General features: G+C 43.2%; 53 protein-coding genes and 1 tRNA gene (1 of these 54 running past the window's edge). 26 read left to right on the top strand and 28 right to left on the bottom strand.

Features of this window, described 5'->3' with window-relative positions; genetic code table 11:
• The 3 genes from BW716_RS23410 to BW716_RS23395 all read right to left on the bottom strand — a co-directional run.
• Positions 1-487: the start of a type II toxin-antitoxin system HipA family toxin gene (locus BW716_RS23410; protein ID WP_083726573.1), read on the bottom strand. It extends 779 nt beyond the left edge of the window; 487 of the gene's 1,266 nt are visible here — the first part of the coding sequence; the start codon lies at positions 485-487; its stop codon lies off the left edge, out of view.
• A gap of 10 nt (positions 488-497) precedes the next feature.
• Positions 498-815, bottom strand: a complete 318-nt coding sequence (locus BW716_RS23405; RefSeq protein ID WP_083726571.1) for a helix-turn-helix domain-containing protein — start codon at positions 813-815, stop codon at positions 498-500.
• 395 nt (positions 816-1,210) lie between these two features.
• A complete protein-coding gene (locus tag BW716_RS23395) occupies positions 1,211-2,707 on the bottom strand; it encodes a Fic family protein (RefSeq protein WP_083726569.1) in 1,497 nt (498 codons plus the stop codon).
• A 504-nt stretch (positions 2,708-3,211) separates the two neighbouring features.
• On the opposite strand from BW716_RS23395, the gene BW716_RS23390 reads away from it, so the two are divergent.
• The 3 genes from BW716_RS23390 (at position 3,212) to BW716_RS23380 (ending at position 5,360) form a co-directional block, all read left to right on the top strand.
• The gene (locus BW716_RS23390) at positions 3,212-3,430 is read left to right on the top strand and encodes a hypothetical protein (protein WP_220388816.1); all 219 of its coding nucleotides are present in this window, start codon (positions 3,212-3,214) and stop codon (positions 3,428-3,430) included.
• A 296-nt stretch (positions 3,431-3,726) separates the two neighbouring features.
• Positions 3,727-4,626: an AraC family transcriptional regulator gene (locus BW716_RS23385; protein ID WP_083726567.1), complete on the top strand. Its 900-nt coding sequence runs from the start codon at positions 3,727-3,729 to the stop codon at positions 4,624-4,626.
• Between the two features lie 95 nt (positions 4,627-4,721).
• Complete coding sequence (locus BW716_RS23380) at positions 4,722-5,360, top strand: biopolymer transporter ExbD (protein WP_083726608.1); 639 nt, start codon at positions 4,722-4,724, stop codon at positions 5,358-5,360.
• 167 nt (positions 5,361-5,527) lie between these two features.
• Here the strand turns inward: BW716_RS23380 and BW716_RS23375 are convergent, their stop codons facing one another.
• Entirely contained in the window at positions 5,528-6,067 is a 540-nt protein-coding gene (locus tag BW716_RS23375) for a hypothetical protein (RefSeq protein WP_083726565.1), read from the bottom strand.
• Between the two features lie 298 nt (positions 6,068-6,365).
• Between BW716_RS23375 and BW716_RS23370 the strand changes: the two genes are divergently transcribed.
• Positions 6,366-6,983 (top strand): NAD(P)-dependent oxidoreductase, encoded by a 618-nt coding sequence (locus BW716_RS23370; protein ID WP_083726563.1) that lies wholly within the window; start codon positions 6,366-6,368, stop codon positions 6,981-6,983.
• A gap of 72 nt (positions 6,984-7,055) precedes the next feature.
• Here the strand turns inward: BW716_RS23370 and BW716_RS23365 are convergent, their stop codons facing one another.
• Positions 7,056-7,490, bottom strand: a complete 435-nt coding sequence (locus BW716_RS23365) for a hypothetical protein (RefSeq protein ID WP_083726561.1) — start codon at positions 7,488-7,490, stop codon at positions 7,056-7,058.
• Between the two features lie 56 nt (positions 7,491-7,546).
• On the opposite strand from BW716_RS23365, the gene BW716_RS23360 reads away from it, so the two are divergent.
• Positions 7,547-8,032, top strand: coding sequence for a family 43 glycosylhydrolase (locus BW716_RS23360; protein ID WP_083726559.1), 486 nt, complete (start codon positions 7,547-7,549; stop codon positions 8,030-8,032).
• Here BW716_RS23360 and BW716_RS23355 read toward each other — a convergent pair.
• Positions 7,996-8,355 carry a DUF4406 domain-containing protein gene (locus BW716_RS23355; protein WP_083726557.1) on the bottom strand — a complete coding sequence of 120 codons (360 nt, stop codon included), beginning with the start codon at positions 8,353-8,355 and terminating at the stop codon, positions 7,996-7,998. The genes BW716_RS23360 and BW716_RS23355 overlap by 37 nt on opposite strands.
• Before the next feature lie 59 nt (positions 8,356-8,414).
• Complete coding sequence (locus BW716_RS23350) at positions 8,415-9,002, bottom strand: Crp/Fnr family transcriptional regulator (RefSeq protein ID WP_083726555.1); 588 nt, start codon at positions 9,000-9,002, stop codon at positions 8,415-8,417.
• Positions 9,003-9,050: 48 nt separating this feature from the next.
• Between BW716_RS23350 and BW716_RS23345 the strand changes: the two genes are divergently transcribed.
• Positions 9,051-9,521, top strand: coding sequence for a hypothetical protein (locus tag BW716_RS23345; RefSeq protein ID WP_083726553.1), 471 nt, complete (start codon positions 9,051-9,053; stop codon positions 9,519-9,521).
• A 103-nt stretch (positions 9,522-9,624) separates the two neighbouring features.
• A complete protein-coding gene (locus tag BW716_RS23340; RefSeq protein ID WP_143708992.1) occupies positions 9,625-10,029 on the top strand; it encodes a hypothetical protein in 405 nt (134 codons plus the stop codon).
• Between the two features lie 179 nt (positions 10,030-10,208).
• Here BW716_RS23340 and BW716_RS23335 read toward each other — a convergent pair whose 3' ends face one another.
• Positions 10,209-11,987 carry an ABC transporter ATP-binding protein gene (locus BW716_RS23335; RefSeq protein ID WP_083726549.1) on the bottom strand — a complete coding sequence of 593 codons (1,779 nt, stop codon included), beginning with the start codon at positions 11,985-11,987 and terminating at the stop codon, positions 10,209-10,211.
• Positions 11,988-12,060: 73 nt separating this feature from the next.
• Between BW716_RS23335 and BW716_RS23330 the strand changes: the two genes are divergently transcribed.
• The 6 genes from BW716_RS23330 to BW716_RS23305 all read left to right on the top strand — a co-directional run bounded on the left by BW716_RS23330 (position 12,061) and on the right by BW716_RS23305 (position 20,355).
• Positions 12,061-12,285: a VF530 family DNA-binding protein gene (locus BW716_RS23330; protein WP_083726547.1), complete on the top strand. Its 225-nt coding sequence runs from the start codon at positions 12,061-12,063 to the stop codon at positions 12,283-12,285.
• Between the two features lie 329 nt (positions 12,286-12,614).
• Positions 12,615-15,794 (top strand): zinc-dependent metalloprotease, encoded by a 3,180-nt coding sequence (locus tag BW716_RS23325; protein WP_083726545.1) that lies wholly within the window; start codon positions 12,615-12,617, stop codon positions 15,792-15,794.
• Positions 15,795-15,993: 199 nt separating this feature from the next.
• A tRNA-Lys gene (locus BW716_RS23320) sits at positions 15,994-16,065 on the top strand.
• Positions 16,066-16,108: 43 nt separating this feature from the next.
• A complete protein-coding gene (locus BW716_RS23315) occupies positions 16,109-16,963 on the top strand; it encodes a hypothetical protein (RefSeq protein ID WP_143708991.1) in 855 nt (284 codons plus the stop codon).
• A gap of 526 nt (positions 16,964-17,489) precedes the next feature.
• Positions 17,490-19,682, top strand: a complete 2,193-nt coding sequence (locus BW716_RS23310; RefSeq protein ID WP_083726541.1) for a ribonucleoside triphosphate reductase — start codon at positions 17,490-17,492, stop codon at positions 19,680-19,682.
• Complete coding sequence (locus BW716_RS23305; protein ID WP_083726539.1) at positions 19,675-20,355, top strand: anaerobic ribonucleoside-triphosphate reductase activating protein; 681 nt, start codon at positions 19,675-19,677, stop codon at positions 20,353-20,355. Before BW716_RS23310 ends, BW716_RS23305 begins: the two co-directional genes overlap by 8 nt.
• A gap of 42 nt (positions 20,356-20,397) precedes the next feature.
• On the opposite strand, the gene BW716_RS23300 is transcribed toward BW716_RS23305, so the two are convergent.
• Positions 20,398-22,497, bottom strand: a complete 2,100-nt coding sequence (locus BW716_RS23300; protein WP_083726537.1) for a T9SS type A sorting domain-containing protein — start codon at positions 22,495-22,497, stop codon at positions 20,398-20,400.
• A gap of 335 nt (positions 22,498-22,832) precedes the next feature.
• On the opposite strand from BW716_RS23300, the gene BW716_RS23295 reads away from it, so the two are divergent.
• Positions 22,833-23,429 (top strand): hypothetical protein, encoded by a 597-nt coding sequence (locus BW716_RS23295; protein WP_083726535.1) that lies wholly within the window; start codon positions 22,833-22,835, stop codon positions 23,427-23,429.
• Here BW716_RS23295 and BW716_RS23290 read toward each other — a convergent pair.
• Positions 23,374-24,831, bottom strand: a complete 1,458-nt coding sequence (locus BW716_RS23290) for a S41 family peptidase (protein WP_083726533.1) — start codon at positions 24,829-24,831, stop codon at positions 23,374-23,376. The two genes, BW716_RS23295 and BW716_RS23290, sit on opposite strands and share 56 nt — an antisense overlap.
• A 286-nt stretch (positions 24,832-25,117) precedes the next feature.
• Between BW716_RS23290 and BW716_RS23285 the strand changes: the two genes are divergently transcribed.
• Together BW716_RS23285 and BW716_RS23280 are read left to right on the top strand one after the other, a co-directional pair.
• Positions 25,118-25,657 (top strand): prolyl-tRNA synthetase associated domain-containing protein, encoded by a 540-nt coding sequence (locus BW716_RS23285; protein ID WP_083726531.1) that lies wholly within the window; start codon positions 25,118-25,120, stop codon positions 25,655-25,657.
• A 261-nt stretch (positions 25,658-25,918) separates the two neighbouring features.
• Positions 25,919-26,659, top strand: a complete 741-nt coding sequence (locus tag BW716_RS23280; protein WP_083726529.1) for a 1-acyl-sn-glycerol-3-phosphate acyltransferase — start codon at positions 25,919-25,921, stop codon at positions 26,657-26,659.
• A gap of 397 nt (positions 26,660-27,056) precedes the next feature.
• Here BW716_RS23280 and ric read toward each other — a convergent pair whose 3' ends face one another.
• From ric to BW716_RS23240, 7 genes are all read right to left on the bottom strand, one after another.
• A complete protein-coding gene (gene ric / locus BW716_RS23270) occupies positions 27,057-27,752 on the bottom strand; it encodes an iron-sulfur cluster repair di-iron protein (protein ID WP_083726525.1) in 696 nt (231 codons plus the stop codon).
• A 20-nt stretch (positions 27,753-27,772) separates the two neighbouring features.
• Positions 27,773-28,540, bottom strand: a complete 768-nt coding sequence (locus tag BW716_RS23265; protein WP_083726523.1) for an ABC transporter permease subunit — start codon at positions 28,538-28,540, stop codon at positions 27,773-27,775.
• Between the two features lie 244 nt (positions 28,541-28,784).
• Complete coding sequence (locus BW716_RS23260) at positions 28,785-29,492, bottom strand: ABC transporter ATP-binding protein (RefSeq protein WP_083726521.1); 708 nt, start codon at positions 29,490-29,492, stop codon at positions 28,785-28,787.
• Positions 29,489-30,709 carry a nitrous oxide reductase family maturation protein NosD gene (locus tag BW716_RS23255; RefSeq protein WP_083726519.1) on the bottom strand — a complete coding sequence of 407 codons (1,221 nt, stop codon included), beginning with the start codon at positions 30,707-30,709 and terminating at the stop codon, positions 29,489-29,491. Before BW716_RS23255 ends, BW716_RS23260 begins: the two co-directional genes overlap by 4 nt.
• Positions 30,688-31,647: a hypothetical protein gene (locus BW716_RS23250; RefSeq protein ID WP_083726517.1), complete on the bottom strand. Its 960-nt coding sequence runs from the start codon at positions 31,645-31,647 to the stop codon at positions 30,688-30,690. Before BW716_RS23250 ends, BW716_RS23255 begins: the two co-directional genes overlap by 22 nt.
• Before the next feature lie 10 nt (positions 31,648-31,657).
• A complete protein-coding gene (gene nosZ / locus BW716_RS23245) occupies positions 31,658-33,619 on the bottom strand; it encodes a Sec-dependent nitrous-oxide reductase (RefSeq protein WP_083726515.1) in 1,962 nt (653 codons plus the stop codon).
• Positions 33,620-33,626: 7 nt separating this feature from the next.
• Positions 33,627-34,112, bottom strand: coding sequence for a cytochrome c (locus tag BW716_RS23240; protein ID WP_083726513.1), 486 nt, complete (start codon positions 34,110-34,112; stop codon positions 33,627-33,629).
• Between the two features lie 177 nt (positions 34,113-34,289).
• On the opposite strand from BW716_RS23240, the gene BW716_RS23235 reads away from it, so the two are divergent.
• Entirely contained in the window at positions 34,290-34,880 is a 591-nt protein-coding gene (locus BW716_RS23235; protein WP_143708989.1) for a Crp/Fnr family transcriptional regulator, read from the top strand.
• A gap of 70 nt (positions 34,881-34,950) precedes the next feature.
• Positions 34,951-36,105 (top strand): hypothetical protein, encoded by a 1,155-nt coding sequence (locus BW716_RS36235; RefSeq protein ID WP_143708988.1) that lies wholly within the window; start codon positions 34,951-34,953, stop codon positions 36,103-36,105.
• A gap of 856 nt (positions 36,106-36,961) precedes the next feature.
• Here the strand turns inward: BW716_RS36235 and BW716_RS23215 are convergent.
• Positions 36,962-38,059 (bottom strand): NAD(P)/FAD-dependent oxidoreductase, encoded by a 1,098-nt coding sequence (locus tag BW716_RS23215; protein WP_083726505.1) that lies wholly within the window; start codon positions 38,057-38,059, stop codon positions 36,962-36,964.
• Positions 38,060-38,149: 90 nt separating this feature from the next.
• Between BW716_RS23215 and BW716_RS23210 the strand changes: the two genes are divergently transcribed.
• Both BW716_RS23210 and BW716_RS23205 read left to right on the top strand, forming a co-directional pair.
• On the top strand, positions 38,150-39,079 hold the full coding sequence (locus BW716_RS23210) for a response regulator transcription factor (RefSeq protein WP_083726503.1): 930 nt from the start codon (positions 38,150-38,152) through the stop codon (positions 39,077-39,079).
• 13 nt (positions 39,080-39,092) lie between these two features.
• Positions 39,093-39,530 carry a hypothetical protein gene (locus tag BW716_RS23205; RefSeq protein WP_143708987.1) on the top strand — a complete coding sequence of 146 codons (438 nt, stop codon included), beginning with the start codon at positions 39,093-39,095 and terminating at the stop codon, positions 39,528-39,530.
• 226 nt (positions 39,531-39,756) lie between these two features.
• Here the strand turns inward: BW716_RS23205 and hypE are convergent, their stop codons facing one another.
• From hypE to BW716_RS23170, 7 genes are all read right to left on the bottom strand, one after another.
• The gene (gene hypE / locus BW716_RS23200; protein WP_083726499.1) at positions 39,757-40,797 is read right to left on the bottom strand and encodes a hydrogenase expression/formation protein HypE; all 1,041 of its coding nucleotides are present in this window, start codon (positions 40,795-40,797) and stop codon (positions 39,757-39,759) included.
• Positions 40,788-41,882, bottom strand: coding sequence for a hydrogenase formation protein HypD (hypD, locus tag BW716_RS23195; RefSeq protein WP_083726497.1), 1,095 nt, complete (start codon positions 41,880-41,882; stop codon positions 40,788-40,790). The genes hypE and hypD overlap by 10 nt, the downstream gene beginning before the upstream one ends.
• A 78-nt stretch (positions 41,883-41,960) precedes the next feature.
• Positions 41,961-42,206 (bottom strand): HypC/HybG/HupF family hydrogenase formation chaperone, encoded by a 246-nt coding sequence (locus BW716_RS23190; RefSeq protein WP_083726495.1) that lies wholly within the window; start codon positions 42,204-42,206, stop codon positions 41,961-41,963.
• A gap of 2 nt (positions 42,207-42,208) precedes the next feature.
• Positions 42,209-44,386 (bottom strand): carbamoyltransferase HypF, encoded by a 2,178-nt coding sequence (hypF, locus tag BW716_RS23185; protein ID WP_179091236.1) that lies wholly within the window; start codon positions 44,384-44,386, stop codon positions 42,209-42,211.
• The gene (hypB, locus tag BW716_RS23180) at positions 44,362-45,066 is read right to left on the bottom strand and encodes a hydrogenase nickel incorporation protein HypB (RefSeq protein WP_083726491.1); all 705 of its coding nucleotides are present in this window, start codon (positions 45,064-45,066) and stop codon (positions 44,362-44,364) included. The genes hypF and hypB overlap by 25 nt, the downstream gene beginning before the upstream one ends.
• Positions 45,067-45,076: 10 nt before the next feature.
• Positions 45,077-45,409, bottom strand: coding sequence for a hydrogenase maturation nickel metallochaperone HypA (locus BW716_RS23175; RefSeq protein ID WP_083726489.1), 333 nt, complete (start codon positions 45,407-45,409; stop codon positions 45,077-45,079).
• Positions 45,402-45,596, bottom strand: a complete 195-nt coding sequence (locus BW716_RS23170) for a hypothetical protein (RefSeq protein ID WP_083726487.1) — start codon at positions 45,594-45,596, stop codon at positions 45,402-45,404. The genes BW716_RS23175 and BW716_RS23170 overlap by 8 nt, the downstream gene beginning before the upstream one ends.
• Positions 45,597-45,730: 134 nt before the next feature.
• On the opposite strand from BW716_RS23170, the gene BW716_RS23165 reads away from it, so the two are divergent.
• Genes BW716_RS23165 through BW716_RS23150 form a run of 4 tightly spaced genes read left to right on the top strand, consistent with a single transcriptional unit; the run spans position 45,731 to position 49,772 of the window.
• Positions 45,731-46,843 carry a hydrogenase small subunit gene (locus BW716_RS23165; protein WP_143708986.1) on the top strand — a complete coding sequence of 371 codons (1,113 nt, stop codon included), beginning with the start codon at positions 45,731-45,733 and terminating at the stop codon, positions 46,841-46,843.
• Positions 46,844-46,857: 14 nt separating this feature from the next.
• Positions 46,858-48,582: a nickel-dependent hydrogenase large subunit gene (locus BW716_RS23160; protein ID WP_083726483.1), complete on the top strand. Its 1,725-nt coding sequence runs from the start codon at positions 46,858-46,860 to the stop codon at positions 48,580-48,582.
• Positions 48,583-48,592: 10 nt separating this feature from the next.
• On the top strand, positions 48,593-49,336 hold the full coding sequence (cybH, locus tag BW716_RS23155) for a Ni/Fe-hydrogenase, b-type cytochrome subunit (protein WP_083726481.1): 744 nt from the start codon (positions 48,593-48,595) through the stop codon (positions 49,334-49,336).
• Positions 49,323-49,772 carry a hydrogenase maturation protease gene (locus BW716_RS23150; RefSeq protein WP_083726479.1) on the top strand — a complete coding sequence of 150 codons (450 nt, stop codon included), beginning with the start codon at positions 49,323-49,325 and terminating at the stop codon, positions 49,770-49,772. The genes cybH and BW716_RS23150 overlap by 14 nt, the downstream gene beginning before the upstream one ends.
• A gap of 11 nt (positions 49,773-49,783) precedes the next feature.
• Here BW716_RS23150 and BW716_RS23145 read toward each other — a convergent pair whose 3' ends face one another.
• Positions 49,784-50,338, bottom strand: a complete 555-nt coding sequence (locus BW716_RS23145) for a hypothetical protein (protein ID WP_083726477.1) — start codon at positions 50,336-50,338, stop codon at positions 49,784-49,786.
• 222 nt (positions 50,339-50,560) lie between these two features.
• Positions 50,561-51,751 carry a hypothetical protein gene (locus tag BW716_RS23140; RefSeq protein ID WP_083726475.1) on the bottom strand — a complete coding sequence of 397 codons (1,191 nt, stop codon included), beginning with the start codon at positions 51,749-51,751 and terminating at the stop codon, positions 50,561-50,563.
• A 309-nt stretch (positions 51,752-52,060) separates the two neighbouring features.
• Here BW716_RS23140 and BW716_RS23135 point away from each other — a divergent pair, with 309 nt between their 5' ends.
• Both BW716_RS23135 and BW716_RS23130 read left to right on the top strand, forming a co-directional pair.
• Complete coding sequence (locus tag BW716_RS23135; RefSeq protein ID WP_083726473.1) at positions 52,061-55,471, top strand: PA14 domain-containing protein; 3,411 nt, start codon at positions 52,061-52,063, stop codon at positions 55,469-55,471.
• 176 nt (positions 55,472-55,647) lie between these two features.
• A complete protein-coding gene (locus tag BW716_RS23130; protein WP_083726471.1) occupies positions 55,648-56,028 on the top strand; it encodes a hypothetical protein in 381 nt (126 codons plus the stop codon).
• A gap of 255 nt (positions 56,029-56,283) precedes the next feature.
• Here the strand turns inward: BW716_RS23130 and BW716_RS23125 are convergent.
• A partial coding sequence (locus BW716_RS23125) for a serine hydrolase (protein WP_083726469.1) occupies positions 56,284-57,671 on the bottom strand: 1,388 nt, incomplete at its 5' end.

Here is a 57,671-nt window from a genome sequence, read left to right as displayed (position 1 = left end):
GTTCTAATTGAAGACTAGCTTTTTCAAGTTCTCGCAATGACGTCCAGGGCGGTGCCGCTAATTCTTGTTCCCCACTAACAAAACCACCATCCGGGTTTAATTTAAACCGTAATGCACCTATGCGATGTTCATCGTATACGCCTAATAAATAGTCGGATTCGAACAAAGTTGCTTGCTTACGATTCTCTTTCCTTGCTATGATAGCTTCACGTCTTTTCATTAATACCCGGCCCCATCTGTCTGGTGAAGAATCGAGAAATAAACCGAAATTTAGTTTCTCGCCACCACCATACTGACGTCCTGCATAAAATTGAAGATCGGGGTCTAACACCTGACCATTGCCAGATGCAAGCCATTTTTGTTCATATTCGAAAGAAAAAATTTCTTTACCCTTATTATGTACACTATTTAAGGTGCCCATAAGTAATGGCGCTCCATTCAGCCCTTCCCAATCTGCGTATACATATATTGTCTTTTCATTTTGCATTATCTCCTGTTTACTTTGTATTTCGTTTAGGAGCTCTTTGGGGAGTTACCAACCCGGCATCCTGTAACTTCCTGCCAAGCTGATCATCTTCAGCAAGTTTAAGGAAATCGTTCTCTAAGCCTAATACGAACAAAACCATAAAGTAATTGCCGATCGTTACAGAAGGTGATCCTTTTTCAATTTGCCATAGAGTAGCCCGGCTCAGTCCGGCCCTATCAGCTACTTGTTGAGCGCTTATTTTTCGCCTTCTTCGTGCCAGATGAATGTTCTGTCCCATTTGCTCCATCACTCGGCGAGCTCGTGGTAACAAGGGGGAGGATTCCTTCATAATGTTTAATATTATTGACAAAATTAGCGTTTTTGTTTAATATTATAAACATTATAATTTGGGGACTACCTTCCCACTCTGAAATTTCAATATCTTATGCCGCCATATTTCATTCTTCCTATAAAACTGTGCATCTATCTTTAGGAACTGGTGTTCTTTTTCTTCAACATGATACGCATAATCCAACTCTTCATCAATCCTCAATTCCCCTTCCAGACATTTATCTGGGTACCTGGTCAGCTGTCTTTTGATACGTTTTGTCCAGACAGATAGAATATTGGGGGCCGCTGGCTAAGCAATTTTTTAGTCACTTGATATAGGGTAGGCTTATAAAATTATTAACTTTTACATTTTGTTTGATAGATCGCAACCAATAAATATTAATTTTGAAGAAGCTATTCTAACTCAAATATCTTACGATATTCAATTTCCATCTTTTCTATTTCCTGATCAGTCAATTTAGAAAATTGTTCCCTCCTACGCTTCGGGAATATTCCTTTGTTCTGATGTAAAAACAAAATCATCATGTCTATATTCCGATCTGGCATATCTACAATATCCTGAAGTGCCCGCTTTACTTCATCATACCGTTGTATAAACAATAATTCTTCGGGCATATCTTCTTTCAAAGTCGCATGAATTGTTTCTGCCAAATAAATGCTCTGTTCTGTTAAATCGGGGAACCGGTAGTAAGCTTCCACGTCTTCTGAATTCAGGACTTTAATCCCGCCTTCCTGGGTTTTAGTGTATTTAATAATCTGCATTAATGGTTTAGAATAACGCTCAAGTATACTATCATAACCTCTTATATTATTTAACATATGAGCTGACACTGGTATAATGAGTCCCTTAGGAACAACGTTATCATGCACTAATACATCATGAATTAAAAATCGATGTATCCTTCCATTCCCATCTTCAAATGGATGAATAAAAACAAAACCAAATGAAATGACAGCAGCCCTGATTTCAGATGATATTCCAATAGTCTTGTTAGAAACATCCATAAGCCCTGCCATCAGAGACTGAACAAAAATTGGTGGTGGACATATGTAGTGGATCAAATCCAGGTATCCCGGTAAGGACTGTCCGATATAGTTCTGAAAATCTCTAAATCCTTCGGCTGCAAATCTATTATCAATAATAGCGTTCTGCAGCTGTGTCAATCTGCGCTCATCAAGCATTACTTCGGTATCCTCTGTTCCGGCTTGTGTTAGTAAGGCCACAAACTTTTCCATTCTATCGGGAGTTGGTTGCTCCTTTTCTATTTCATAAGAAGATCTTGTTTCCTTATTATATAAGTAATTAATAGCTCTGTGAAAAACTGCTGGCGAGAAATCAATTTTTAACTGTTCAATCTTTGCATTGATGTCTTGCGTCAATAACTCCTTTAGCTTATTAGTTTTTCTTATTATAGGGCAATAAGAAGTTGTTCCTAAAAGATTATTATTAATCCGCCACCGCGTATTCTTTACTATATTTCCGGTGACATATCTATCATCCTCTAATAAATCCACATAATTCCCACTAATGGGTTTCCTGATCGCTAATTGTTTATCAGTTAAAAATTCAAATAAAAAACCTATTCTTTTGGAATATTTGCTCGATGGAGATAACTCAATAAACCTTTCTATATCTTCTATGACAATATTATCAAACACCTTTCTCAAAAAAGGAAGATTCAAATCATCATATTTTAATGAAAATTCCAAATGAGACATTGGAGTGTCTTCATGGGGAGCATACTTTCGGTTATACACCTGCTCTATATTTCCTTTATTGGTAATTTCTATTGAATCATTATTTCCAATGTAGGAACAATGAGTCAATATATACCCAGATATATTAAACTTTTCCTTCAACCATTGATTGCCGGCAGGGCTTGAGACCATATAGTTATGTTTATGGTAAAAGAATACTTAGCACTGTAAAACGATTATTTTAAGCATCTTTTACGGTAAAACGATTATATTTGGCTAAATTTACAGTAAAATGATTACTTTATGCAATTTTTTAGGAAAAACGATTATACCTCGAATGACCAACCTTATCTACTAAATATTTAGTTCGCGCACCTACCGCCAAGCAAAAGCCCTCCTGCTTTACCTTTATCTCAACTTACCCCTTCTTCACTATATATTCAAACAAATAACGGGAAGTCAATGAATTATTCACATCCAAAAAATCCCCCCCCTACAGCTGCGGCCTCATTCAATGTAAACCGTACATTCGTCCTATATGCTGCTTCTTGCTGACATTCCCATCCAAATAATAATATTCCGAAGTAAAATCCCTTATATAATGTCCCGGCCGCTACACACTTCTACCATGACATTTCCAGCCTGGATGTAATAATGGATATGGGCTGGATCGTCACATACGGTACCCCTACAGAAATGAAACTCCAATTAAGCATAGCCGCACAGGGAGGTTCAAACACGGCTGTAGCTGATTTATCAATAGGAGTAGATATCGTAGATGAAGCTTATACAAAAATGCAGGAAGCTGGTTTGGTCATTGAATATGGAATCGTGAATGAACTATGGGGCGTACGCCGCTTTTACGTACGTGACCCTTTTGAGAAGCTTGTAAATATCCTTGCTCATATAGATTAAAAGAGAAAATGCTTAATATTACGCTTCCCATCCCTTATACCAATGACAAAATCACTTAAGGAATACACTACTATCTTCCAAATAGTCATTTTAGTTATCTTTTTGGCATTGGGATTTCAGGAAGATATTGAACTGATAGGAACATGACGATATACTATACTGCAAGCGGCAGATTCAGCCCGTGGAATGGAGATACATGGGACACCTATATTAAGTGGACTAAATTATCACATCTAACAGAACTGATTTTTCTTAATTGCCATATGGAGACATCAAACAATTGGAATTAACGCAACATGAAAAAAAGCACATCAGTAAGGCTACTCACCATACAGGAAATCATGGTTGCTGCCGGGACTAAACATGGCAAAGAATTCAATATTTTCAACAACGGCGAACTTGGAATAGAACCGGAAATATCCATTCCATTTCTTTTAGACCATTATACAATTATCCTTGTCACAAGTGGAAAATTGAAAATGCGCTTAAATCTTGTTGAATACGACATTCCTACTAATTCCCTCATCATCTGCAACCCCAATATGATTTTTGAGTTCTTAAGCGACATGCGCAAATGCACTTTCATAGCCGCTGATTTTAGCGCAACGCTATTGGCAGAAACTGCGTTGAATAAAAAATACATGGATGGATTTGGTATTTACACAAGACAACATATACCCGTACACGGTCTCAACCAGATGGAAGTCCGCAGTATTAAAGCCATTATGGACCTTCTCGCCATCAAAAATAAATTGCCCAAAGAACACCCTTTTATCAGTGAACTGCTCCTTAATCTATTCAGAGTATTATTTTTCGAAGTTGCCTCAGTATTGCATGATAAAATAGCTGCCCAACAAATTCAGTTAAACAGTAAAGAAGTACTGGTAAAGAAATTCTATGCAGAGCTGACATCTAACTTTAAAAAAAGAAGGAATGTTGAATTCTATGCTGAAAGATTAAACGTCACTCCCAAATATCTCACTAAATGTGTGAAAGAGATTTTTGGTAAATCAACCAGCGAAGTCATTACACAAATGGTCATTGTAGAAGCCAAATTTATGTTAAGCGACCTCTCTGACCCCATCAGTAAAATCGCAGAAAGGTTAGCATTCAGTGACCAGTTCTTCTTTAGTAAATTCTTTAAAAGAGCCACCGGCATCAGTCCCAGTGAATATAGAAGCCTGGTGTCGGTTTAATTACCCCAAGGAGTGAAATAGACATATACTGGAGCAATATGGCCATTTGTTGACACCACTGCAAATTGCAACTTGCAGTAGAAAAAAGCAATGTTATGGCCAGAGCTAAATTAGCAAGGAAGTCTACATCAGTTGATATGACAGCAATGTGTGACGTGGTGTTCCTTCTCCTGAATTTCTTTATTATGACGACCACCTTTAAACCGGATGAACCTGTTGCAATCGTTACACCTTCTTCTATAAATACATCACTCTTACCTGATGCGGATGTCATTTTAATTAGTATCGATAAAAACGGACGTGTATTTTTCGACATGCAGGGTCAGGGCCAACGGCAAAAGTTAATTCAGGATATCAATGATCAGTTTAAACTGGGATTATCAGATGCGCAGATCATTAACTTTACAATGGGGGCATCAGTAGGAACAGATCTTAACCATCTGAAAGAATACCTTTCTTTAAAATCTAATGACAGGAAAAAATCACCGCTTGAAAAAGGGATTCCAACTGATTCAACCAATAATGAATTAGTAACCTGGATTGAATACGGCAGGGCAGCTCAGACCAGTAATATCAAGCAATTGAAATATTGTATCAAGGCGGATAATGAAACACCTTATCCGGTAGTGAGGAGAGTACTGGATACTTTTAAGGAGAAAAATATACAACATGTGAATCTGGTCACGAATCTGGAAGCAGCTCCGGAAGGGACGGCAGCGGCGGTAAAGAGTTAACGAAGATGACTTTCTGATTCGACACAAATATTCACTCAGACAACTGTCAAATGCACAAGCATTCACTCAGACAGCACTGTCTAATTCAACATAAGCATTCACGTAGATAGCCTCCACAAACATTTGTTTCTGTTTTCTAAGATTACAGGGACAAATGTTTCCCTCATTTACTCCAATCTCACTTCCCTGACCGTTTCATTCCCCGGCAAATCCACCGCCACCACTATTATCTTACCACCCGGTGGCTGACTCGCTACCTTATAATACCAATCCACGCCATTCCTGCCTAAAACAGCGGCTCCTCTATCCACTATCACACCATCAGCATCCACCACCCGTATTTCCACCGCTGCTACCCTAAATTCATCCTTCGCAGTCACTACCACAGTCTCTTCTTCAAACCGGATATTCTGCACTTCCGGAGACTTATAAGCATCCTTCACCGCCATATTATAAGCATTCTGCCCAGGCCCTGCCAGCGACTTATAATAAGCCTTCAGGTCGGGATCTTCCAGGATCGCCAGGGCATAAGCCGCCGCTATCTTCATCTTATACCTGGCTTCCAGCTGCTTTATTGTCGGCTTATTCTTCGACGGACCGCGTTTTTTGGCAATAATAATCTGCCCGTTCCTTTCGTAAATCGTGAGTTGATCACCGAGAGAGCCTCGGATGCATTGGAGGAGTATGTTGTCTTTTACAAGAGCCATAACAAACAGTTTTGAGGTTATAAAATCAATAATAAATATAGTTATGCTAATATAGTGAATCTTTATCACTATATCAATATTAATATATCATTAAAAGGGCACTTCAATATCAAATCGATATTGAGGTGCCCTTTTAATGCCCTTATAATGACCTTATAGAAGTATAGTTATGTTATATTGTATTTCCCCTTACCTTCACCTTATTAAACGCATCTGTTGATCATATTCCATCTGGGCCGCTCCGGCCATTTTTGCTTACTGCTCCAGTAGGCTGACATTCCTTTATCAAAAAATCAACATGCAACCACATACCACTATCGCCGTTATCGGTGGCACCGGTAAATCCGGCCAATACCTCGTAAAAGCTCTCCTTCAACAAAACTTCGCCGTGCGATTGCTAGTCCGCAACCACGCTATAAACGACCCGCGAATCACATTAATTCAGGGAGATGCCAGAGATCTAACAGCAGTCAAAACACTCGTAGCAGGAGCCGATGCCCTTATCAGCACCATCGGACAACGGGGCAATGACCTGCCCATATTCAGCGCAGCCACTGCTAATGTGATGCAGACACATATTCAACGTTATATTGTGACTACCGGATTAAGTGTAAATACCCCAAATGATGAAAAAAGTCCATGGGTAACACAGGCTACAGATTGGATGTATCAACATTACCCCGCCACCACCAGCGATAAACAAACTGAATACGAATTATTGCAAAATAGTCAGCTGAACTGGACAATGTTCCGGCTGCCGTTAATTGAACTGACTGATGATAATACCGGCGTGACCGTTAGTCTCACTGATTGTCCCTCCGGTAAGATCAGTGCGACCAGCCTGGGAAACTTTCTGGTGAGACAGCTGGGTGATCAAACATACTACAGGACTGCACCATTTATAGGTAATGTATAACAATAAGAGCGTGTATCAAATTAAGATACACGCTCTTCATTCGGCTACCGGATAGATCCGGATTTTCATTTATTAATGATAACCAACTCTTATTCTTAATTCAGCATCATACTTTTCCTTTTTTTCCAGATCTGACAGTACCTCATACGCCACTGCCACATATGCCAATGCCTCTACATGATCCTCCGGTGGCTGAAATCGCATCACTTCATAAAAGCGTCCATCATAAATTTCATCCTGCACTTCGGTAAAATCAGGAATATTAAGAATAGCATAATAATTCAGCGATGACCGTATCAAATTCAGATGATCTTGTAATGCAAGATCATATCCGGGCTTTATTTCCGGATCGCCCAGTATATTGTTGGCCAGTTTTAGTGCTTCCAGTGCAACGGTATCGTCCATCTCAAGCAATGCTTTATAATTATACTCAAAGGATTGAATAGCCATTTCCATAGGCGAAAAATCAGGTAGGCCCAGGGTCCTGTAATAGTTGGTAAAATTCATGGATGTAGGGATTAATTTTATTTCTTCAGCAAGATAAATTATTATTTTTAACTGTTATGGTTACTCAGAAATTTTGCATTGCATTACTATTGACATGCCTCTCCACCGCATGTCTGGCTCAACAGCCCTCTATATTTCTTGCTGATCCGACAATATTCAGTGACCAGGGAAAATACTTTTTATACGGCACCGGTCATCCGGATGGATTTCCTGTTTACGAATCGAACAATCTCAAAACCTGGACACCCGTCCCCCATCGCCTCGCCCTCACACGAGGAGACGCCTTTGGCACACAAGGGTTCTGGGCGCCGCAGATCTTCCTGTACAAAGGAGTTTATTACATGGCCTATACCGCGAATGAGCAGGTCGCTATCGCTAAGTCCGCCAGTCCGGCCGGACCATTCACACAGAGCAGATACAGCTTCGTTTCAATGGTTGCAGGAGCAATAAATACATACTCCTTCGCACATTCAACATGCCCAGAGAGGGTTGTACCTCTCTCCATTTATTCCCTGCTATCTGGTATATCATCTACACTATAATAGATCTCCAATCCCATTTCCTTCGCTTTTCTCACATCTTCATCCGCGCCATTGGATGCACCTTCTATCCTCAGCACGGCATCACATTTTTCCAACATCCTATGTGCAACAGGATACTGAATTTCTTCCCATGCTGCATCACCGGGTTTTGTAGAACCTGCCAGATGAATTAATGGCAATGCCAGCCACTCTCCGATAAATGGGATATGTCCTTTTCTGAATATGGGCAACGCTACCGACTCCAGCCTTGACAGGTTTGCTTTCATCAATGTAGGGTCATCATTCGTCCCGCTGCGATAAGGACCTGCTATTAAAATTAACATGATTCTCTTTTTTACAAAAAAACCAAGAATTCAGCATACTGGACTTAAGGTAGATTAAGTTATTTGTCCCGAAGTTGTTTTTTGCGGATGAGACTCAGGAATTCAGGGGTAATACCAAGGTAAGAGGCAATTTGCTTTTGCGTTACATTACTGGCAATATGAGGATACTTGTTGATAAACCGGGCGTACCGTTCTTCTGCATTGAGGGTCAGGTTTTCAATACTACGCAGCTGTTCCCTTGTATAAGCGTTTTGCATCAGTATGCGGAAAAAACGTTCAAACTTTGGGATGGCCGTTAACAAATGATCAAAATTGACTTTGCTTAAGTTGAACACACTACTTTCTTCGATCGTTTCGATGAAAGTGATAGCTGGCTTTTCATTGAGAAAGCAATACATGTCTGTCAACCACCAGTCTGTCATAGCAAACATAATGGTAGACTCCTTCCCTTTTTCATCCAGACAGTAGGACCGCAAAGCACCGCTATGAATATAACTGAGTTGATTACAGGACTGCCCTTCTGCCAATACAGTCGTCTTTTTGGGTATCTCTTTATAAACCAGCAGGGAAATAAAATAGTCCTGCTCTTCTTTGGTGAGCACAATATGCTTAGCGATACTTTTTAAAATGGCATCATGTATTTCCATGTGCAAGGAAGGTAACAATTTACCTATATTTGAACAAATCCCTGTAATATGAATTTCTTCGAGCGACTTTTTAACAACCCGGCTAATACAGACCATTTGGCGCAGTGCCCAAGATGCCTTGGCAAAGGATATGTAGACATGGATGATATAAAAAGGCTGAAAAATGAATTGAAATGGCGACCTGGTAAATGTGCCTATTGTAATGGAAAAGGTAAAGTAGAACCGGCACTGATAACCAAGGTGGCTGCGGATGAGGCTTACCTGACGGTAGATGAATCTAAGCGGGAAAGAGACCTGTTTATGGAGGGCGATCCGGCTGCTGTGCGAAGGGGGGAACTATATAAAGAAAATGTGGATCGCTGGATTCATCAAATCAAAGAGATGTATTTTGAAGAGTGCATGAGCGTGGAAGAAATAGTGGCAGCGATCCTGCAAGGCAGACCGGGAGTGGGTGACAAGGAGGTGAAAGAGTTACTGGTGTATGTTCAAAAAGTGATCGATTCTGCTACGAAGAATTAACTAAGTTAGATAACTCTTCTATAGCCATGCAGGATGACGGCATAACCTCCAACCAAAATGTATTCTACATTATGATTGTTCATCGAATTGATATTTACCGCAAATGAATGTCACTTTTGCTCATGAATGGGAATTGCATGTCGCGCCAATGATTGAATTGTACGAATGGGTTAGGATACAACAACAAATCATCGATAAACAGGAAACAAAAAACGAAAAGCTGGAACAGGACAAAATAGTTCCGCTGTTAGACCTTTTGGAAGAAGGAGAGGATGCTGAACACAAGGATCCTACTAAGCTTGCTTACTTTTTTACTTTACTGGAAAACGCAAAAGATGGACTTAGTGAAGATCCCAAAAGCCTTGCAATTGTAAAGCGTCAGATGATAGGAGAAATGATAAATCTTGGCCTTAAATCAGAAGATGTATTTAACCTGCTGGATATTTTACATCCTCCCCAGGAAGACTCAGATAAAGAAAAAGAAGAGAAAAAAGGAGAAAAAAAGTAAGAACCCAAATTTTTTCATACTCATCCACAAGGTTCAGTACTTTACATAGCAGACCCTTTAGTAGCCAGACGCTTGCAATAAAATAAGTGAAGACTTCCCGCATGTTACCATTGAAGACTCAAAGAACTTACTACTCCTCACAACGGAACGAAGCACCAATAGCAGACCATTCTTTCAATTTACTGAAAATGCTTCCCCATCGTATCCTTCTGGTGTTTCCATAACTCCTGAAAGATCGGACTATTATTCCGAAGATGTTCAAATGTTCCTTCATCCACAATACGCCCCTGGTGCAACACATACACATAGTCAAATTGTGGCAGCAGGTGCAGGCGATGAATAGAAGAGATCACAGCCTTATCTGCAAATGCCGCAAACAGCTTATTGTAAATCATGACTTCCGTCTTAGGATCTACACTACTGGTAGGTTCATCCAGCAATACCACTTCACTTTCACGTGCCGCGAGTATACCTCTGGCCAGCGCCAGTCGTTGTTTTTGTCCACCGGATAGGTTCACCCCTTTTTCACGGATATCCGATTCCAGGCCCATAGGCAGCTGGCTGATCACATCTGTAAAATGCGCGTTTTCACATACTGCATGTATATCAGCTTCGCTGAAAGGCAGCCCCAGGGTCACATTGTAGGCAATGGTATTCTCAAAGATCTCAGGCTCCTGTGGAAAGAGGGTCACTGTTTCATTGAGCGTATCCAGGTCGTATGCCATTCCATCTACTGTCAGTTGCATACCCGGGCGCGGCTCATATAGTCCTCTCAATAAGGATAAGAGCGTACTTTTACCACTGCCACTTTCTCCTATCAGTGCTATCCGTTTACCACGGGGTATACGGAGGTTCAGGCCATGCAGACTTTGTGGTCCATGTTCGGCATCGTATTTTTCTCTGTGAGAAAAGCTCAGGTCTCTTATCTGAATCTCCTGCCAGGTGTGCGGCAGGTCTGTATGTGCATCAGGGCGGTGTTGTTGTTTGAATGCGCTATCAATATTGGCGGCAGTTTGTACAGAGGTATTGTACTGTGTAATATCTGTATACTGCCAGGCAAAATCGTAGAACACGCTGGTGAATTGGTTCACATATCCCAGTAGCGTAACGAGGCCAGCTACATAAAATACCGTTCCCTGTTTCCTGTTTTGCAATACGTATCCTACCGCTATTACGCAATAAATAAGGGTGATCAACATATCAGCCACAAACCATTTCCATTCATTGATCCGGACGTTCTTTTTAAATGGAGGTAGTATCAGGGCTACTTTTGATAATAAGCCAGTTTCCATGCTCTTTTCCAGACGCAGGGTAATTACCGTCATGATATTGGAAAGACTATCGAACAGGGTCGAAGAGACCACATGCTCTCTTTCATTCACCTCATCCAGTGTACGAATAAAAGGCTTGTCAAATTTAAAGATCACCCAGATGGTGATGGCACCGAGCACAACACCGATGGTACCAAATAATGGCGAGAAATAAACGATGGCAATGACAGAAAAGATCAGTTTCCCAATAGCTCTTAAATACATAAAGCCATGATCGAAGAAGGTCTTTAGGGCTTCGTATGCCTTACGGATACGATTGATGGTGGCGCCACTATGGTGATCCTGGTGCCATTTTACGGGCAGGTGCAGTACCTGGTGATATCGGGTATGGAGGAAGTTACGGCTCAGGTTAAAAGCAAGGTCCCGTTCCATTACACGGGCAGGGCCGTGGAAGCACCATTCCAGTACTTTTAGGCCAAAATAACTGGCGGCGTAAAGGAAAGCGAAGTGTAATACCTGCTGAGTATCCTGTTGGATCTTATTGATAAACCATCCCAGCAGCATTGGGTATAATGCGTAAATAATAGCAGAAACTGTAAACATGGCATACACCAGTAAATATCTCCTCCTCTCCTTTCGTGCGTAATGCCAGGCAGTGCGCAGCAGGGAGATATATGGGTTGGCCATAGCGATAAAATTAGATATGATGCAAAGATATAAAAAATAATGTGCTGTATATTTGCGGCACAAACAATATGAAATGGAATCAAAAGATCCTCTACACGGCATTACGCTTGAGAAATTGCTTACCCAACTGGTAGATGCTTATGGGTGGGATGAGTTGGGGTACCAGATCAGGATCAACTGCTTTATTAGTAATCCTTCGGTTCAATCTTCTCTCAGGTTTCTTCGCAAAACACCGTGGGCAAGAACAAAGGTGGAAGAGTTTTATAAAGATGCGCTGAAAAGTGGGAAGGTGAAATAATTAATTCATCTTCCTTTGCTATGAATGCTCCTTTCTTTGCAAATAATATCAATTCATACATCCTCCTTCGCAATTTATACTCACCTTTCGCAAAATGAGCTGCGCTAAATCCGTAAAACTCTCTGCGCAAACCTCGTAAAACTTCCTTCGCAAAACTCACCAACCACACCCACCTCTCTCCGCAAAACCGCCCCCACAAAAAACTCCATACACCAAAATAAAATTCCCCTCAAAAAACAGCCATATTCAAACCGCCAATACACCCGAGGCTGCAGCGAATTGCACTACATTCATATATAGAGCAAATTATTGACCAAAAAACCCTACGCATGAGACAAGTTCTACTATTCGTCACTGCATTACTATGCAGTACCCTATCTTTTGCCCAAAACTACTGGAGACCCCACACCGACGGTGCCAGAATTACCCCCGACAAATCCGTATCCCGCCTCGCATTTCCAGCCGAATACAAACTATTCGACCTGGATCTGACACCCCTGCGAACCGAGGCATTCAGAGCTGTCGGCAATACTGCCACCCATGGAACCATCATCTCCCTGCCCAATGCAGACGGCCAGATTGAACAATTCGAAATCGTTGAAGCTTCCAATTTCGAGCCTGCCCTGCAAGCGAAATTTCCTGATATCAGGGCATTTTCAGGAAAAGGTATCACCGACAAATCCGCTATCTTAAAGCTGAGCATCTCCCCACAGGGAATACAAACGACTGTATTCCGTGTGGAAAAAGAAACTGAATTTATCGAACCCTATTCTTCCGATCACACTGTCTACTCCGTGTTTAAAAAGCAACCAAAGGCATTACCCTGGAAATGCGGAACGCCTGAGCAAAAACTGGTTACTGACCTGAGTAATAGCGTTGCCGCCCGCTCTACCGGTGACCTGAAAACATTACGCCTGGCTCAATCCGTGACCGCTGAATACTCCAATTATTTCGGTGCTACCAGTTCCAGCCAGGTTGCATTGGTGCTCGCCGCTGTCAATGCCACACTGACCCGTTGTAATGGCGTGTATGAAAAAGACCTCGCGCTCCATCTGAACCTGGTCTCGACCACGACCAATGTATTTTATTACAACGCCTCTACCGATCCGTATTCCAACGCCAGCACAGGCGCCTCCGGATCCTGGAACAGTGAGTTACAAAGTACCCTCACCTCTGTAATCGGCGCTGCCAATTATGACATCGGTCACCTGTTTGGTGCATCCGGTGGTGGTGGTAATGCCGGTTGTATTGGTTGTATCTGTGTCGATGCTTCAAAAGGGAGTGGCTTCACCTCTCCTGCCGACGCTATTCCACAGGGCGATAACTTCGATATCGATTATGTAGCACATGAAGTAGGCCACCAGCTGGGTGCCAACCATACTTTCTCTTATGGCAATGAAGGTACCGGCGTCAATGTGGAACCCGGTTCCGGTATTACTATTATGGGTTATGCTGGTATTACCAGCTATGACCTGGCACCACACTCGATTGATATCTTCCATGCCGTTTCTATTGGACAAATTCAGACAAATCTTAGCAGTAAGACCTGTCCAACCACTACCAGTATCTCTGCCAATAACGCAACTCCTGTAGTAAGTGGAGGTAGTAGTTATACCATCCCAATCAGTACCCCATTTGCACTGACGGGTTCTGCTACCGATGCCAATGCCAGCGATGTGCTCACTTATTGCTGGGAACAGACTGACAATGCCTCGTCTTCACAAACAGGCAGCAGCAGCGTAGCCAGTGCGAGTAAAGCATCTGGTCCTAACTGGATATCCTTTGCACCGACTACTACTCCTACCAGGTACTTCCCAAAACTGGCCACTATCCTGGCAGGTAGTTTAGTATCCGGACCATTGACCGGTGGCGATGCAAGTGCGAATACGGAAGCACTGAGTTCTGTGTCAAGGACTTTGCATTTCCGGTTAACTGTAAGGGATAATGCACCTTATAGTTCGACTTCACCGGTGTCTGTCGGTCAAACGAATTATGCGGATGTAACGGTAACCGTTTCAAATACATCAGGTCCGTTTGCAGTAACGGCGCCTAATACCGCTGTATCATGGGCTGGCAATTCATCCCAGACCATCACCTGGAATGTAGCCAGCACCACCGCATCACCAGTGAGCACAGCCAATGTAAAGATCTCCCTCTCTACCGATGGTGGTACGACCTTCAGCACACTGGTTGCAAGTACGCCGAACGATGGTAGTGAGGTGGTAACGATTCCCAATACCCCCACCACTACTGCCAGAATAAAAGTAGAAGCTGTTGGCAATATCTTCTTTGATATTTCTAATACCAACTTCACCATCACTGCCGGTACGGGTTGCTCTGCACCAACAGGGTTAACTTCCTCTTCAGTGACAACTACATCCGCTACCGTAGGATGGACAGCTGTAAGCGGTGCGGCATCTTACAAAGTAGATTACAAAGCTACCTCATCCAGTACATGGATCAGTGCAGCGACTGCTACAACTGCTACTTCTGTAAGCCTGACCGGTTTGACCCAGGGTATTACTTATGACTACAGGGTAAGAACCACCTGCACCAGCGATACCAGTACGTATACTGCTGCACAGTTTACCACCATCTCTACTGATAGCTGTAATGTGCCTACCGCGCTGACAAGTGCTTCTGTTACATCTACCGGAGCTACTGTAAGCTGGACGGCTGCAAGTGGTGCAACAAGTTATAGCGTTGACTATAAACTGAACTCGTCTTCTACCTGGACAAGTGCGGCGACTGCCACTACTGCTACTTCTGTTACCTTAAGTGGCTTAACATCGGCTTCCCTGTATGACTGGAGAGTAAGAACCAATTGTGCAAGTGGCAGCGGTTCATATATTGCAGCACAATTTACGACCCTCACAGCTTCAGGTTGTGCTAATACATTGGATAATTCTACCAATGGCACGACCTCAGGTGCTGCTACCATTCCATTTAATACAGATGTTACTGGTCTGATCAGCCCAAGTGGAGACGTGGATTATTATAAATTCGTGATCACTACCAGTGGTACAATTACCATTACTTTGGGTACATTGCCTGCTGATTATGACCTGAAACTGTATAACAGCTCAGGTACACAGCTGAATGTTTCACAGGCATCCGGTACGACGAGTGAAAGCATCAGTCGTACAGTCAGTGCAGGTACTTACTATGTACAGGTATATGGTTACAATGGTGCGAATAGCGCAACTACCTGTTACACCCTGCGGGTAGCATTGGGTACTGCCACCCGTTCCGTTGACCTTACCAGCGATCAGGACAAGGTGCAGGTATATCCAAATCCTGCCAATAGTGTGGTGAACATTAACCTTGCTGGCGTGAAAGGGAAATCAGAAGTAAGCCTGTTTGATATAAACGGCCGTCAGGTAATGCGTCGTGAAGTGAATGCGGCAAATTTACAGCTGGATATTTCTACATTAACTCCAGGTGTGTATATAATAAGAGTGAAGAATGGAACAAAAGAAGTGAGTACGACGAAGATCATTAAACAATAATATCTTCAAAAGGTAATATGCCCCCAAAAAGCTATATGCTTTTTGGGGGCTATTTTTTTATTGATACATCTTCTTTCTTATTATTTTTGAGGATGCCCGATATTGATTTTATGTACAACTCCTTACTACTAAGACTACGCCCCGAAGATGTAGCCCATGCTGGCAGGAAATGGTTTTCGGGAAAAATATTGAAAAATTAGTTGGTATAGCTCAGTGGCAGAGCGCCCGGCCCTTATTCGGGTGGACACAGGTTCGAGTCCTGTTATCAGCACCTTTATAGACATCCCTATAAATATTAAAAAGCTAATTGAGAAATGAGACACTATCGATTGTACATGTTACTCCTGCTGAGCGCATTTACGCAATGTACCAATGCTCAGAAAAAGGTTTTGCTAAATGGTTCACTGTCGCCTAATAAGGTTTACAAAACCGAAATGAATAACCAGATGAACATGGTCATGAACATGAGCGGAGATTCAGCGATGATGGAACAATTAAGTGCCAGCGGCATGAAAAGCCCGATGACCATGACGATGAACCAGGGTATGTTTATGACCACCAAAACCGGTGCCACACAGGCAGATAAGAAGATCCCTGTGACGATCACCTATGATAAAATGAGCGTTACCACCAATATTGGCGGACAGGAAAATACACAGGAAACCAACCCGTTTTCAGATGCAGTGATAAAAGGTACAACCGAAGGGGATGGAAAAATCAAGGTAGATACGATCATTGGTAATCTGGATGAAGGTATGAGAGCCAATTTGAAAACCATCGTCAACAATATACAGGCGGCAATCAAATTTCCTGAAAATGAATTGAAGATCGGTGATTCTTTTGACCAGGAGACACCGCTGGTAATGCCTATTGCGCAGATGCAGGTGAAGATGAAAGTGCATGCGAAGTATACGCTGAAGGAGATCAAAGGGAGTAAAGCGATATTTGATCTGAAACAGGATATTGCTATGGATATGAGTATGACAGATACGCCTTACAAGATCACAGGTACTGGTAGTGGAACAGGTATGATGATTTTTGATATAGACAAGAAGATGATGGATAAGTCTGATGCAGATACGAAGTATAAGATTGATATGGAGATAAATGGAATGAAGATGGATATGGATTGTAATGCGAAGACGAGTGTAAAAATGGAAGTAGAATAATATTTAAAAGAGCCTGTATCATAAGAAGAAGTGCACCCACAATTTCAGACACTTTTAGGGGTACTTAAAAGAAAAGATACAGGCTCTTTTTTATTTGGGTACCTGACGGAGCCATGTATCGTTTTAAACGATTCTAATGACGTTATTTTATTTTTGAAAACATGCTAATAGCGCAATATACCCAATAACGCCGGACCACTTTCCGGCCAGCGCATCATTTAGAGAAATAATGAAATGAACAATTGTTGGGCCATTCCCTAATATAACAAATTAATGGCTCCGTAATAAAACATAATGATTGAAGATATCTATATATCTCTATTCTAATTAGTTAGAAAACCCTGATCACCATCATGGTTTAATAATTGAACCTTGCCTGTCTTAATTCTCCGGCTGTTATTTCATCAGATACCGGCTCAAAAATGGCGGTTGAATGCCATTTATTTTCGCACCCTCTGTTGACAAGTTTTAAAACGCTTCTTCTACCGAACAGGTATTTTGCACCCGAAATAACCCATTAAAAACCATGAATTACGTTATCAAAAGAAATGGTGAGTTTGAACCTTTTAAAGCATTTAAGATAAAAGATGCGATAGAAAAGGGGTTCATCGGTGTGAATAAAAAACCTGATGAAACAATCTGCCAACAGGTCACGGCTCAACTGCTGCACAAAGAAGTGTGGTCAGTAGAAGAGATCCAGGATATCATCGAAAAAGAATTGTTTGCACACAGTCACTTTGAAGTGATGCGGGCATTTATGCTATACAGGCACACCCGTAAATTACAACGGGAACATGTACATGGCCTTACGCCATCTACTACGCTGGTGGATACCACACAAACGATTGAAGAATACATCACTCAGACTGACTGGCGCATCAATGCCAATGCGAATACTTCTTATTCCAACGCAGGACTGGTGAACAATGTAGCTGGTAAGATCATTGCCAACTACTGGCTGGATAAGGTATATTCCCAGGAAGAAGGTTATGCACATCGCAATGGTGATGTTCACATCCATGATATCGACTGCCTTACAGGATACTGTGCCGGATGGAGCTTGCGTGCATTACTGAATGAGGGTTTCAATGGTGTAAGAGGACGTGTGGAAAGCCGCCCTCCAAATCACTTTCGCGAAGCACTGGGCCAGATGGCGAACTTCCTCGGTATTCTCCAAAGCGAATGGGCCGGCGCACAGGCTTTCAGCTCTTTCGACACCTACCTTGCCCCGTATGTTTTTAAAGATGATCTTCGCTATGAAGATATCCTGAAAGCAGTCAGGAGCTTTGTATACAACCTGAATGTACCTGCCCGCTGGGGACAATCTCCGTTTACAAATATTACTATCGACTGGACGGTGCCGGAAGATTTGAAATTACAGTTCCCGACCAAAAAAGATATACATCTTTTTGATGGCATCACTGATCCGGTTATTTTACAGAAAGCCAAAGACAGAGGGGTGGATCAACTCAGCGAACTGACCTACATTCATTTCCAACCTGAGATGAACCTGATCAACAAAGCGTATTATACTGTGATGACAGAAGGCGATGCCAATGGGCAACCGTTTACCTTCCCGATCCCTACGGTGAATATCACGGAAGACTTTGACTGGTATGGTGAGAATACAGACCTGTTGTTTGAAAACACAGCACGTATCGGGTCTTCTTACTTCCAGAATTTCATCGGTAGTCAATACATCTTTGATGACAATGGCAATCGGGTAGAAAATCCGAATGCTTATAAACCCAATGCAGTGAGAAGCATGTGCTGCCGCTTACAGCTGGATCTGCGTGAATTATTAAAACGTGGTAATGGGCTGTTTGGTAGTGCAGAAATGACAGGAAGTATTGGGGTAGTGACCATCAATATGGCGCGACTGGGATACCTGTACAAAGGGGATCAGCATGCGATGTACAAGCGATTAGATTTCTTACTGGACCTTGCTAAATCAACGCTGGAAAAGAAAAGAGTGTTTATACAGGATATGTACGACAGGGGATTATTCCCGTATACAAAACGCTACCTCACACATTTCCGGAATCACTTTTCTACGATTGGAGTGAATGGTATCAATGAAATGATCAGGAACTTCACCAATGATCAGGATGATATTATTTCCGAAACTGGTCGTGAAATGGCTGCTGATATACTGGAACACATCCGTAAAAAGATGACGCAGTACCAAACTGAAACAGGCAACTTATACAACCTGGAAGCCACGCCTGCAGAGGGTACTACATATCGGTTTGCGAAAGAAGATAAAAAACGCTTCCCGGATATTATACAGGCGGGGATGGATAGTAATATCTATTATACCAACAGTTCACAGATCCCGGTGGATTATACAGACGATCCGTTCGAAGCACTGTTATTGCAGGATGAACTGCAATGTAAATATACAGGAGGCACCGTGCTGCATTTGTACATGAGAGAGAAGATCAGTACGCCTGAAGCATGTCGCAACCTGGTAAAAAAAGTATTATCACAGTTTAGGCTGCCTTACATCACGGTAACACCGGTGTTCAGTATATGTCCTGAACATGGGTACCTTTCAGGTGAGCATGAGCATTGTCCGATATGTGAAGATGAAAGCCAGAAATGCCTGGTGTATACACGTGTGATGGGTTATCACAGACCGGTGGAGAGTTTCAATATCGGTAAAAAAGGGGAACATAAACAAAGAGTGCATTTTACGGAAATGATCCATTGTGAGTAAGCCTATTCATAGTATTACGCCTTTTACATTACTGGATTATCCGGATAAGACAGCCTGCATACTTTGGTTTGCAGGCTGTAATATGAGATGTGTGTATTGTTATAATCCGGGGATTGTGCACGGGAAAGGGAAGCTTAGCTATGAAGATGCGCTGCGGTTTTTGCGTAAGCGGAAGGGGTTGTTGGATGGAGTGGTATTGAGTGGTGGTGAATGTACGTTGCATAAGGAGTTGGTGACGTTTTGTGAACAGGTGAAAGAAGAGGGGGTTTTGGTGAAGGTCGATACGAATGGGTCTAATCCTTCTTTAATGGCTGATTTGATGAAAAATGGATTGATCGATTATGTTGCGCTGGATTACAAAGCACCTGTTTATAAATATGAGGCGATCACACAGTCTTCATTATATGAGCACTTTGAAGCGACGTTACAGTTGTTGATGAATGGAACGATTCCTTTTGAAGTGAGGACGACGGTGCATACTTCATTACTGCATGAAGCGGATATTCAGGAGATGGTGGATGTATTGGCTGATAAAGGGTATATAGGCAAGTTTTTTATCCAGCATTTTATAAATGATACAATTACTCTTGGCAACCTTGCCAATACAAGAAATAGAATTGACCCTGATAAGGTTTCCAGGAGTAATTGTATCGAGTTGGTATTAAGAAATTAAGATTGCTAACAAGAACCTACGATTCGGTAATATGCAGCCAACCTATAACTTTTCCAGTTTCTGCTTGTAAATGCGCTTATTACCTGCCAGTACTTCTACAATATATATACCTTTTGGCAAGTCAGTTTGCATGGAAAGATTCAGGTTATTCACCCCGGTGCTCAGACGTTCTACTTTAGTATATACAATACGACCTTGCAGATTGGTTAATTTTACAAATACAGATTCATCTTTTATCAGTGTTACCTGTAGAGAAAGGTTATTGGAGAAAGGATTGGGGCCAACCTGTGCATTATTCGTTGTTTTTGTCACAACAGCGGTATCAACATTGGCTTTTCTTGCGCCATTTACGGTTACACAGGTACTTGCAAGTACCTGTCCGGTCAGTTTGGGTAACGCATCAATGGTAATCGCATTATTATCGAGATCATAATAAGTAATCGCTACCTGATGACATACTTCTTCACCTAAATGTTCGGGTGCCACCTCTACCCTGAACTGAATAACGGCTTTGTTTCCATCACCCGGCTTTAAAATTCCCGGTACATCTGCACCTGGTATCAATGCCCCTCCAACTACAGCAAATGGCATTTCTCCACCTACATCAGCGACATCTACCCCGTTTAATTTAGTGGAACCGGCCACATAACCTGCATTTGATGGAATAGGAGCATATACTTTCACACCAGCAGCATTTACATCCCCTGAATTTGTCACTTCCACAGAATAGTCAATAAAACTGCCAGTCACTACCTTGTCCTGGGTAGCTCTGATGTAATGTCCATAAGGTATATAAAGGGCACCCGCAAAATCCATAGCTGCAGTAGCGGTAGGAACAGCAGAAAGCAGGGTCGCACTAAGCGTAGACAGATCCAGTTTATAAGTCTGATATACTACAGTTCCGGTAGTAGCATTCTGGGTTCTATAACCTGCCAGATAAATAGTCCCTGTTGCTGCACCCCCATCATCATCTTCTGCTGTTGCAGCAGCGGTGATAGTTAAGCCTGTTGTTAAATTGCTGATAGTACCCAGGTAAGTAGCAACCCTGGTAGCCGGAGCAATTCTGTACACCTTACCCAGGCCTGCAATCAGGTATAATTTACCATTACCATCTCCAAAAATATCACCCTCAGCTTCAGCCAATACATCGTTCGTTCCATTCAGGACATCGTTCACCAATGGCCCCAGATGTGTAATCACGGGTGCACCAGTTGCTTCGGGTACATTAAATTGTATCAGGTCCTGCCCGTTAGCAGTCAGTGCGTATCCGACATTGCCAGCTGCAAAACACATCCTGTTAATCACCTGACCGCTGGTAGTAGCCCCCGTCTCAAGAGCGGAACCACTACCATATATAATGGCAGTAGGCGGCGTAATGGTAGAATCAACATAAGCAAGGTTTTCATTTAATGTACTATTTGAATAATACAACCGAAAATTCCTCGCATCAAAAGCCAGTGCACGTCCATCTGTCAACAACGAACCACTTGTCAGTACAGTGCCATCCACCGTCTGACAGGGGCCAGTACTACCTGTATAAATAATGTTCGCTGACTGGCCGGTCGTCTTATTCATCCTTCTTACATACTGGTATTTAGACGAAGCATTTTGATTGAGCGTAATGTTATAAATGCCATAAAGTCCCCGTAACCTGTAGTCAAAAGGGAAGTAGGTCTGCTTTACAGTAGTAGCAGTTGCATAAAGATGCTTATTATCCTGATATCCCTTGAAGGTCGTATAAGGGTTCAGATAGCCGCCAAAGCCCACGATCAACACATTGTAGGTTATTCTTGTGGTCGCTCCAATAGCCAATTGCCCTATCTGCCCGCCAACCGGCCCGGCGAAAGGCATTTTTCCACTTACATCAGGGACGAGGGTGCCATCTTTTTTGGTCGTACCCGGTATATATTCAGTTCCATAAGGAATATCTGCAGCAATGATCCCATCCGTAATGGGTAAACTATTGCTTAAATTCGTCAATTCTACCGTGTATTCCATAGTCTGGCCGGGTCCAACATAAGTACCATCTCCTCCACTACTGAGGTCTCTCATCAGGAGAGAAAGGGTCACATAGTTTTGTGCGCATACATCAGTAACAATACAGGGCAATAAAAGGAACAAAAAGTAAAGTTTGAACTTCATAAATGAGGCTTTATAGGTTTGGGTTTCCTATAAAAATATACTCCCCAGCCAATTAAATAATACAGAATTATTAGCAGTAAGTATCAGCGCTCAGTCCTTAAAAAGCGGCCTTTATCAACATAAATTATTGATTATCAATAAAAACACCTCCCCAATTGCACTAATCTGTAAGAGTTATTATATTTGTAACTGAATCTATACTATGAAAATGCAGGTGCAGACAACAACATTATCTGGAAACCATATTTCAATTCTTCAGCATCTATATAGATCGAAAGATTAGAAAGTTCCATTTACCTATGCATTTGACCTGGTTAAACAACTAAAAACTCAACATGGCTGAAGAAGCAAAGCTGGAAAAAGAAATACTCGCCGAATTAAAGAAAGATTACCCAATGACGAAAGAGTCATCGAAGGAAATCAATCTCGGTCATTTCTCTTCTTTCCGCAACGGTGATAATTTCAAAATTACTTACGCCTGGAAACTCGCTAATTCTTTACAACAAGTAAGTTTTGTAAAATATCGGAACACGGCCATAAAGGATAAATCCAGGTATGCAGGTGTCTGCATAGACCTGATGCACGTACTGCCTGAGTTTAAGATCACAGCCAACACAGAAAATGATAAATTCCTCAATTTATACCTCCCCAATTCTGTCAAGGTAAAGGCAGTACCGGCATTTAATCACAAATACATACTTGAAGCTGCTGACGCAGGTACGATAGAACAAACGATCGGTATTGAGTTTTTTAATAAGATCATGAGTGTTCAGGACCTGAATGTAGAGGTAAAGGATCATAAATGCCTGATCTATGGGGTGTATCCTTTTAACTATGAAAGTTGTAAAGTGATGTTTCAGTTAGCCGAGGATATTGTTAAAATGGATCAGATATCTCACTCGTATAATCCACCCACATATACCAAGGAATAGAACTATCAATAAAAAAGTCAGGCTGCAACCCGATATCGTCAATCACCATATCGGGTATCCGGTAGCTTTTTGACATACTATACCACAGTTTGAATTCATTGCAGGGGTTATTTACGACATTTACATTCGACATATCCAGTGAGCCGAAAGTGCTGGTACCATACAACTTCACTTTCCGGCTTTGCCTGGCGTCCATCAGGAATTGTTCTGCAGAACTGCCATTCTCATTGTTTATGATAATGCCTACATGCTTTGGATAAGGGTATACAGTATCGAATTTCGTAATGCTGACTATTGTTGAATCAAGGTTTACAAACTCGCCTACATGCTTTTGAAGCGTGTCATATGATCTCTTCGCCCATTGTTTCACCTTTTCATCAAAGCCGGCAAACTCTGGACTGGTGGATAATGACAATATTCTGTTGTTATTCAAAGGTGTAGAGAGGAACTGCAAACCGACTTCCCGGATAGGATTGGTATAAATAAGTGGTATGATCTGGGCCCAGCTATTATCGCTACCACCGCCATTGTATCTAATGTCAATAATGAGGTTTTCTATATGCAATATACGCTCCCGGTTTGCCGCGATCACACTGTCAATAGCATGCTTTTCGGAGATATTAAAAGAGGGTATTCTTAATATCAGTGTATTACTATTCAGTTCTTCTACAAATGGTTTTTGTGCATTGAGGAGTTTATAGGCCATCGCTTCTTCTTTAGTATCTGGCAGTACAGGACTGATCCTCGTCAAAGTCAAACCCGGGATCTCAAAATGGTTGTTGCCTACCATTCTTACCATGGTATCTTTTGTGATCGAGTGGTCCTTATTATACCAGGTACTTCCTTCCGGATTAATCCGCATTTTGATCTGTCCTTTTCGCCAGTATACGCCATCCGCTTCAATCACAAAACCCAAATATTCATTACCTACTTTCTTAATCCCGACCTTCAATCCGGGCTTTGTCCAGATACCTTCGTAGTCCTGGTTCTTCTTGTTTTGCAGGTACTTTTCAAAAGCAGGTAGTGCTACTACCAGCGAATCTGAGTTCCTGTATTGACGGATAATGGCGGCAGTGTCTATCTGCGCATTGTTGCCGGAAGACGCAATCGATTCAATACCAATATGTCCTTTTCTGAAAAAGCGGAGCCATTGGTACAGCATGAACGAACAGCTGTCTTTGCTGGTAATTTCTCTCGCCTGTTTAAAGAATTTTTCATTGTGGGTGGCATAAGCCACCTCTCCTTTTTTGTTTAAAATGTATTTGTACCCTGCATCATTTTCCTCAAAAGTCTTTTTCACCCATTCCAGATTTGACAAACAATTGCATTGCTGACTATAGCCTGTTTGCATGGTCAACACGGTTAACATGGCCAGGCATAGGAACATTCTAAAGCGTATCATAGTGGTAATATTGAGTTTCTATTATGAGACGACTGGTTGCGGGAAAAGTTGCAGGTGTAGGATATTTTTTTTAGTTGAGAGGAAAACCAATACCTGTTTAAGCTGGTAGTCATAAAAACTCACATATTCGACTCAAATTTATCCTTATGACCCAGGTGAACGATGTACTGTGGAAACTCACCCCCGAAGAGACTGAACTGATGAAATTTCTTTGCTTCCAACAGGCTTCCCCGATACCTGCAAATGCACTAAAATAATCGGTTATCTTTATTAAAAAAAGTCATCAATGTTCTATATCAGCGAAATACAAACCGCCCCACCGGCCGCATTCAAAACACCCCTACAGGAACTGGTGTATACTACCTTACAACACCTGCAGGTACCTTTTGAACGCGTTGATACAGACGAAGCCATCACCATGGAAGACTGTATACTGATCAATGAAAAACTCAATGTGCAGATTGTAAAGACACTCTTCCTCTGCAACCGCCAGCAAACGAACTTCTATCTTTTTGTCACAACAGCAGACAAGCCTTTCGTGACCAAAGATTTCAGCAGCGCCGTAGGTATTCCCCGCGTATCATTTGCTTCTGTAGAATTATTGAACAATCTCTTAGGCACACCGGTAGGCGGCGCCACCATTTTCGGTACCCTGCTGGACAAGGAAAATAAGGTACAGGTACTGATAGACAAAGACGTACTCAATGAAGAATGGTACGGTTGCAGCGATGGTACACCCAAAGGCTATATGAAAATAAGCAGGGAATGGATACTCAATGACTTCCTCCAACATACAAAACATACACCTACATTTATAGAGGTATAAAAAAACTTTCGCCCGCCCATAAGATCTTTTGGATACCCGCTTCATTTATTCCTTTTAAATCGAGCGGAGCATAGCATGAATTTTGCTATCCTTGTTAAAGTACGCTGCATATTGTACATTGCCTTCCAATTCTTACTGGGTAAGCATAGGTAATATAGGTAAACATATAAAAATCTAAATGCATCTCTGATCATTATCAGACGCAATTAGCCTTATTCTCCCTAAATTTGTCCCCGGATTATTGAAAAAAGTATTGATATAATGAAGAAACTGCCCGGATATATCTTATCCCCCATCCATTATTTATTCTTTGGTGGATTTCTGCTGATTTTCCACCCCATCCAGTGGCTCTGTCTCAAATTAGGAGGCTACAAAGCCCATAAGACCTCTGTTGATATTCTGAACGGATTGCTATCCAGTACCTATCTGATCCTGGGCTGTCGTGCCCGCTTTGTCAATCACCAGACCTTGCCCACCGACCGTCCTATTATTTTCGTGGCGAACCACCAGAGCATGTACGATATTCCACCACTGATCTGGCACCTCCGGAAGTACCACGCCAAGTTCGTTTCCAAAATTGAACTGGCCAGTGGCATCCCAAGCATCAGTTTTAACCTTAAATATGGTGGTGCGGCCAACATCGACCGCAAAGACAAAAAGCAATCTATGGGTGAACTGCTCAAGCTAGGTACCCGTATGCAGGAAAAGAACTGGTCTGCCGTTATCTTCCCCGAAGGTACCCGTAGCCGGAAAGGAGAAATGAAGCCTTTCATGACCGGGGGCGTCAGCATCCTGCTTAAAAAAGTTCCTCAGGCACTTATCGTTCCTGTCGCCATTAATGGTAGCTGGAAGTTTTTCAGGTATGGAAATTTCCCATTGGGCACCTTCGAAAAAATGAGTTGGTCCGTACTCACTCCTATCGAACCTGCAGGTCGCTCTGCAGAGGTAGTTTTGCAGGAAGCAGAAGACGCTGTTAGGAAAAGTATTGAAAATCAACGCTAAAGTCTACAATTTTTCACCATTTTCTCTTACATTTTATAGACTATTCTGCCTATATGGGCTTACTTTATGCCCATAATTTACCACCACGTATTATGAATACATACATCAATGAACCTTTAAAAACTAAAGCACTTAAGAGGCATATTCCGATCATGTTACTAACAGCCAAAGGTTCTCATGAAACAGAACCCGGAGGTAAGGCACCCTTTCTTTGGAAGAGATATTGCCAAAAGATACTTTTTGCAGATCATGGAATGAAAGGAATGGGTATATATCTACGATGGTAATCTGGATAAAGGGATTGAAATGAATGGTAAAGATGTAAATTAAAAACCGAAGGCTGGAAAGCCCCCGGTCACTCATTAGCTCATTAGCTCTTTAACGAAAAAACGCTCATTTAAGCTTCCTGCAACATTGCCAAAGCCTTGGGAAATAAAATGTTATTCTCTAAATGAATATGTTGTCTTAAGTCTGTATCGAACTCCTGCAATTTCTCAAAGAGGAATCTGTATGAATTGCACGCACCTTCCGGCACCTGGTAATTATTCGTCAACCTACGCCATTCTTCCAGTGATTCTCCTGATGAACTGTGTTCTTTCATCATACTTTCTACCGCACCTTTTACATATGGCAGCCCTGTTTCGCCAGCAGCCATTTGTTTGATAGCCGGGAACAGGATCTGTTCTTCTTTTTCCAGATGATCCAGCAGATCTTCTGCTTCACGCAGCACAGCAGCTCTCAGATCAATCAGCTCTGGATGCGTATCCCCATGATGTCCTGCTACCTTCTGTGTAAACTCCCAGATCACTGGCAATGCTTCTTTCACAAATTTATGGTGTGTACTCAGAATGTGTTCTGCCAGTAACTGAGGTGCTAATACACTGAAGTCGCCCGCTGGCTGTTTCGCCTTTAACGCTGCCGTTTCCAGTGCTGTCCACAGCTCTTCTTCTGTAATACCACCCTGTTTTGCAGCCTGCGCAATGGTCTGACCCCCACCACAACAAAAATCGATACCAAAACCTCTGAAAACATCAGCCATGCGATAGTCCTTTCCAGCCATTTCTCCGACTGTGATTACATTATTTCTTACCATGTTGAAATTGTTAAATTTGATTACAAGTCTTTTCTATTAAATCGCCGCAGCGCGCAGCATAACGGCCACCCCATCCATAATAACAAGAGTGTAAAACCCGTGAGCATACCACCCACGCTTCCGAAAAATGAGGCAAACACCGCGCCTGTATACCCCATCATCGCAGAACTATCCAATCTTAATAAAACTATGATTCTACCCAGATCTATCGGGTTCAATGCTCCCATCACGACTGCCGGTTTCTCCAACGGATAGTCGCTGAACTGAAACAAGAGAAACAGCACCAAACCATCATACAACAAGGAGAAATAAAACCACGCCAATATCGCTACCCCAATGCCTCTCGCCTTGTCACGCATAATCACAGATCCTAAAATGGCCAGCGCTGAAAAGATCACTGTCAGCGCCATGCCTACCAATATCAACAACACCGCCGTCATACTCCCGTCAAAGATCATTAACGGTACACCAACCCCTACTACAAATGCAATCAGCAATGACAATGCTAATCCGGTATAGACACTTAATAATATCTTCGTTCTTCGCAACGGCTGACAAACCAGCAACTCAATAAACGCCGATGCATTATAATAATAGATCGTTGAAAAAATAATACTCACCAGTGGTAATACAATCAGCACGATATTTAATAAGCTCAGTAATGCTTTTGTGCTGTTGTCTGTGAGACAGAGTAATAACATTGACACGACCAATAGCAGTACTGTATAACTTACCAATATCCTGTTACGTAAGATGTCTAGTAATACGTATTTAATAATCTTTTTCATAGTCCTCCATTTTCCATGATACGTGCTGTCACATGTACTGTGTACTTAATATCTTTTTTCATAATCCTCCTTTTTCCATGACACATGCTATTACATGCACTGTGTGCTTATTACCCTTTTTCATAGTCCTCCATTTTCCATGATACGTGCTATTACATGCACTGTGTGCTTATTACCCTTTTTTATAGTCCTTCATTTCCCATGACACATGCTATTACATACACTGTGTGCTTATTATCCTTTTTTATAGTCCTTCATTTTCCATGACACGTGCTATTGCGCGTACTAACTTTTGCTCCCCTGTCTCCGCCTGCAACTCTGCCACCTGCTTATGAAACTGTACTTTACCATCCTGCAGATACGCCACCTCATCTACCAGATCATCCAGTTCCGACAAGATATGTGAGGTGATTAGCACCAGCTTACCATTCTTTGTCTCCTGCAGGATCTTGTCCTGCAAAATCCCTGATGCTACCGGGTCCAATCCCGCAGTAGGTTCATCCAGCACCAACACTTCAGGATTGAATAAAAACGCCAGACAAGCACTCACCTTCTGCCTTGTACCACCAGATAATGTCCGCATGCGCTTATTGGCCAGCTGTGGCAATTTAAAGGCATGTACCAGGTCTTCATCCAACGTTGTATACTGCCTGATATCCTTCATCATCTCCATCACCTGTGCAATAGTCATATTCTCAGGATAACTGCTTATCTGCGGCATATAACCAATATTGCCCCTGTATTCGCAACTACCTAATACGGAAACTCCTTTAAAAGCGATATCCCCCTTATCAGGCACCACCATTCCCAACAGACCCTTGATCAAAGTGGTCTTCCCACTACCATTTGGTCCAATCAAAGCAATACTTTTTCCTTCTTCAAAAAAGAGATTGATATTATCCAATGCCTGTAGCCGGCCAAATCGTTTGTATATATTTGTAAAACGAATCATAATGAAAGGGGTTTCATACTCGGTGCTCGATCTACCAGGTTCACAGGTGTGATACCCGGCATTACTTTTTCCGTCCGGTCCAGCAAACTCACCATGAAACTGTGAAACAACATCATCACAGCCGGGTTCTTATCTGCCACCATTGCATACAAACTCACCGGGTGATAAGGCACATCTCCTTTCCCATCTCTGTTCAGATCATACCCTTCATATTTGTCCCAGTAATTATTATCAAAATTATTCAGTACCAGTGAGCCATTCGTCGCTACATCAAATGTGTTGCCGACAAAGTTATTGCGGGTGACTTTGTTCTCAGAACAACTTGCCTGCACCTTCATAGCCCAGCCATTTGCCTTAAACACATTGTCCATCACCTGCACTCTCGTGGTACCTTCCATATAAATTCCAACCGTATTGTCTTCAAAGTGGCTCTTCTCCATTTTGCTGTCTGTAATCTCTTTCAGCAATATCCCATATGCACCACCACCCTGATTGCCAGCGAATGTATTCCGCTTCATATCCACACCATGTGAAAACATCACAGATACGCCCGCCTCGTTGTGATCAAAAATATTATCCTCATAGTGGTCATTGTGCGAAAACATAAAGTGCAAACCATACCGCACATTTTTAAAACTATGATTCCCTTTGATCAGTGAATTCGTTACAAACTCAAAGTAGATACCATCTCTGTGCTGCGTGACCGTATTCCCTATCAGTTGCATGCCATCACAGTGCCAGCAATGAATACCATTTCCGGATTGAATACGCTGACTGGCATTGGAACGCAATGTATTATTTTGTATGGTGCAGCTATCAGACTGCTGACAGTAAATGCCAAAGAACGTTTCTTCCAGTACATTGTTTTGAATCGTCACATGCCGCACATTGCCCAGTTTGATTCCTGCCAGATCTTTCCAGTCAGAAAAACCGGAATGCCTGATCACAAATCCATCCACCGTCACATGACTGGACAGTATCAATATCACTTCATATTTATTCTCTCCATCCAGAACCGGCTTGTTGATCCCTTTCAGATAAATAGCTTTATCAATCACCAGGCCTTTCTCGTAGTAAACACCTGCGGGTACTACGACAGTATCACCTGCCACTGCCCGCTGCAAGGTTTCTTTTATAGACCCTTTCACCGTCAATACCCCGGCCCATGCCTGCAAAGACAACAGCCATAAAATTATTACCGATATAGCCCTTTCCATGTGAGTGATTCTCCGTTAAATTCTTTCATATGCACACTGTCTGCAAACGCAGCAATGTCACTACCCATTGGAGAATGAAATGCAGTACTGTGCAATAACCTGCTATCTTCCGCTTTGATCCATTGTCCATCAGTAAAGTCCAGAAACCAGATCCCGCCTACTTCCTGTCCGCCAGCTTTTAAAGCCGCCAGCAAACAATGCACATCGTCATACTTAAAAACCTTCCCCTTCTTTGTTACGATCTCTGCACCAAAACGCTTGTCTGTAAAGCCCATTTTACAGAAGTCACAAGCATCCTGTCCATACCTGATAGGTGCAGGACCTGAACTACAACTCTGTAATCCCAACGTCAACCCTGCCACTACAAAAAAACCTTTCTTAAATTTAAATGAGAGCAACACCAACAACGCTCCTACTCCAATAAAGATCCATCCACCTACATCGGGTATAGAATACGCCCCGAAATTCAACAACTGTTTATAACCCAGTAATGGTGGCTGATATGCCATGCCCGGTACCCTGATTGGTGCTTCGGGATTCAGGTGATGACCATAGTTATATTCCCATCTGTAAAAATCAACCATCGCAACAACCGCTACCAGCAGGAACAATACCACCCACCCATAATATACCTTTCTGTTATTCAGTGCACATACAACAAACCCAAGCACAGCCAATCCCCCCAGTATAAAAGGTAAGATCTTAAACTCTATAAAATCTTCGGTGTGCAATGTTTGCATACCAATGTAATGGTTCAATCCATTCACGATATCCACATCCCCGCGTAATCCGTTAGCAGCAATTTTCAACGTCAGGCCTTCCGGGTATTGGGGGGCGGCCAGCTCTATTTTCCAGATAGGAAAATAGAGCACTGCCACCATCGCCAATGAAAGCATGAAAATGACTGCCCGAAAACGGGTTGACAATTTTCTTTGCATTATGATCAGTTTAGTTTTTCGCTACTGCACTATCAGGCAGGTTAGTACCGTACTTGAGTGGTGTGTTTGCACCAGCTTTAGATACTCTTACATAACCCTGCATTTCCTGGTGCAACGCGCTACAGAAGTCAGTACAGTATATTGGATAAACACCTTCTGCATCTGGTACCCACTTCAGTGTACAGGTTTCGCCAGGCATGATCAGGATCTCTGCATTGGCAGCACCTTTCACAGCAAAGCCGTGTGGAATGTCCCAATCCTGTTCCAGGTTAGTAACATGGAAATATACTTCATCGCCAACACGTACACCTTCGATGTTATCAGGTGTAAAGTGGGAACGGATAGAAGTGATATACACATGTACTTTGTTACCTTCACGAACTACCTTCGCTTCTTTTTCACCCTTTGTTACATAAGGATGTTTGTTTTCCTCGATCTTGAAATACTTCACAGAGTTATTCTTAATCAGGTCAGCAGGCAGTGCCTGTGCATAGTGAGGTTCACCTACAGTAGGGAAGTCCAGCAACAGTTCCATCTTATCACCTGAGATGTCGTACAGCTGTGCACTTTGAGCCAGCTCAGGACCTGTAGGCAGATAGCGGTCTTTTGTGATCTTGTTATATGCAATCAGGTATTTGCCAAAAGGATGTTTGGTATCGCCGCCTGGAATACACAGGTGCCCTACGGAATAATAAGTAGGTTTTCTGTCGAGTACTTTCAGGTCTTTGATGCTCCATTTCACTACTTCGGAAGAAACGAAGAAGGAAGTATACGCATTACCCTTTCCGTCGAACTCAGTGTGCAATGGACCAAGGCCTGGTTTCTGTACTTCACCGTACAGGGCTGATTCGTATTTAACAACAGGGATACCCTGGTAGTCGCCATCAAAATCTTTCTTCTCAATTGCCGTCATCAGTTTGGTAAAAGAGAATACAGGAATGAGTGCCGCCAGTTTACCACTACCTACGATATATTCACCGCTTGGGTCGATATCAACACCATGTGGAGATTTAGGACAGGGAATGAAGTACACGAAATCTTTCAGTTGAGATGGATCCAGTGTCAGCACTTTGGTTTCGATAGCAGAAGTAGCGCTGTGAGTCGTTTCATTATACACGTTGTGTGCATAACGGGAGTTCTTCAATGTACCTTTGTTATTACGGATAAATTCTTCCGCTTTCTTCCAGTTCACCGCCATGATGAAGTCTTTATCACGCTGAGAAGCGTTTACTTCAAGCAGGGTATGTGCCTGTTCTACATTGTAGCAGGAAAAGAAGAACCAGTCGTGGCTTGGTCCTTTACCGGCATGGCTCAGGTCAAAGTTGATAGCAGGGGTCAGCAACTGGAAAGCCAGAGACATGCGACCATTGCTGGAATCAATTTTGATAAAGCTCACGGTACCGTTGAAAGACTTCTTGTAATCAGCGATAGGTACGTCCTGATTGTCACCAACAGGAACGCTGAAGCGGGTACCCGCTACTACATATTCTGTGTTTTCAGTACAGAAAGGAGAAGAGTGGTTACCGGCGCTGTTAGGCAGTTCGATGATCTCTTCTGTTCTGAAAGTAGCGAGGTTGATACGTGCTACCCTTGGAGTGTTGTTGGCATTAGCGAAGAGCCAGCGACCATCTGGGGTACCATCTTTCTGAGACAGTTCCAGGTGGTGTTGGTCATCCCATGGCAGAGAACCGTGAGAGGTTTCCAGCATAGGTTTAGTTTCTTCGCTATATCCATAGCCATTTTCAGGCATTACAGAGAATACAGGGATAATTTTGAGCAAACGGCCTGAAGGAATACCATAAACAGACACCTGACCATTAAAACCACCGGAAACGAAGTTGTAGAACTCGTCGTATTTACCCGGTGCAACGTAAACTTTTTCAGCAGCACCTGCATTGATGGCGCCGGCTTCATTACGTGGTTTACAGGATGCGAGTGCTATGATAAGCACCGCTATTGAACATAACCGCATAGAATAACTATTTAGATGAATCATTGTTACGCATAAATTCAAATACGTCTCTTGTTTCCTCATCAGTCAGGTGCTGGTTTGGCATGCGAACCATACAAACTGCCAGCATAGCCTGAGCATGAGGATCTTTGTCGATCATCTCATCAGTGTTGGTGACAAAGTTCATAATCCATTCAGCGGATTTTTTCTTCGTAACACCTTTCCAGCCGGGTCCCACCAGCTTTTCGTCGGTTAGCTTATGGCAGGCGGCACATTTTACTTCGTACACGGTTTTGCCTGCGGCAATCATTTTCTGATCTAATGTGGCGCTAAGGGCTACATTAGTAAATTTCCCTGCCCCTTTGATGGAATCGTATGCTGATGCAGAATTGGAACTTGCAAGACTATTGTCTTCAACTACAGGTGCCGGGGATTCCTCTTTGGGAGGTTGGCTGTTATTTGAGCAGGCCCAGGTCAGCCCCAGGAGCACTGCTATGTAAACGTACTTTTTCATTTATTAAAGATTGTGTTCTGACAATACCTGAGTACAACATTACGCTACTTAAAACTGCGAGGATATGATCCAGATCATAAAAACGGTCTTGATACTAATCATCAGGAAAACTGTTTTCAATCATTTATCCGGATGACGGGTAGGGCTAGCTTTGGTATAGTTAATAAATCGTTCACAATGATTATCCACACCGACCTGCTGAGGAAATGGGGGGCTATCCGGTTAACAGCGGAAAAAGGCCGGGTTATCTTTACCGAGGGGGAAGAAGCACATTTTTACTACCAGATTGAATCCGGGGAAGTCAGGATGGTGAACACGGGCATGAATGGGAAGGAGTTTATACAGGGGATATTTGTAGCAGGAGAGTCGTTTGGAGAGCCGCCGCTATTTACGGGTATGGGTTATCCGGCAGCGGCTGTAGCTGATAGTGATAGTGTTATTTTACGATTGCCGAAGCCCACGTTTATTCAGTTGCTGAAAGAGAATCCGGAGATACATTATGCATTTACTACTTTGCTGGCGATGCGGTTGAGACAGAAGTCTATTTTATCAAGAGAGATGACATGTAGTGAGCCGGCCGTGTTGATAAGAGGCGTGTTGAAGCGGTATACGGTACCGGAATTATTGCAGGGAAAGTTACGGGTAACGTTGACGAGGCAGCAGATTGCGGATATGACAGGGTTGAGGGTGGAGACGGTGATAAGGACGATCAGGGGGATGTATAAGAAGGGAGATTTGCTGGTGAATAAGGGGAAGGTGTATGTGTGAGGCGTAAGTGATGTATCTATGAAGTGATTTTTTCAGCAATGCGATCTATTCGTTAATAAAGGAAACGTGTATGTCTGAAACCATTAAGAAATGGGCATATTTGTCCTTAGTAAATTTACTGATAGTATCCATTCTTGGAGTGATACTAAGATATAAAGCCGCTTTTCCTCTGCCAGTGCTGGATTACAAATGCCTCTTGCACGCGCATTCTCATTTCGCCTTTTCAGGATGGGTGACGACGATATTATTTACCTGTTTTGTTTATTTGATTCCTTATAGGAAAACATATACTTACCAGTTCTGGCTGAACCAGGTAGCCAGTTTCGGTATGCTCATCAGTTTTACGATACAGGGATATGGACCTGTGTCAATTGCGTTTTCAGCATTGTCGGTGGTGTTTAGTTTTTGGTTTGCTATTGCATATTTGAATGATATTGCAGATATCAGTTTTCCTCCTTTGGTAAAGTCTTGTTTACGGCTGGCGATTGCATTTTTATTAATTTCCAGCGCGGGGCCGTTCATGCTGGCGTTTGGCAAGGGGGATATGGTCTATTATAACAATGCTATTTACTTCTACCTGCATTTTCAATACAATGGTTGGTTCACCTTTGCGGTGATGGCATTGTTCTTTTGGGCGGCGCCGCGATTTCACATTTACCTGGCACCTAATTTCAGTAAGGTGTTTGTTATTTTGATGGCGATTGCCTGTATCCCGGCGTATTGTTTGTCTATGTTATGGTCTCATCCGGCAGGGTGGATATATACAATCGCAGGAGCGGCAGGGATGATACAGTTAGCGGCATTGGTGTTTTTAATACTGGCGGTGCCGGTGATAAAGAATTTACATCCGCTGTGGGTATTGGCTTCACTGGCGTTTATTATTAAGATTGTATTGCAGGTGTTGACGTTGGTAACAGCATTGGGCAGGTTTGCCTACGGATTCAGACCGGTGGTGATAGGGTATTTGCATTTGGTGGTGTTAGGGTTTGTGAGCTTTTTGATTTTAGGTTTTTTGATATTGAATAAGTTGGTGAAGGGGAATAAGGGAGGGTTGATGATATTTATTACGGGAGTGATTGCGAATGAAGTGATATTGATGACACAGTGTGTGATGGCTTACTTTTGGGGGAGTGGTACGCCGACAGTGGTGTATTGGTTATTTGGTGCGGGCGTGGTGATGATGACGGGGATTGGCGTGATGGTGGCCAAGGGCAGATCGTATTAAATAAAGGGATCGCATCAAATTCTTTAAATGCATGGGTATAGAATATTGCTACAATTACAGAAACAAGATTTCCCATTAAATAGTAGTCATTGAACTTATTGTTGTGGGCTGAATCTGGTTCACTATGCTTTAACCTGGTGGCAAGTTTCAGCGCAGTAAATAATGTCAGTGCATGTAGAAGGTCGTGGATTAGGGCTATGGCGATAAAAAGTCTTTCAAAAGTGCCTTTAAGTATAGACTTGAACTCAAACCCTTTTATTTCCTTGTAATAAATCTGGGCGATGGCTGCGAATGCAAATGCGAGTATGACTTCTGAAATTGCGAAACCTGCTGTTAACAAAATTAAATTTACACATGATGATTATGACCTAAATAATATATCACTTGTTTTAAGGAAACGTATTCTTTATACCTCAAGCTCTTCTCACGTTTCCACATAAGTGATCTGTTTTTGTTTAATTTTTCAGCTACTATTTTATAATCAGTATTTTCTAAAAAAGATGACACGATTTCGAAATCATTATCAACCTGCCAATCATCAATTATCCCCTGGTATACTCTGAAAGCATTGTTGATCACCTCTGATTTTTCGGTGTCGCTTATTGTTACATAAAACCGATCATTTGCACTTTTTAACTCAGTCAAGAAACTTCTAGCCTCCGTCAAGCCACTTCCTAGCAAGTGCTATCGAAAATCCCGAAAGCTTCTGGGGGCTTGTATTGAAACGGATAAAATTATGATGCGATTGAATGCACATTTCTAACCTAATCTTTAGAACCAATTTTGGACACTACAGTCAGCGAATCTCCAATCTTCTTCTAAAAATCAATTTATGACACTAATATCGCCAACATTCTTATGACACCAACCCCAACATATGCTGCATCGCATCCGGCCCATGCAACACCTCCGTCTGCTCCAACGTCATTGCTGCCGTAGCCGATGCCCGCTCCCTCATCTCTCGCTCATACTTCGCAATCGCCGCAAGCATATCCTCCCCTTCCGTCAAACAACGACTTAACTCCAACGCATCCAGCATCGCCATATTCACCCCCTCCCCTGCATAAGGAGGCATCAAATGCGCCGCATCTCCCAACATTGTCAAATTAGCCTGCGCCTCCCAATCCTGATCCAATGGCATACAATATTGCGGCCTTGGAATCACTCCGCCTGACACATTCGCGATCAAACTTTCATATATAGGCGCCCATCCTTTGAACGCAGCCTTAAACCAATCCAACACACTACCTTGTATCTCCCAATCCGCCGCAGATTGAAACCCTGCATAAAACGACAACGTCCCATCTCCCTTCGCACTTACTATCAACGTTTTACTATCTCCAAAGATGAACAACTTCCCTCCCTTCACCAATTCAACCATTTCAGGCACTTTTTCAGCGGCATCATACACACTTCCTTCTACGGCTGTCATCCCAACGAAAAACGGCTTTATCGGGGTTAAAAACGGCCTTATTTTAGAATTCGCTCCGTCAGCACCCACCACAATATCCGCATACGCCGTCGTACCATTCTTAAATTGCAGTAACCACCCGGCTCCACTTCTCTCCATATCTGCAAACTGACTATCCCATACCACTGTATCATCCGCCAATGATTCGAGTAGGATCTTTCTCAATGGGCCCCTGTCTATCTCCGGCCTGTATTCCTCTTTCTCCCCTGCATGCTCGTCCACTATGATATTCGCATCCTTATCCAATATCCTGATCTTATCAGCCCCCGGGCGATAATTCTCCATAAACGCCGGTATTAACCCAGCCTCACGCAATGCCGCCAGACCAGACTCTTCATGCAAGTCTAAAGTCGCACCCTGCACCCTCGCATCCTTATTGATATCTCTCTCATATACTTTTACTGACGAGACACCCTTTACCTGCAATAGACGCGCTAGCGTCAATCCTCCAGGGCCTCCACCTACAATGGCTATTTTCTTCATAGAATTTCGTTTTTGATCAAACAAAGTTCCGTAACGCTATCCGCATAAAATAGCTACTTTTAGCCAAAAAATAGTCCTAATCAGTCAATAATGATCTTCGAATTCAATTCTCACGAGCGCATTGGCGCCATGCGTGCCTTTGTGAAAGCTACCGGCAGCACTATCATAGCCAAAGGCCATATCGTGCTCCCTCCTTCCCTGGGCAATGGTTATATGAAAGGTTTTGACTTCGGCCCCAACCTCCGCATGATGCTCCATCATTACGAACTCAAAGAAGAACTGATTTATAGAAGAAGCCGTATGGGAGAATCACCCGATACCCTCACCCTCACCTTCCATAACACCCAACCCCGCAAAGGCGACATCCGCCTCCTTCCCGCCGTTCAACTACCATCTCCCAACCTTCCCATGGAAGTCATTTTTCCCGCCAATACCCTCATCACTACCATCATGATCACTATCGAAGGGGAATTACTGAAGGATTTGCTCAATAATCATTCTCTCTTACAACAACCCTCCTACCTCTATGAAGAAATCATTTCCCCTGAAATTCAAAATGTAGCTGCACACATTATCACTCCCCACGCACCTGCAGCATTATTAAATTTTTACCTCCGCCTTAAAGCTGAAGAGTTGATATACCTTTTCTTTGTAGATTTACAGAAACGACAACACACTACTTCTTACGCATTGAATGGAGAAGATGTAAAACTCATTTATAATGTACGAAATGAAATTATCAATGACCTGAGTATTACACCCAATGTCAAAGCACTGGCCCTACAAGCCGGTATGAGTGAAAGTAAAATTCAACGGTTATTTAAACAGATCTTTGGGGATAGTATCTACAATTATTACCAGACGCTGAGAATGAAGGAAGCTGCGTACCTGATTAAAGAACAACAACTATCAGTGTCGGAAACAGGGTACAAATTAGGGTTTAGTAATCTCAGCCACTTTACAAGATTGTTTGAAAAACATATAGGAATGAAACCCAAGAAATACTCCTACACGAACTAAAATAATAACGCCTATGCAAATTAAATCTTCGAACAAATTCATTGACCTATATCTCTTTACCATTGGCTTTGTTATTATCTTCATCCTCATCGCTTTCCACATGCACAAATTCAGGTGGGTTGCTCTCTTCCCTGTATTCGGCACCGTACTTTGGCTTATCATATTAAGATATCGTTATCCTAAATCTGTATCAATAGACGACAATACCGTAACAATAAAATACTTCCAGGCATTCAGGATTAAATATGAATCTTTTCCTCTCAACGGCTCCAAGTTCGACCTGGATATGTACACCAGAACGATAGGAAAAGGCGGTAGCACACAACAGCATTATGAGCTCACCATCTCCACACCAAATACAAAATGGTTACTCAGCACACTCGAGGGTTTTAAAGTAAAAGACTTTCAGGGATTATTAAAATATATACAAAACAATAATTATGCAAATTAACCTACAGCCATATATCTATTACAAAAAAAACTCCATCCCAATGAATGCCTGCCAATTTAAACTGGACAAATGCATCCTTCAGGATGGAGACTACTAAATTTTCATTTTATATTTCTACACCAGCAAATCCCTGATAAAACATCAATCACACTAACCCCCCCCCGGCACTTCTTCCGCAAATCCTTCACCAGCAAAACCCCATCACACTAACCTCACCAATTCTCCCCTAACAAATCCTCGGCAACTGCTCTCCCGGCAAAAAATTCACCACCCTATGCCCACCTATCCTACTCTGCAACACGACCTTCCCCGCATGCTCCTTCGTCACCATTCCAATGATCGCCGCCTGCTCTCCTCCCTTCATCCCCCTCAATACCTCCAACAATGTGGGCGCCACCGCCTCACTCACAATCGCCACCATGATCCCCTCATTCGCCACATACAACGGATCCAATCCCAACATCTCACAAGCCGCCGCCACCTGCTCATTCACTGGCAAACTATCCTCATTCATCATCACGCCCAACTTCGTCGCCTCCGTCATTTCATTCAACACGGACGCCAATCCACCCCTCGTCGGATCCCGCAAAAACTTTATCTGCTCTCCAAAACAATCCAATAATTTCCCCACCATCTCATGCAATGGCCTTGTATCACTGCATACCTCCGTCTCAAACTCCAATCCCTTCCTTACACTCATGATCGCCATCCCATGCGTCGCAATCTCCCCACTCACGATCACCACATCACCCGGCACAATCCTGTTATGATGAATAGCCGCCCTCGGATGTATATGTCCAATCCCCGATGTATTTACAAACAACTGATCTCCCTTTCCTCTCTCCACCACCTTCGTATCGCCCGTTACTATCGCCACTCCCGCTGCCTGCGCTGCCGCCTTAATATGCTGCAACACTTCTCTGAATAAAGATATCTCCAACCCCTCTTCGATAATAAATGACAATGACAGATACCGCGCCATCGCCCCACACATCGCCAGATCATTGACCGTACCATTGATAGCCAGATCCCCAATATTCCCCCCAGGGAAAAACAAAGGAGACACTACATAACTATCCGTACTAAAAGCCACCTTTCCATTCAATGAAAAAGTCGCCCCATCATGCTGCTGATCCAGCCAGTCATTGTGTAATAAATCAAACACCTCTGTTTGTAACAACTGATGTGTCATCAATCCACCACTACCATGACCCAGGGTAATGATCTCACCAACACCAGAAGAAGGTAAAGGACAAGTTAACTGCATACTGAACTTTTATATTGGTAATAAGCGGCACATGCCCCCTCGCTGCTCACCATCGGCGCTCCCAAAGGATGCTCTGGTCTGCACCTGCCTCCAAAGGCAGGACATTGAACCGGTTTTTTATGCCCCCGCATTATATCACCACTAATACAATCAGGGTCTTCCTCTCTTACAGGCAAATGTATATTAAACTTTAACCTTGCATTATACTGTTTGTAAACGTCCTTCACTTCATACCCACTATCTGGTATGGCTCCTATCCCTCTCCACATTCTATCGCTTACATCAAACACTTCATGGATCGCCTTCATCGCCATCGCATTTCCTTCCCGGGCCACCATGCGTGCATATTGATTTTCTACTTTGTATGTACCTTTCTCTAACTGTGATACCGTCATCAGTATCCCCTGCAACAAATCTGCAGGTTCAAACCCTGTCACTACAATAGGTACTTTATATTTCAATGCAATCGGATCGTACTCCGTCGTACCCATAATGGTACATACATGCCCTGCGGCCAGAAAACCATCTATTACATTAGATGGGTCACCTAATATCGCTTCCATCGCCGGCGGCACCAGTACATGCGATGAGAGGATGCTATAATTAGTAACACCTCTTGCCGCTGCCTGTATTACTGAAAGCGCATTTGCAGGTGCCGTTGTTTCAAAACCTACTGCAAAAAACACCACTTCTTTCGAAGGGTTATCAATTGCCAACTGCACCGCCTCTAAAGGAGAATACAAGATTCGGACATCTGCCCCCGCTGCCTTTGCATGCAGTAAACTCTGCGATGACCCCGGCACTCTCAACATATCTCCAAATGAACAAAAGATCACATCCTGTTGCTGCGCCAGCCACATTGCCTCATCCAGCACCCCCACACTCGTTACACATACCGGACAACCCGGACCATGCACCATATTGATCTGTGGCGGCAACATATCGAGCAAACCATTCTTCACCAGACTATGCGTCTGTCCGCCGCAAATTTCCATCAGCGTCCATGGCCGTGTTGTGACACGGTACAATTCATGCAGATATTTTTTTACCAGCTGTGGATCTCGATATTCACTGATGTATTTCATAACAATTCCTTCAGATCACAAATGTATTTACCGACATACTTCATTACAATTCCTTTACAGGATATGAAAAGATCGATCTCACAATAACTCCTCCAAATCCCCCATCTGCTCCAAATACGAGAAGATCTCCTTCGCCTCCTCCTCATTCACCACCCCAATTGCCACGCCCACATGCACCAACACATAATCTCCCAATACCGCTTCCGGCACCATACAAAGATTCACTTCTCTTGTTATCCCACTGAAAGAGACCTTGCCTTTTCTGAACAATGCATCTTCTCCTTCATCAATGGTGATGACTTTTCCCGGTATAGCCAGACACATAATTAATCGTTTTGTATACTAAAGCAAGCCAGTTGTCCGGCTGCTATACATTCATCATTTGGACTCAACATTCTGTGAAAGTGCCCCTGCATCATCCCTGATAACAAAGGACTCTGAAACACCCCGCCACTAAACGCCACCTTCTCAGTCTGAAAATGCCTTTTCAATTTCGTCACTAAATTTGCTAAAGAGTAATATACTTTATAAGCAATCTCCCCCTTATCCATGCCTCTTTCCACATCATCCATCACACCCAGTATCAATGGTCTCCATTGTATTAAATCGCCATATATCGGCATGTCATAATAAGTATGCGTCACTACATCACCAATACACGCTTCCATCTTCATCACTGCCTCTCCTTCATATGTATTGATACCAGTCACGCCCAGTATCGCCGCCACGCCATCCAGCAAACGCCCCATACTACTGGTCTTTAACGCAATATGCCCGTGTAGCAACTGATGATAATACCGCCATTCCTGGTCAGTAAAATAATGCCTGATTATGCCGTGCCGTCCGGGGAAGTTTTGTAATAAAGCCAATGCCGACAACCGTGGTTCTTTGTTCATTTTGTCTCCCATTAACTGAGGAAAATAATCAAGGTGTCCCACCCGCTTCATCTGGCCTTCTTTATATACAAAAACTTCCCCACCCCATATCTGTTCATCTTCACCATAACCGGCACCATCCCATATAATGCCCAACACAGGATGCCGTTGCTGTAACAGGTTATTTTCTGCCAGTACAGCTCCAAAATGCGCTTTGTGATGCTGTATCGTCGTCAGTGTAGCGCCGGATACCCCGGCCATTTGTTTGCCCAGTCTGGAAACAAAATAGCCTGGATGCATATCCGTCAGGATCTGTACTGGTCGTTTATGTAATAGTTGTAATAAGTTATTTAATGTCTCTTCAAATCGCTCTTCTGTTTCCAGTGTACCATGGCTACCCAGGTACTGACTGATCAGCCAGTAATCTTCGCCGGTCAATGCAAATGTGCTCTTTAATTCCGCCCCCATGGCGAGTATGCCATCTCTGCTATGCTTGTGTAAATACACTGGTGCCAGGCCTCGTCCTCCTCGTAGAATGATACGGCGTCCTTTCGATGTAAAGCAGATCACACTATCGTCCTGTGGAAATACAATCTCTCTGTCAAAGCTCAGGACCAGGTCTGCTATTCCAACCGCATCCTCATCTTTGTAAATAATAGGCACACCATGTCCATTTGCGCTTGTGGCAATCAGTGGTTTCCCATATCTCGATGAAATCAATTGTAATAAAGGTGAATAAGGTAATATCACACCTAATCTGTCCAGCCCCGGCGCTAAGCCTTCAGCGGGCTTTTTGAGCTTACACAATACCACTGGCGCTACAGGTCCTAATAATTCAAGCGACTCCTGCGCAGTGAGGTATACATCTTCTGCAGCCTGCTCAAGTGTTGGGTATAATACTGCAAAAGGTTTTTGTGGCCTGTTTTTCTTTGTACGCATTACCGACGATTGCGACACATCGCACAGCAGCAAATAGCCGCCGATCCCTTTCACCGCCACAATGCCACCTTTGCGCAGGCAATCATCTACTTCCTGTAGTGAAGGTCCTGATACAGGTACACCACATTCAGGACAGGAATTCGTTTCGCTATGGAAACGCCTGTCGGCACTATTCAGATATTCTTCATTGCAATCTTCACACTGCTGTAAGTGCGACATACTGGTATTCTCACGTTCATAAGGCAATGCCCGTATGATCGAATACCGTGGACCACAATTTGTACAGGTAGTAAATGCATATTGATAACGCCGGTTGGAAGTATTATTCAATTCCCGCCTGCAGGTATCGCAAAGCGCAATATCCGGCGTCAGTAAAAGACTGGTAGCTGAAGCAGCTGTACCAGGTAAAATCGTGAAGGTGGTAAAGGGAAACAATGGCGCTGGTCGCATATGGTGATGGGTAATCAGGGCATGTACGGGAGGTTGCGAAATAATAGTGTTATAAAAATGAGCTGCTTCTCCTGCCGAGGCGTTGAATGCAATATGTACCCCATCCGGACTATTGCTTACCGCTCCCAGTATATGCAGGTCTTTTGCTACCCGGGCCACGAATGGTCGGAAGCCAACTCCCTGTACACGACCGCTGATATGGATATGATACGAATTCACGATTTTTTTGATTCCAGCCATTGATACCATTTATCCAGTCCCTCTCCTGATGTACAACTCAGCGTAATCACTTCCAGTTTTGGATTAATCCGCTTTGCATTGGCAATTGCCTTGTCAAGAGAAAAAGGGACATAGGGCAATAAATCTATTTTATTAATGATGCACAGATGAGATGTATGAAACATGTCCGGATATTTCAACGGCTTGTCATCACCCTCTGTTACACTCATCACGACAACTCTTTCTTTCTCTCCCAGATCGAACATCGCAGGGCAAACCAGGTTGCCCACATTCTCTATAAATAATACACCATCTTCATGCGGATGCATTCCCTGTAAGGCATGCATTACCATATGCGCATCCAGATGACAACCTTTACCAGTATTGATCTGAACTACTTTTGTTCCTGTGGCATGTATCCGGTCAGCATCACGGGTAGTTTGCTGATCTCCTTCTATTACGCTAAAACTCACTTGTTCTTTCAGGTCTGTCAATGTCCTTTCTAATAATGTCGTCTTCCCTGAACCCGGTGAGCTGACCAGATTGATCGCGAGTATGTTCTTTGCATCGAAAAAACCACGATTCCTTGCCGCCAATAAGTTATTCTCATATAAGACATCCTTCTCTACAGCTATATGTTTCTCATCATGAGTATGAGAATGTGTATGAGTATGTGTATCGCATCCACAAGTAGCGCACATAACTTTCAATTTAATAAATGATCAATGAACGTACCTTCAATTCCTTTCCCTGTGCAATTTGTATCAGGTGACTTCCGCATCCTGTACAGGCATCATATACTTCATTAATAGCAAACTCTTCCCCACACTCCAGGCACAAGGCCTTCCCTTCGATCCGGTTAATGTCCAGCGTAGCGCTTTCAAGTAGTGTACCTTTGATCGCCTGTTTCCAGGCCATATCAAAAGCAAATAGCTCGATCGTCGTGAGGCAACCAATATCCAGTGTTACCTCTTTGACGGGTGCACCCTGTGCATATTCCGTGACTACATCAATGATGCCCATTACTATGGACAACTCATGCATTCCCCGTGCTTCTCTTTGCTCTTATTATTAATCCGATAGTCAGCAATATCACCGGCCATGTAAACATAGCATGGTTCCATTCCGTAAAGTAGTGGATGATTGTAAAGCCTTCAGTCGTTCCATGACCGGGATGTGCCGACGCCATAAGTGGCAATAAAATGATTGAGAGTATTAGTGATCTTTTCATTGGGCTCGTTTGTACCCTCAAAGTAAAGATTGAATTGCCGCAAAAAGGGTAACTAGGATCAGCCGTATTTCTGATGGTCATCATCTCCGGCCCCTGCCATTTGCGGTAACTTCAATGACGATAAACATATGCTCATGAGCCAGCCTTTAACGTATTACGACGAAATGAAAAACAAGGGCTACAGCCGGCGTGACTTCATGAAATTTGCCACTATGATGGCAGCCTTCATGGGGTTGGAACGGTCTGCAGTCGGCCAAATCGCTAAGTCGATGGCCAACAAGCCCAGAATACCGGTGATATGGTTACATTTCCAGGAATGCACCTGTTGCAGCGAAAGCTTTATCCGGTCCTCCCACCCTATTGTTGCCGATATTCTCCTGGACCAGATATCGCTTGACTACACAGAAACCCTGATGGCCGCGTCCGGTTTCCAGGCAGAAGAAGCGATGCACAATACGATGACCAAATATAAAGGAGAATACATCCTTTGTGTGGAAGGTAGTGTGCCTGTAGAAGCTGATGGTGTATACTGTATGATAGGTGGTAAAACCTCCATGCAGATCCTGGAAGAAGCCGCAGCCGGCGCCAAGGCAGTGATTGCCTGGGGAAGCTGTGCCTGCAATGGTTGTGTACAGGCTGCAAAGCCGAACCCAACTGCTGCCACCCCTATTCACAAACTCGTAAAAGGGATACCTATTATTAAGGTACCTGGCTGTCCGCCAATCGGCGAGGTAATGGCAGGGGTGATCGTTCACCTCGTCACCTTTGACCGTATTCCTCAACTGGATGCTTTGGGCAGACCAAAAGCTTTCTATAGCAAACGTATTCATGACACTTGCTATCGCAGACCATTCTTCGATGCCGGATTGTACGTGGAAAGCTTTGATGACGAAAATGCAAAGAAAGGATACTGTTTATATAAGGTAGGATGTAAAGGTCCGGTTACTTACAATGCCTGTGGTGTCACGAAATGGAATGGAGGTACCAGCTTCCCTATCCAGTCAGGCCATGGATGTATAGGATGTAGTGAAGAAAACTACTGGGACAACGGACGCTTGTACGAGCGCGCTTCTGCATTTGCTGGCTTTGGTATCGAAGCCACTGCCGATGTGGTAGGCGGCATCGCCCTGGGAGCTACCGCAGCCGGAGTATTGGGACATGCCGTGATGACGAACATCCGCAAGAAAGACAACATCCATATGTTGGAAGATGAAGGCAGAAAAGATGAAAAAGAATTGGATCACTGAGAAATTCCACCATTATGAATAAAAGAATTGTCGTAGATCCTGTCACGAGGATTGAAGGACACCTTCGTATAGAAGCAGAAATAGAAAATGGGAAAATAAAAGATGCTTACAGTAGCGGTACCATGGTGCGCCTGCTGGAAGAAATACTCCGGAACCGTGATCCCCGCGATGCATGGGCTATTGTAGGCCGTGTATGCGGTGTGTGCACTTCTGTACACTCGCTCACCTCCGTAAGATCTGTAGAAGACGCTTTGAATATCACTGTCCCGCCCAACGCTGAACTGGTACGCAATATTATGTATTGCACGTCTTTTATGCATGATCACGTTGTCCATTTCTATCACCTCCATGCCATGGACTGGATTGATGTTGTGAATGCCCTCAAAGCTGATCCACAACAGACATCTGCTCTTGCGCAGAAAATATCCAAATGGCCTAAAAGCTCTCCAGGTTATTTTAGTGACTTGCAAAAGAGAATTAAAAAACTTGTAGACAGTGGCCAATTGGGTATTTTCTCCAATGGGTATTGGGGTCACCCCGCTTACAAACTACCTCCTGAAGTAAATCTGATCGGTCTGGCTCACTATCTCGAAGCACTGGAATGGCAGAAAGAAGTGGTGAAAGTACATGCCGTATTTGGTGGTAAGAACCCACACCCTAACTACCTTGTAGGTGGTATGGCCTGCGCCATCGGTATGGACGATGTAAGCGGTATCAATGCAGAACGATTGTCATTAGTGAAAAGTATTTTGGATGAAGCCAAAACGTTCATCGAACAGGTATATATTCCTGACCTGATGACCATTGCTTCTTATTATAAGGAATGGGGCAGCATCGGTGGCGGTCTGGGAAACTTTATGGTGTATGGCGATCTGCCATGGAATGGCTATCGCGATGCATCCTCTTACAAATTCCCTCCCGGTGTGATTTTAAATAAAGACCTGAGCAAACTCTATGAGGTAGACTTACGCAACGATGGCGATGTACAGGAATTCATTACACATAGCTGGTACGAATATAAAGGGGGAAAAGATATTGGGTTGCATCCATGGAAAGGAGAAAGCAAGATCAAGTACACAGGTCCTAAGCCACCGTTCGAACACCTGGATATGTCTCAGGCCTATAGCTATTTAAAAACACCCCGCTGGCAGGGACATGCTATGGAAGTGGGCCCACTGGCACGTGTGCTGGTAGGCTATGCCAGAGGTCGCGAAGAATTTAAAGATGTTGTAGACAGAGCTTTGAAAACACTGGATATTCCTGCTACTGCACTCATCTCCACTTTAGGTCGTACTGCTGCAAGAGGATTCGAAGCTTCACTGGTATCTCAGTGGGTATTGGACTTCTACTATCAACTGGTAGATAATATCAAAAAAGGAGATACCCGTATGGCGAATATGGACATGTTCAACCCGGATACCTGGCCTAAGAAAGCCATTGGTGTAGGACATGCCGAAGCACCTCGTGGTGCACTCGCACACTGGATCAATATCGAAGATAAAAAGATCTCCAACTACCAGCTTGTAGTACCTACTACCTGGAATGCATCTCCACGCGACAGTAAAGGTCAGCTCTCTGCTTATGAATCTGCATTGGTCGGTACACCGGTGGCAGATGAAAAGCAACCACTGGAAATACTGCGTACGGTGCATTCATTTGATCCATGTCTGGCATGTGCCGTGCACCTGTATGATGAACATGGTAATCATATCAACAGGGTGAGTGTATTAGAAGCATAAATGCGAACTTATGGCTAAGAAATATATCCATATACACCGGCTCAGACGTGTGTATACATGGGAATTGCCGGTACGACTGTACCATTGGCTCAATGCATTGGTAATGGTGGCGCTCATCGTCACCGGCTTTTACATTTCCAATCCGCTGGTGATCAGTAGTCACCAGGAGGCGTCGAAGCGGTTTGTAATGGGATGGATGCGAGCTATCCATTTCATTGCAGCTTATATTTTCTTCTTCAACTTTATCTTCCGTTTGTACTGGGGGTTTGTGGGTAATAAGTATGCTAACTGGAAGCAGTTTATTCCTACGGGGAAGTTCTTCTTTAAAGAGATCTGGCAGGTGTTGAAGATCGACATCTTACAACTCAAAGGAAAAGAACACCTGAGTGTGGGACACAATGCACTGGCGGGTTTTATTTACTTTTTCACCTTCATTGCTTTTGGTATTCAATCATTGACCGGGTTTGGGTTGTATGCGTCTATGAGTAACTGGTGGTTCCCTAAGTTATTTTCATGGGTACCGACTATTCTGGGTGGAGATATTATGGTAAGACAGATCCATCACTGGACTATGTGGTTCTTTATATTGTTTGTAGTGATACATGTGTACCTGGTGTTCTATCATGATTATGTGGAAGGACGTGGTGAGACGAGTAGTATGGTAGGAGGATGGAAATTTATTGAAGAAGAAGCATTTCAGAAAGATAAACAAACAGCTCCTGACAGAAGCGTGTTAACAGATGAGAAAAAGTAAGACATTATTATTAGGAGTTGGAAATTATCTCATGGGAGATGAAGGGCTCGGTGTGCATGTGGCGCAACGGTTAGAGATATCGCAGGATATTCCGGGGATTGATGTAATTGATGGTGGAACAGGTGGGTTCCATTTGCTGGAATATTTTGAGCTGTATGAAAGGGTTATTTTGGTGGATGCAACTTTGGATGGGTTGAAGCCGGGAACGATCAGGTGTATACAGCCAAAGTATGCGAGTGATTTTCCGCCGGAGATCAGTGCGCATGATATTGGGTTGAAGGATTTGGTGAGTGCGTTGCAGTTGTTGGGTACGATGCCGGAGTTGTATTTGTTCGTGGTAAGTATTGAGAGTATTCAACAACAGGGGATGGAATTGACTGAGGAGATTGAGGGGTGTATACCTTTGTTGTTGGAGGAAATAAGAAGTGTTATTTAGTAAAAAGCCGGTCAATGTTTTGACCGGCTTTTGTTTAGTTTGAACATGATCCATAGTTGAAGGACTGCGAATATTATAATACCTGACAGGTCAATTTTCACAAGATGATACCAGTAGTATTGGGGGGAGAAATCCTTTAATACTGGACCGGTTTGGGCAATTCTGATGGATTGATCATTACAATCGAAGATGCGAATATCTGTTCTGTGTTCTTTGCAGGTATAGTAGAACTTTGATCCGCTGATAGCGAATTGACTGATCTCGCATGGTATTGCCTCATCATCATTTTGTTTGTAGAGGTAGCTGCCATCCACTCCCTCCTTTATAAAATAAGGATATTGAACAGGGATGCTTCGGTATTCAGAGCCGCCTTCGTCGAAATAAAACACGATGTGTTTTAAAGAGGCAAAGAGGATCCAGATAAGGATGCCGCGTCCTATTTTGAATTTCTTTATTTCATCGTTTTGAGGTGCTTTTATTAACCAGTCCCATAGGAGGTCAGCCAGCCTGAGGGCCAGGAAGGTGAAGATAAAAGCTTCGACAATGAAAATAAAGAGCTCCTTCATAGGTGAATATTTCTATGAAATTAGGTCATTTGTACCTGGCGATGGGAATTAAAATCCTGTATCATGGTTTGAGTTCAAAAGAGCAGTTATACTGGTAGCTACAAAGTCCACCATAGATGGCGCCAGTTAACAAGAATCTTCGTTCTCTCAGCTACAAAACCGCCCCTCATCGGCGCCAGCTGAAATGAGACATCTTCCTTGCTGCCGCAGGCCAATTTCAATCTACTTATTCTCTAATTTCGCTTTTAACTCCGCTACTTCCTGTTGTAATTTCACATTTGCCTTGTGCTCCTCTATCAGGTACAAGGTTAGTTCTTCAATCTTTTGCATTTGTAATTTCTGCATTTCGGCTACATCCAGTCCTTTTTCTGAAATTTCTTTCTCTGAGGGAATTTCAGGTAATCTGTGATTTGCCTGGATATGGGCTTCAACTTCTGCTAATGAAGGTAGTTTATAACCAGGATTGAATACATAGTCTGCCCAACCAGATTGCGTAATTTGTAGTTTCTTAGCACCAATGGTACCTGCTACTGCGAGTTTAAAGTTTCCCGTTATTGTAGTACCGATCAGCAGATTTCCATTCTTATCCAACCGCATCTGTTCTGTTCCATCATTTGTCAAAAAAGTGAGATATCCCCCTATCGTATTACTACCTTTATTAAAGATAATCCCACTATTCAAAAATGCAGCGTATTTACTAATCAAACCAAACATTGGTATGTTAGTCCCCGAAGCACTATATGATTTCACACCAAGATAAGTACCATCTGCCACCGTATTGCCGGGAGCTAACCGCCCTAGTACCGAAGTCACCGTATCAGGTAACGTTGTCGCCACATCAAGCGAGGCCCTTGGATTCAGGGTACCTACTCCAAATTTGCCTGCACCCGTAGCAGTAATACTATCCGGCAGGTACACCGTACCGGCATAGTTATTCCTGTAACTGATAGTCGTCACCGTACTTGCGTCCGTTATCAACGCAGAGTCAACAACCGTCCAGTTGGAAAAATTTGCCGCGGTCTCTTCATTCAGACCTTTTGCAAAAGCCCGTACATGGAAACGCAAATAATAACTCTTGTAATCCAGGAATATTGAAATTTTCCCATTCTCGTTTGCCAACGTAATGGGAGGATTGGACCCACCAGCCGTTGCAACAGAACTCTTATAAAAGATGTTATTGAAAACGTACCAGGTTAGCGTCAGATTCAAAGGGGAACTAGTTGCGTAATCAAATCCCTCTATAATTACCGTTGGCATAGCAGAGCTGTTTGCAAAGGGAATATTCGTTTTAATCTTTGCCCCATAAGTGGGTGTCTGGTTAATAGAAAAGGAACAAATGTCATTATAATATTGCGCATGCACTGGCAATACTAAAGAACATGTAAGGGATAAAATCAGTAAAATTGATTTCATAATAGAAAATTAAAAAAATTAAATCTGAATATTGGGTTTACACTCACTTATACAAATATGGGATAATTCCAATGTAGTGCAGTTCTTAAAGTTAACTACTCACTACAGTAATCACCACAAAGTTATTAATAAAGTGTAAATCGCAAAGTACAAATTTCAATGCCTTGCAAATTCCCCGAACAAAACATATCTTAGTCAAGTGCTGTAAATGACACTAACCCAATTCCACGACTTACCTATCATTCTACATAATGAAAACGCTTTCTATTCCAGAAGTACTCTTGTTTCCAAACAAAAACCCGTTCCATCATGAAAACACATTACCTAATTCCTCTGGTAATCCTGCTATCCGTACTTTCTGCACAGGCACAACGAAAACCGCCCCGTGTAGCTGGCAGCCCATTCACATTATCTGCCGTACCCGATAGCCTCTTCGTCACCTCAGAGAACATGTCTACCTCTGAAAAGGTCGCCCTACAAACCCTGCAAGGCGTCATTGCCCAGACGAAACCTGAAATACTGAGAGACACCTATGGTCACCGTACCCTGGTAGAAAACGCCGGTATTAAAACCAATACCACTTACTACAACAACTTCGCCGGTCTGCTGGCCCACTATGCCAACCGCCTGGCCGGTTACATCCTTTGTAACCCAAAGGACAAATCTACGAATGCAGCCATCTCACTGGCCGGTGTGATGAATGCTGTCGCGATCCCAACCGACATCGAATCTGAAGCCATCAATGCTGGCCTCACAAAACTACTGGATGTGACCACCCACGACGAAGCCTGGGTACTTGCCAATTATGGTAGTCTCTTCAACAAGAACGTCGCTACTTACCAGCAAAGTTCTGATGACAGGGTCTACTACATGGGCGACTTTTCCAGTTACAGCAAAGCCTTTCAGTTCTGGTCTGATACCGTTACCGGTGCGCTGGCCAGCAATGTGTACAACCGTATGAACAAAGGCGCTGCCTACTTTGGCTGGGGGCCATCTGAGTACAATACCGTAGAGCAATTGTCCCTCCATTCTGCTTTGATACTCCCTTCAGACTGGGCGCCGAATATGTCTGCCCTCTCCCAGATCCCACCTAAAAAAGATGGCTTTCAACAAAAGCCGGCTATCAAACCATACGAGGTAGTACCAAATGTACACACCGTATGCTTTGTTATTACTGATGGCGATAACCTGCAATGGTTACTCGGCACTTCGGACAATACGAACAACTGGGCAAACCCTAACCGTGGCCACGTGAACCTCGGCTGGACCATCTCCCCCTCTTTGTCTGAAGCCGCACCGCTTATGTACGAGAAGTATGTAGATAACTGTCTCACCACGCCTGATGGTCGTAATGTGCTCATTGCCGGTCCTTCTGGCAGAGGTTACTTTTTCCCCGGTCGTGTGCCGGATGCCGACCTCACTACAGAGTGTAACCTGCTCAATAAATACATGAAACAGGCGGACCTCCGTATCGTGAACATCATCGATGCAGATGACAGTGATAACGATCCTACTCCTTACCTGAAGCAGGATAATATCGATGCACTTTTTTACTATAGCTACGGCGCCAACTACACAGGCAGAGCCGGACAAATAGACTGGTACAAAGATAAACCGTCTATCGGTGGCAGATATACCCTGTGGGGCACCTTGTCCTCTCCCGCTTCGCTGGCCAATACCCTCAATGCAGCATCCACGAATATCAACTCACAGGATGGCTATAGCCTGATCTCTGTACACGTATGGGATAGAAGTGTAGATGATGTCATTGATTGTATCAACCGGCTGAACAGTAATGTACGTGTAGTAGCTCCTGATGAATTCGTGTGGCTCATCCGCAAGAATATCAAAGGATTGAATGTTGGACAAGGAAATGGATTGCGTGCGGACTTCTACAGCGGTTATCACCAGGATACGCTCAGGTATAGGCTTTTTAACCAAAACATAGATGCTGACTGGGCGAATCTTTCTCCCAACAATCAATACCTGGGATATAATAATTTCTCTGTAAAATGGTCTGGACAAATTCAACCTTTGTATTCTGAAACGTATACCTTCTCCTGTTATTCCGATGATGGAGTGAAGCTCATTGTAAATGGACAAACCCTCATCAACGATTACGAAACACAGGGTGCTTATACCCGCACTGGCACTATTGCGCTCACAGCGGGTCAGAAATACAATATTGAATTGCAATATGGAGAAGGTGTTGGTGATGCCTTCTGTCATCTCTCCTGGGAAAGCGCTTCACAGTCTAAACAGATCGTTCCGGCCGCGCAATTATTCAGCAGACCTGATACCAGCTCAGGACCGGTTACCTTGTACCAGGACCTGAATTACGCGGGCTTCCATGCAGGGTTTAATATCGGTGCGTATAAATTATCCGGTCTGAAGTTAAAGGGGATCAACAATGACGAAGTCACTTCTGTAAAGATTGCCAAAGGTTACCAGGCAGTGCTCTATTGGAATGACGAATTTGGTGGAGACAGTCTTGTGCTGACCCGTGATACAGCTTTCCTGAACAGCTGGGATGATAAACTCAGTTCATTACGGGTACGTGCTAACGGTGACCCTAACCTGGCAGGTTCTTATACTTTAAGAAACGTAAAAAGCAACTACTACATGGATGTACGTGGTGGTCTTGGTGGCACAGGCAATGGTGCGAGTCTGCAATTATGGACACCTACCGGAGCGGCGAACCAGACTTTTACTTTCAAACATATGGGTGATGGTATCTACTCCCTCACTGCGTATCACAGCGCCAAAGTACTGGATGTGGCAAATTCCAGCACGGCAGACAATGCATACATCTGGCAATATACAGATCAACATGCCACGAATCAGCAATTCATTGCGATCGCTGCAGATAGTGGGTATTACAAATTCATCAATGTATTAAGTGGAAAAGTGATCTCCATTGAAAATGAAAGTACTGCTGCGGAAGCAAGATTGGTGCAAAGAGCAGATACCGGCCAGTTGTCATCCAGGTGGCAATTGTACCAAGGTGCCACTGTAGGTAATGGCAATGGCCTCACAGGTAACTATTACAATGGTATGAACTTCGATACCCTGAAAATATCCCGGATTGATCCGAATATTAATTTCGACTGGGGTGAAGGGGCACCTGCTCCCGGACTTACAATCGACCACACCTCTATTCGCTGGACGGGTAAGATCGAGCCACGTTACACGGGTACATATACTTTCTATATCACCAGTGATAATGGCAGACGTTTGTGGATCAATAACCAGCTGGTGATTGACAAATGGATTAATGACTGGGATATTGAATATAGTGGCACGATTGCGTTGACGGCTGGTCAGCAGTACGATTTTAAGATGGAATACTTTGAAGACTATGGCGGTGCAAATGCAAAGCTGTCATGGTCAAGTAGCTCACAGGTAAAAGAGATTATTCCAACCAATCAGTTGTATACAACCGGTTTGACTAGTACAGCACGCGTAGCTGCGCTACAACTGGCAACTACGCCTACGAAGGTGCTCATTTATCCAAATCCTACATCTAATGATGTTCACCTGCAATTTAATGCGGCACAGGCCAAGGTGACGATCTTTGATTTACTGGGCAGACAGGTGATGCCGGCAAGACTGGTGCAATCAGGAGAAACGTTGAATATATCTGCATTACCGAAGGGTGCTTATATGATAACCATTGATGCAAATGGTACACGAACGACAAAAACGATTGTGAAGAAATAGTTATGAAAAAGGGGGGTGTATCACAAGTCAGATACACCCTCTTTTAATTCGGAGACCTGATGGGGCCAGATTCTATTTTATCCGTTTCTCAGGCGTTTCTTTTATTTATGATACACCTTCTTTTTTTCCAAAAAATGACTTCTCAACAAAGCTACCAACTAAAATACACCTGACATTTGTATAAAAAAAACAATGCAACAGTTACTCGTCACCGGTGGCACAGGATTCGTAGCAAGTCACTGTATCAGGCCAATGGAGAAAGGTTCCTGGCATTAGCAGGTGGCACTATGAGTCTGCTGCAGATAGCCCAGTATATAAAAAATAAAATGCCTGCTGTGGGAGTTAAAATATCTACAAAACCATTGGCTGACTGGAAAGTAAAACTCGCTGCGCTTTTGGGTAATCAAAAGGCAAAAGCAATAGCGCCGTTATTGGGAGTCAACCGCAATGCCAGCAATCAAAAGGCGATAAAGGTTTTAGGCTGGGCTCCACGGAGTAATGAAACTGCTGTGTTAGCAGCGGCAGAAAGCCTGATTAAATATAGTGCAATTCAGTAAATTTGGTCATGCTCATGAAAATCGATCAGATCAGGTCCTGCTACATTGGTCCTCATATTTCACCGGAAGCATTTATTGCAGAACATATTTTTATTTATTTACTGAAGGGAAAGATGGAAGGATATGATGGGCATAAAAGCTATACGCTATTGCCCGGACAGTATTGTATTGTCCGCAGGAATCATCTCGCGAGGTATAATAAGTTATGCTTTCAAGAAGTTATTTGGGTTTCCACCTACGCAATTGAGGAAGTGATCACTTCCTCAATTCTTTTAGTTTCTCCACCGCATTATTATTCTGCGGATTCAGCACCAATGATTTTTCATAATATTCGATCGCCTTTTCTTTGTTGCCCTGGTTCATATATGCTTCTGCCAGACTATCCCACGCATTGTAAGAATCCGGATGGTCGGTAGTAGCTTTTGCAAACACGCCGATGGCGTTCGTATAATCCTTTTTGTTTAAAAAATAATAGCCGATGGTATTGAGATGGTCTTCATCGATTTTGCTATCAATGAGCGCCTTTCCAGCACCGTCTTTTTGAATAGTCTGTATTAAAGTTAGCGCAGTAGGCTCGAATTTTCCATACGCAACAAATTTATTGATATCCAGTTGCTGCGGTCCAAATACAACCTCCAATACATCGGGTACGATAGATAAGCCGTTGGCACTATTGGTTAAAAATACGATGCCATCCTTTTTACTGATATCTCCACAAAAGAAGGCCCTTGAATCGCCCTGATCCCCCCAATGCCAGCAATACCGTGTCGCGGCAACACTATCCAGTCCTACACCTAATCCCCAGCTGAGTTGAGGAGCCTTTGCGGTATCTACATGAATCTGTGTCTGAAACATGCCTTTGGGTGTATTCAGTATAGCAGCCAGGAAGGTAGCGTAGTCCTTTGCGGTGGTACGCAGACTGGCAGCAGCATTAATATTGGTATAATCAGGTAGCCAGGTGGGGTTTCCCATCCAGTCATGTCTTCTGGCATATGATTTAATAGTAGGGAGATAGGTAAGATGGCTATGTTTCATCCCTAATGGGAGGAAGACCCTTTTATTGATCAATTGTTCGTAGGGCATTCCTGTGATCTTTTCCATGACTATGGCGAGGTATACGAACCCTTCTCCTGAATAGCTAAAGTGATCGCCGGGGGTAAAATTGATCGGCAGGGATGAATCTTTATTGGGGCGCCAGTTAGGCAAACCGGCGCTATGTGACAACACCCTGCGGGCGGTGATCTTGTGGATACGGGGGTCGTTTCCGATATCGTAGTTATTACCCAGGTATTCATTGAGCGGTTTGTCAGGATTAAGTTTCCCTTCGGAAATGAGTTGCATGGCGGCATAGGCAGTCACGACTTTTGTAAGTGAGGCTGCTTCAAACAGGGTACTGTCTGTTACAGGGGAATGGGTAGTTTCGTCGGCGGTACCGAAATGTTGCACCCAGGTTACCTTGCCGTGATAGATATAGGCAGCCGACAGGCCGGGAATATGATCACGGTGCATTAACAGGGGTAATTGCTCCTGCAAACCGGTAGTTTGGGCAGAAATAGTTGCTGCGATATAGATACAGCCAGCAAGGGTTAAATATAGTTTTTTCATCATGGTAGCTAAAAATATCCTTTTTTCTTTGAAAATAG

Origin of the sequence: [Flexibacter] sp. ATCC 35208 (assembly GCF_001975825.1) — a bacterium.
In the GTDB taxonomy this organism is placed as follows: domain Bacteria; phylum Bacteroidota; class Bacteroidia; order Chitinophagales; family Chitinophagaceae; genus Chitinophaga.
This window is presented reverse-complemented; position numbering and strand designations above follow the sequence as displayed.

Excerpts from the sequence above, each read along its gene's own strand:
- BW716_RS23165 (WP_143708986.1), top strand. The coding sequence starts at position 45,731 with ATGAGCCAGCCTTTAACGTATTACGACGAAATGAAAAACAAGGGCTAC.
- BW716_RS23215 (WP_083726505.1), bottom strand. The coding sequence starts at position 38,059 with ATGAAGAAAATAGCCATTGTAGGTGGAGGCCCTGGAGGATTGACGCTA.
- nosZ (WP_083726515.1), bottom strand. The coding sequence starts at position 33,619 with ATGCGGTTATGTTCAATAGCGGTGCTTATCATAGCACTCGCATCCTGT.
- cybH (WP_083726481.1), top strand. The coding sequence starts at position 48,593 with ATGGCTAAGAAATATATCCATATACACCGGCTCAGACGTGTGTATACA.
- BW716_RS23295 (WP_083726535.1), top strand. The coding sequence starts at position 22,833 with ATGGCTGAAGAAGCAAAGCTGGAAAAAGAAATACTCGCCGAATTAAAG.
- BW716_RS23300 (WP_083726537.1), bottom strand. The coding sequence starts at position 22,497 with ATGAAGTTCAAACTTTACTTTTTGTTCCTTTTATTGCCCTGTATTGTT.
- hypD (WP_083726497.1), bottom strand. The coding sequence starts at position 41,882 with ATGAAATACATCAGTGAATATCGAGATCCACAGCTGGTAAAAAAATAT.
- BW716_RS23255 (WP_083726519.1), bottom strand. The coding sequence starts at position 30,709 with ATGGAAAGGGCTATATCGGTAATAATTTTATGGCTGTTGTCTTTGCAG.
- BW716_RS23395 (WP_083726569.1), bottom strand. The coding sequence starts at position 2,707 with ATGGTCTCAAGCCCTGCCGGCAATCAATGGTTGAAGGAAAAGTTTAAT.
- BW716_RS23360 (WP_083726559.1), top strand. The coding sequence starts at position 7,547 with ATGGTTACTCAGAAATTTTGCATTGCATTACTATTGACATGCCTCTCC.
- BW716_RS23150 (WP_083726479.1), top strand. The coding sequence starts at position 49,323 with ATGAGAAAAAGTAAGACATTATTATTAGGAGTTGGAAATTATCTCATG.
- ric (WP_083726525.1), bottom strand. The coding sequence starts at position 27,752 with ATGGTAAGAAATAATGTAATCACAGTCGGAGAAATGGCTGGAAAGGAC.
- BW716_RS23240 (WP_083726513.1), bottom strand. The coding sequence starts at position 34,112 with ATGAAAAAGTACGTTTACATAGCAGTGCTCCTGGGGCTGACCTGGGCC.
- BW716_RS23315 (WP_143708991.1), top strand. The coding sequence starts at position 16,109 with ATGAGACACTATCGATTGTACATGTTACTCCTGCTGAGCGCATTTACG.
- BW716_RS36235 (WP_143708988.1), top strand. The coding sequence starts at position 34,951 with ATGTCTGAAACCATTAAGAAATGGGCATATTTGTCCTTAGTAAATTTA.
- BW716_RS23140 (WP_083726475.1), bottom strand. The coding sequence starts at position 51,751 with ATGAAATCAATTTTACTGATTTTATCCCTTACATGTTCTTTAGTATTG.
- BW716_RS23280 (WP_083726529.1), top strand. The coding sequence starts at position 25,919 with ATGAAGAAACTGCCCGGATATATCTTATCCCCCATCCATTATTTATTC.
- hypB (WP_083726491.1), bottom strand. The coding sequence starts at position 45,066 with ATGTGCGCTACTTGTGGATGCGATACACATACTCATACACATTCTCAT.
- BW716_RS23170 (WP_083726487.1), bottom strand. The coding sequence starts at position 45,596 with ATGAAAAGATCACTAATACTCTCAATCATTTTATTGCCACTTATGGCG.
- BW716_RS23380 (WP_083726608.1), top strand. The coding sequence starts at position 4,722 with ATGGCCAGAGCTAAATTAGCAAGGAAGTCTACATCAGTTGATATGACA.
- BW716_RS23385 (WP_083726567.1), top strand. The coding sequence starts at position 3,727 with ATGAAAAAAAGCACATCAGTAAGGCTACTCACCATACAGGAAATCATG.
- BW716_RS23290 (WP_083726533.1), bottom strand. The coding sequence starts at position 24,831 with ATGATACGCTTTAGAATGTTCCTATGCCTGGCCATGTTAACCGTGTTG.
- BW716_RS23310 (WP_083726541.1), top strand. The coding sequence starts at position 17,490 with ATGAATTACGTTATCAAAAGAAATGGTGAGTTTGAACCTTTTAAAGCA.
- BW716_RS23365 (WP_083726561.1), bottom strand. The coding sequence starts at position 7,490 with ATGAATTTTACCAACTATTACAGGACCCTGGGCCTACCTGATTTTTCG.
- hypE (WP_083726499.1), bottom strand. The coding sequence starts at position 40,797 with ATGCAGTTAACTTGTCCTTTACCTTCTTCTGGTGTTGGTGAGATCATT.
- BW716_RS23135 (WP_083726473.1), top strand. The coding sequence starts at position 52,061 with ATGAAAACACATTACCTAATTCCTCTGGTAATCCTGCTATCCGTACTT.
- BW716_RS23285 (WP_083726531.1), top strand. The coding sequence starts at position 25,118 with ATGTTCTATATCAGCGAAATACAAACCGCCCCACCGGCCGCATTCAAA.
- BW716_RS23145 (WP_083726477.1), bottom strand. The coding sequence starts at position 50,338 with ATGAAGGAGCTCTTTATTTTCATTGTCGAAGCTTTTATCTTCACCTTC.
- BW716_RS23210 (WP_083726503.1), top strand. The coding sequence starts at position 38,150 with ATGATCTTCGAATTCAATTCTCACGAGCGCATTGGCGCCATGCGTGCC.
- BW716_RS23390 (WP_220388816.1), top strand. The coding sequence starts at position 3,212 with ATGAAACTCCAATTAAGCATAGCCGCACAGGGAGGTTCAAACACGGCT.
- BW716_RS23375 (WP_083726565.1), bottom strand. The coding sequence starts at position 6,067 with ATGGCTCTTGTAAAAGACAACATACTCCTCCAATGCATCCGAGGCTCT.
- BW716_RS23160 (WP_083726483.1), top strand. The coding sequence starts at position 46,858 with ATGAATAAAAGAATTGTCGTAGATCCTGTCACGAGGATTGAAGGACAC.
- BW716_RS23330 (WP_083726547.1), top strand. The coding sequence starts at position 12,061 with ATGGAATCAAAAGATCCTCTACACGGCATTACGCTTGAGAAATTGCTT.
- BW716_RS23235 (WP_143708989.1), top strand. The coding sequence starts at position 34,290 with ATGATTATCCACACCGACCTGCTGAGGAAATGGGGGGCTATCCGGTTA.
- BW716_RS23345 (WP_083726553.1), top strand. The coding sequence starts at position 9,051 with ATGAATTTCTTCGAGCGACTTTTTAACAACCCGGCTAATACAGACCAT.
- BW716_RS23190 (WP_083726495.1), bottom strand. The coding sequence starts at position 42,206 with ATGTGTCTGGCTATACCGGGAAAAGTCATCACCATTGATGAAGGAGAA.
- BW716_RS23405 (WP_083726571.1), bottom strand. The coding sequence starts at position 815 with ATGAAGGAATCCTCCCCCTTGTTACCACGAGCTCGCCGAGTGATGGAG.
- BW716_RS23355 (WP_083726557.1), bottom strand. The coding sequence starts at position 8,355 with ATGTTAATTTTAATAGCAGGTCCTTATCGCAGCGGGACGAATGATGAC.
- BW716_RS23265 (WP_083726523.1), bottom strand. The coding sequence starts at position 28,540 with ATGAAAAAGATTATTAAATACGTATTACTAGACATCTTACGTAACAGG.
- BW716_RS23175 (WP_083726489.1), bottom strand. The coding sequence starts at position 45,409 with ATGCATGAGTTGTCCATAGTAATGGGCATCATTGATGTAGTCACGGAA.
- BW716_RS23370 (WP_083726563.1), top strand. The coding sequence starts at position 6,366 with ATGCAACCACATACCACTATCGCCGTTATCGGTGGCACCGGTAAATCC.
- BW716_RS23340 (WP_143708992.1), top strand. The coding sequence starts at position 9,625 with ATGAATGTCACTTTTGCTCATGAATGGGAATTGCATGTCGCGCCAATG.
- BW716_RS23350 (WP_083726555.1), bottom strand. The coding sequence starts at position 9,002 with ATGGAAATACATGATGCCATTTTAAAAAGTATCGCTAAGCATATTGTG.
- BW716_RS23205 (WP_143708987.1), top strand. The coding sequence starts at position 39,093 with ATGCAAATTAAATCTTCGAACAAATTCATTGACCTATATCTCTTTACC.
- BW716_RS23325 (WP_083726545.1), top strand. The coding sequence starts at position 12,615 with ATGAGACAAGTTCTACTATTCGTCACTGCATTACTATGCAGTACCCTA.
- hypF (WP_179091236.1), bottom strand. The coding sequence starts at position 44,386 with ATGGCTGGAATCAAAAAAATCGTGAATTCGTATCATATCCATATCAGC.
- BW716_RS23250 (WP_083726517.1), bottom strand. The coding sequence starts at position 31,647 with ATGCAAAGAAAATTGTCAACCCGTTTTCGGGCAGTCATTTTCATGCTT.
- BW716_RS23335 (WP_083726549.1), bottom strand. The coding sequence starts at position 11,987 with ATGGCCAACCCATATATCTCCCTGCTGCGCACTGCCTGGCATTACGCA.
- BW716_RS23260 (WP_083726521.1), bottom strand. The coding sequence starts at position 29,492 with ATGATTCGTTTTACAAATATATACAAACGATTTGGCCGGCTACAGGCA.